We start from the raw sequence: 57,671 nt of genomic DNA, 5'->3' as shown, positions 1-57,671 counted from the left end.
TTAGGTGAGACAGGAGTAGGAAAGAGTCGATTGGTGCGTCATTTACATGAAGTGAGTAACCGGAAGAATGAAAGTTTCTATGAAATTAACTGTGCGGCATTGCCGACAAATTTAATTGAATCAGAGCTTTTTGGATACTCAGGCGGATCCTTTACAGGTGCGAATCGTGAAGGGAAAAAGGGACTACTAGAATCAGCGCATAAAGGAACGCTATTCTTAGATGAAATTGGCGAAATGCCGCTTGAAACTCAAGCAAAGCTTTTGCAAGTGTTGCAAGAAAAAACGTTTCGCCCTATAGGCGGAAGAGAATTAAAAAAGGTGGACGTTAGAATTGTAGCGGCAACAAATAGAGATTTAAGTATGATGGTGAAACAAGGAACATTTCGGAAAGATTTATATTATCGTCTGAATGTCATTCCCATTGTAATCCCGCCACTACGGGAAAGAACAGAAGACATTTTGCCACTTATTTATCATTATTTACAACACTTTAACGAGAAATATGGAAGGAATGTAAAATTAGCGCCTAGTACATTGCAAATGTTTGTTGGTTACCCGTGGGAAGGAAATAATAGAGAAATTGAAAATGTGATTGAGCGAATTGTTATAACTGCTGATGATATCGTTACGATAGAAGATTTACCAATAGCGATGCAAGAATCAACGGTTGAACAATCGGGCCAAAGTCTCTATAAAATGTTAGAAGAAGTAGAACGGAATATTATTTTGAAAGCATATAAAACATATGGATCGAGTTATAAAGTAGCGGAGTTTTTAAAAATAAGTCAATCTGCTGCCACGAGAAAAATAAAGAAACTTATAGAGGAGGAAGAGAATATTGGATAAAAAAGCGACGTTTGTAAATGTAGAGAAAAAGGCGATGTATATAAATGGTGAGTGGATTACATTGCAAGAACAAATCGAAGTAAATAATCCAGCAACGAAGGAAATATTTGCGACTGTACCAAAGGGCGGGGTAACAGAGGCAAAGCAAGCTGTTGATGCTGCGCATGAAGCTTTTAAATTATGGTCTAAGTTAACAGCGGCAGATCGTGCAGCGAAATTAAAAAAATGGTTCACACTTATTGAGGAAAATAAAGAAGAGCTTGCAGCGATCATGACGAAAGAACAAGGAAAGCCCTTTGCAGAAGCGCTTGGTGAAGTGAATTATGCAAATAGTTTTGTTGAATGGTATGCAGAAGAAGGAAAACGCGTATATGGTGAAATGATTCCTGCTTCTCATCCAAATAAGCGCATTTTAGTCATGAAGCAACCAGTTGGCGTTATGGCAGCTATTACACCGTGGAACTTCCCGGCTGCTATGATTACGAGAAAGGTAGCCCCAGCGCTTGCAGCAGGATGTACAGCGGTTGTAAAACCTGCAAGTCAAACGCCGTTAACTGCGTTAAAATTAGCTGAATTAGCTCATGAAGCAGACATTCCAAAAGGCGTAATAAATATTGTAACAGGTAGTGCGAAAGCAATTGCTGATACATGGATGGAAGATGGACGCGTTCGAAAAGTTTCCTTTACAGGATCAACGGAAATTGGGAAAGAGTTAATGGCTAGTGCGGCACAAACGATGAAAAAGGTTTCACTTGAGTTAGGCGGTCACGCACCGTTTATTGTTATGAATGATGCAGACTTAGATAAAGCAGTAGGGGCAGTAATCGGTTCGAAATTCCGTAACGCAGGACAAACGTGTATATGTACAAACCGAGTATTTGTTCAGGAAGAAGTTTACGAAGTATTCGCAGAGAAGTTTCAAAAGGCAGTAGGGAAGTTGAAAGTAGGAGATGGTTTCGGTGACGGAACGACTGTCGGGCCACTTATTGATGAGAATGCAGTTTCAAAAGTACAAGAACATATTGAAGATGCTATTCAAAAAGGTGGAACAGTTTTATATGGTGGCCAAAAGGTTACAGAGCTAGATGGACACTTTATTCAACCAACTGTAATTGGATTAGCGAATGATACGATGCTTTGTATGAATGAAGAAACATTTGGACCAGTTGCACCTGTTGCGAAATTTAAAACGATTGAAGAAGTAATTGAACGTGCGAACAATACGCCATACGGTTTAGCAGCGTACATTTTCACGAAAGACATTAGCCAAGCATTCCAAATTAGTGAAGCACTAGAGTATGGTATTATCGGTTTAAATGATGGCCTCCCATCAGTTGCACAAGCACCGTTCGGTGGCTTTAAAGAGAGTGGCATTGGTCGTGAAGGAGGTCATTTCGGTATCGAGGAATATTTAGAAATTAAATATATTTCATTAGGACTATAAGTAGTATACTAGAATCTCTATAAGGTAACAGAGAAGGAGATTCTAGTATGGTATATTGGCTATTATTACTTGTAACAATTATTTTTGAAGTAGCTGGAACAATTGCGATGAAATTATCAAACGGTTTAACAAAGCTCATTCCAAGTGTACTTATTTTTGTATTTTACGGAATTTGTTTCAGCGTGTTTGCCATCGTTGTAAAAAAGATTCATTTAAGTATTGCTTATGCAATTTGGTCTGGTGTTGGGACGTTACTTATTACGATTATTAGTGTGTACTTTTTTAAAGAGCACATTAGCCTATTCCAAGCATTTTGTATTCTTTTCATCGTGTTAGGAGTAATTGGGCTTAAGGTTTCATCTGCATCATAAAAGGCTATCTTCCGCTGCGGGAGATAGCCTTTTGCTTTTATTAAAACGCCCAATTACCTTTACGGAAGATTGGTTCATGTCTGCCATCAGCTGTAATGCCGTCGATATCAAGCTCAGCTGATCCAATCATGAAATCTTCGTGTGTAATACTAGCGTTTGCGCCATTTTCAGCAAGTTCTTCTTTAGACATCGTTTTTCCGCCAACTAAGTTAAATGCATAAGCATTTCCGATTGCAAGGTGGCAAGATGCATTTTCATCAAATAGCGTGTTGTAGAATAAAATATTTGTGTTTGAAATTGGTGAATCATGAGGTACTAAAGCTACTTCGCCTAAGAAGTGAGAACCTTCATCTGTTTCTACTAAATGTTTTAAAGCTTCTTCTCCAACTTCAGCTTTATAATCTACGATACGTCCGTTTTCAAATGTTAACGTGAAGTTATCGATAATGTTACCTGCAAATGCTAACGGTTTTGTACTAGATACTTGGCCATTTACACCTGTTTTAAGTGGCATTGTAAACACTTCTTCAGTTGGAATGTTCGCCATAAATGGTACGTTCTTTTCATTTAAGCTACCAGCACCAGCCCATACATGTTTTTCTGGAAGTTCGATCGTTAAATCTGTTCCAGGACCAGTATAGTGAAGAGCTTTATAATGCTTTTCGTTTAAGTAATCAACTTTTGTATGTAATGTTTTATCGTGTTCTTTCCATGCTTCCACAGGATTTTCTAAATCAGCACGAGTAGCTTTGAAAATAGCATCCCATAGTTTTGCTTCTTGTTCTTCTGGTGCAACGTCAGGGAATACTTTCGCAGCCCATTCTTTCGTAGGAACAGAAATGACACACCAGCTTACTTTATCAGCTTGTACGTAATCACGGTATACTTTCATTGCTTCACCAGCTACTTTATGAGCTGTTGCGATACGCGTTGGTTCTACACCTTTTAATAGATCAGGGTTTTCTGCATAAATAGACATAAATGCAGCGCCTTCTTTTGCTAATTCTTCACGAGCGTGTGCTTTCCAAGATGGGAACTCAGCGAATGCTTCTTCAGGAGCTAGATCGAACTTTAAGCGTGTTAACGTCTCATCATTCCAATCCACATATACGTGTTTTGCACCAGATTTATATGCTTTTTCTGTAACGAGGCGTACAAATTGTACAGCTTCAAGAGGTGCGCTAATTGATAATGTTTGTCCTGGTTGAATATTAACACCAACATTGACTGCAAGGGCAGCATATTTCTCTAACGTTTGTTCAAATGACATATGTATAATCTCCTTTAATTTGAAAGATTTCTTACTATATATAATACAAGAAAATTCAAAAAATATATATAAATATAGCGTAAAAAGAGAGCTCAAAATATATTGAGCCCTCATCGTTATTTAATCGAAGAAGCAAACTGTTCTACGGTCGTCGTATGGTGTATGCGAACACGCTTCATTTTTAACAATTCATCGGGGTCACCTTTTGTAATGAATTTTCCGGGTTTTGTTGTCGTCGCAAATTGATAATACTTCTTCGTTTCTGCAACAACCTTATCATCTACATGACCGAATGGATAAGCAATCGCGATAACAGGCTTACCTGTTATTTTTTCTAGCTTTTCTTTTGAACCTTTTAACTCTTCCTCATAGTTTGTAATTTTCGGTAAGTCTGCATGTGTTGCAGTATGAGATTGCACCGAGAAAATGCCGGAACCAACCATTTCTTTTATTTCAGAAGTAGACAATGCTCCTTCTACATCAACGTTATCAACAATCATATATTCTGTTGCCGCCGGTTTAAACGTATCGTCTTTTAGCTTTTGTAAAACATGAAATGCATTCATATTATTTTTCATACCATCATCAAATGTAACAAAGATAGGTTTATTTACTTTATTTATATCGCCCCAGCGTTCAAACGTTAACAGTGTATAACCATTGTCCTTTAAATATTTCATTTGGGCTTCAAAGTTAGCAGGTGATACGAATAAGTCTTTAATACCTTGACCGTGATAATCATCGATTGCATGGTACATAAGAACGGGAACCTTTTGCTCGAAAGTAATAGCAGATTTTGTGAGTGGAATGGTTTTCCCATCTTCTTTTATGCCTATTGCTTCAATTTGAAACTCACCACGTTTTCCTTCAAATTCTTTTATATCAAAAGGAAGTGTAAACTGTTTCTCCTTTTCTTTAGAAGAAAAAGATTTAGTGTGTTCCTTTCCATCAGCAGTACGCCAAATTTTATATTGTACTTCAGTTAAAGCATCTTTTATATCTGTCATATGAATGGTAGTATTTGTAGCTTCGTGTGTAATGGACTGATAAGAAATTTTACCTTGTTCTTGCACAGTAGCTGCTTGTTTCTTAGTTTCTTGAACCTTTTTCTCTTTTTTAGGTTCCTGGTTTACATTGCTAGTATTACAACCTGCTAGAATGGCAGATGTGCATAAAGCGATTGCAACATATTTTCTCATAAAATCACCTTCTATTGTGTATTATGTTACATATTTATATTTAAAATCCCCACCACTGTAAGAGAGGTGGGGACATACCCTTGTTCATCATAGCATTTGAAGAATATGTATGGAATGAGAAAAGTAACAATAGATAAAAAAAACACCTTACTTCAACGAGTAAGGTGATTTTTTATTAAATAAACAATCCAGCGATTGTCGCAGATAAAATAGAAGCAAGTGTTGATGCAAATAGCATTTTCCAACCAAATTTAGAAACAACGCTTCCTTGTTTTTCAGAAAGAGCACGAATTGTACCAACGATCGCGCCAATTTGGCTAATACTTGCGAAGCTAATTAAGAATACTGTAACGATTCCAACTGTACGTGGAGATAATGTTGCTGCAACACCTTTTAAATCAAGGATTGCTACAAACTCGTTTAATACAATCTTCGTACCCATAATTCCGCCAGCTGGGATAATATCTTGAGCTGGAATCCCCATTAAGAATGCGAATGGAGCAAGTACGTAACCAAAGATTTGTTGTAACGTAACGGCATGTCCCATTGCACCTGAAGCTGCGCTAATTACGTAGTTTACAACTTCCATCACACCGATGAAAGCGATCATTAATGCGGCAACGATACCTGCTACTTTTAAACCGTCAAGCGCACCGTTAATCATTGCACCGATAAAGCTATCCCCGAATACAGTTCGGTCAAATTTCTGAACTACTTCGTCTTCTTTTTTCGTATCAACAGGTGTTAATAACGAACAAACGATTAAGCTTGAGAATAAGTTTAATGGAAGAGCTGCTAATACATATTTTGCATCTAACATCATTACGTATGATGCTGTAACAGAAGCAGAAACTGAGCTCATTGCAGAACAACAAATGATAAACATACGGTTTTTGTTAAAATGCTGTAAATCATTTTTAATAACGATTAAAGCTTCACTTGAACCGAAGAATACAGAGTTTACTGCGTGGAATGATTCAACGCGTGGTAAACCAGTAACTTTTGAAATAGCACCGCCGACAACGCGAACGATGAATGGTAAAACACCTAAATAACTAAAGATAGAAAGTAGTGCTGAGAAAAATACGATAATTAATAATACGTTTAAGAAAAAGACAAAATCTCTTTGAATTCCATTAAAGAGAAAATCGACGCCTGTCGTACCAAGTTTAATTAGTTTGTTGAAAACTTTACTAATGAAGATGATAATTTGTTGACCAATTTTTGTGCCAAACATAAACCAACCGATTAAAATTTGGAAACCAATCATAATTGCAATTGCACGGAAGTTGATTTTACTTTTGTTGTTTGACAAAGCAAAACATAAACCTAAAACGACAAGAATACCGATAATACTCATTACATATTGCATGTAGTTGCCCCTTTCAGAAGTTCGTATAAAGTTTGTACATAAAACGCTCGTTATATTACTAAAAATAAGACAAAGAGGTTTTATGTCATACGTAAGATGTCTGACCTTTTAGAAAAATAAAAATAAAAAAGACCCATATGGATTCACTTTCATCTATGAGAGAAAGCTAATCAATATGAGTCCTTTTTGCACATAGGCTAATATTCATTAGTTTTCCCCATAGTCCAGCAATTTAAGGTTGCCGGGTAGAAACTCTCGATCCATATTATCGAGTATATATGAGGTAACATCGTCCGTATTAAATTAGTAGTAGCGTAACATTAACAGAGAACTATCGTCAATAGCTTTTTTTCTTCCAATAGAAATAGACCATATAAGTATGATAAAATGTAACGCAGTGTTATGAAAAAGAGAGGTCGGAAAATGAGTACAAAAATGACGCCACCAGTTGAAAAAAACGAGTTTATAGATGTAGTATTTGAAGATTTAACACATGATGGTGCCGGTGTTGCGAAAGTAAAAGGCTATCCTATTTTCGTTAAAAACGGATTACCAGGTGAAGAAGCGCAAATTAAAATTATTAAAGTGAAGAAAAACTTCGCATTCGGTCGTTTAATGAAGCTTCATACAGAGAGCCCATATCGTAAAGATGCCGAATGCCCAGTGTACAATCAGTGCGGCGGTTGTCAGCTTCAGCATTTAACATATGAAGGACAATTACAAGCGAAAGAAAAACAAGTACGTGACGTTATGCAGCGCATTGGAGGACTAAGCGATGTTCCTGTTCATCCTGTACTTGGCATGAAGAATCCGTGGGTATACCGTAATAAAGCACAAGTACCAATTGGAGAACGTGAAGGCGGACTTGTAGCTGGTTTCTATCGTCAAGGAACGCATGACATTATTAATATGGAATCATGTTTAATTCAAGCAGAAGAAAACGATACATTGATTCAAGAAGTAAAACGAATTTGTGAAAAACACGGTATTTCGGCGTACAACGAAGAGCGTAACAAAGGAACACTTCGTCACGTAATGGCTCGTTACGGACAAGTAACAGGGGAGATTATGCTTGTCTTCATTACTCGTACAGCAGAACTGCCAAACAAAAAAGCAATCATTGAAGAAATTGCTACGAAATTCCCAGAAGTAAAATCAATTGTTCAAAACGTAAACCCGAAACGTACAAATGTAATCTTCGGAGACAAAACGACAGTACTGTACGGATCAGAATATATTTATGACTTTATCGGCGATATTAAATTTGCGATTTCAGCACGTTCATTCTATCAAGTAAACCCAGAACAAACGAAAGTGTTATACGATAAAACGTTAGAATACGCAAAATTAGATGGCAATGAAACAGTAATTGATGCCTATTGTGGAATTGGATCAATCTCCTTATTCCTAGCACAAAAAGCGAAAAAAGTGTACGGCGTTGAAATCGTCCCAGAAGCGATCGAAGACGCAAAGCGTAACGCAGCACTAAACAACATGATAAACGCTGAATTTGGTGTAGGAGAAGCAGAAGTAGTTATTCCAAAATGGTATAAAGAAGGCGTAATCGCTGACACAATGGTCGTAGATCCACCGCGTAAAGGTTGTGATGAGGCACTACTTAACACAATCATCGACATGAAACCAAAACGCGTCGTATACGTATCATGTAACCCAGCAACATTAGCACGTGATTTAAAAGTACTAGAAGAAGGCGGATATAAAACACAGGAAGTACAACCTGTTGATATGTTCCCACATACGACTCACGTAGAGTGTGTGGCTTGGCTTAAGTTGGTATAATAGAAAAGCAGTTGATATAGGAAAATCTATACCATCTGCTTTTTGGTTTATTGAGAGTTTGAAATTGTATTCATAGTGAGAGGATTTGAATTTGAAATGATAGATAATTTTTGGCGTGATTTACCACGGCCGTTTTTCGTACTTGCACCAATGGAAGATGTGACAGACGTTGTTTTCCGTCACGTAGTAAGTGAAGCTGGTCGCCCAGATGTATTCTTCACAGAGTTCACAAATTCGGATAGCTATTGTCACCCAGAAGGTATGAAAAGCGTACGTGGCCGTTTAATTTTTACAGAAGACGAACAGCCAATGGTGGCACATATTTGGGGAGATAATCCTGAATATTTCCGTCAAATGAGTATTGGTATGGCAGAACTAGGATTTAAAGGCATCGATATTAACATGGGTTGTCCTGTACCGAACGTAGCATCAAGAGGAAAAGGTAGTGGCCTTATCTTGCGTCCAGATGTTGCGGCAGAACTTATTCAAGCTGCAAAAGCAGGCGGACTACCTGTCAGCGTAAAAACAAGACTTGGCTTTAAAGAATTAAGTGAGTGGGAAGATTGGTTAACGCATATTTTCAAACAAGATATTGCAAACCTTTCTATTCATTTACGTACAAGAGAAGAGATGAGCCAAGTAGATGCGCACTGGGAGCTAATTCCGGAAATTAAAAAATTACGTGATCGTATTGCACCAAATACGCTCCTAACGATAAACGGAGACATTCCTGACCGTAAAACTGGGCTGGAACTTGCTGAAAAATACGGTATTGATGGTGTTATGATCGGACGAGGCATCTTTAAAAATCCATTTGCCTTTGAAAAAGAGCCAAGAGAGCATAGCAGTAAAGAACATCTAGATCTTTTAAGGCTACAGCTTGATCTTCAAGATCAATATGCAGAAGTATTACCACGCTCTATCACAGGGCTACATCGCTTCTTCAAAATTTATGTAAAAGGCTTCCCTGGAGCTGCTGAACTACGAAATCAATTGATGAGTACGAAGTCGACGGATGAAGTACGTGCATTGCTTGATAAGTTTGAGGAGAGTGTTAGTGAGACACAGGGTAGTGAAACGGTGTAACTTTTGAAAGTTAGAGGGATGGAGTGTAGTAATTTTATTAGTGTAAGGTGAACCGTATCAGAAGTAAGTGAGGTATTCTATATAAAACAAGGGTAAGAAAAGAATACAGGAGAAAATGGTAGGTTGATCTTGATTTTCACTGATATTAGCATGTTTATTTTATCCCGCTATTTGCGGGCAGTAAAACTCCCACCTCAAAATTCTGCTAGTGCAAAGAGGTTAGGTTGGATTCAGGCTGATAATAAGTGGGGGATGAATCACCCCTCACTTATTAAAGTTGCACTTTATTACGCCTATAATTGGAGGCTATGCAAATGTTAAGTGATCAAACGAGATATTCTAGGCTCGCGAATATAACCAAAATAATAAATACAAAATTAGAACTACGTGAAGTATTGCAGCGTGTAACCATGGCGATATCAGAGGAGATTGTTAGGTGTGACGCTGTTGGAATTTATTTACCTGAAGAAGATGGAACATTTAGAGGGTTTGCAGGAAAACCAGAGACCATAAATGGCGTAACGCTCGATACTCAAGTAATTGACCCTGAAGTAGACTTACTGGCAAAAGAAGTTATTGAAACTAAAAAAACCATCTATATTCCTGATACCTCAAAGGATCATCGACCGGATCCGAGACCGGTCGGTGCGTTCAAAATTAAGTCTTTATTAGCTCTGCCTATCTCATTTGGACAAGAGTTATTTGGTCTTGTTTTTTTATTTGATTATGGAGTTCCAATGAACTTAACAGATTCAGAAATTCAAAGTGTTGAAGCTTATGTAAACATGGCGGCGGTCGCCATTCAAAACGCAAAAAATTTAACCCAAAAAGAAAATCTTATTGCCGAGAAGCAGCTGTTACTAAATGTTACCCGTGATTTATCAATGTGTTCCTCAATACAGGAGAGTTTTGATAAATGCTTTTTTTACTTAGGACAGATTTTAGAGAGTAAAAACATGGCTGCCCACCTTTTAGATCCGCTAGACAAAACAACGATTAAGACAACGAAGTTAAGCTCGGGCTGTGATTGGATAGAAGCAGATTGGATGGAGAAAAGCTATGAAGCCAAGATTCAAGAGATTATTCGAACAAAACATATAGATAGTAAGGGTTTACTGATGATGCCATTGGTTTCAATGGGAGAAGTATTAGGGGTAATCGTCGTTGGCAAAGAGGAAAAAACTCATAATTACGATGATTCCCGAATTCAACTGGCAAAATCTATCGTCGATGCCACAGCTCCTACGTTTTCAAACTTGTTATATATGGATCAACTTGAAAGCATGGTGGAAGAACGAACGAGAGAACTGGCTGCTGCTAATGAAAAAGTCACAAGTGTGATTGAAAGTATTACGGATGGATTCTTGACTTTGAATAATAAATGGGAATTTACTTATGTAAATAAACATCAACATTTCCCACAAAGAAAAACAGCAAAAGACGTATTAGGTAAGAATATATGGGAGGTCTTCCCAAGTAGCGTAGATACAGTTATATATAAGGAGCTTCATCGTGTAATGTCAGAGCGAACTACAGTTCATTTTGAATTTTTTTCTACCTCTGATGAATATTGGCATGAAGTTATTGCATATCCGTATGATGATGGTATTTGTTGTATTTGTAAAAACATAACAGAAAAAAAGCAATATGAGCAGGAATTGAAAAGGTTATCCAACATAGAGTTAATAGGGCAAATGGCAGCAGGTATCAGCCACGAGATTAGAAATCCAATGACAACAATACGAGGATTTTTGCAGTTATTAAAAGAAGAGAATAACTATGAGAAACATAATAACTACTTTAATTTAATGGTTGAAGAACTTGACCGTGCCAATTCTATTATTACTGAATTTCTCTCAATAGGTAATACAAAGAAATCAGATTTGCAGATGTTAGATTTAAACTCAATTATCCACGATATTATTCCTTTAATAAAGATAGATACGCATAATCAAAATAAATATATTCAAGTCGATACAAATGACGTTCCAGCATTACTTTTAAATCGTAATGAGATACGGCAATTATTAATGAACCTATACCGTAATGGCTTAGAAGCGATGAGTACAGGGAAAACTCTAACCATTAGCACCTATAAGGAAGGGCAAAATTGTGTGGTGCTTGCAGTGCGGGATGAAGGGAAAGGTATCAGCCCTGAAGTATTAGAGAAACTGGGGACTCCATTTTACACAACCAAAGATAATGGAACTGGATTGGGATTAGGCGTATGTTATGCCATTGCTACCCGTCATAATGCAAAAATAGAAATTCAAACAGGATCGGAAGGCACTACCTTTTTTGTTAAATTTAATTATGAAAATAATAAAAAATAATCTTATTTAGATTAGTTACGGTAAACTGTATTACAAATAAAAAGTTAAAAATAATCAACATTTCAGGAGGAAACCCAATGGCAATGAGCAACAACGATATATTAAAAAGAGTAAGATATGCTTTAGATATAAAAGATATAGATATGGTAGAAATTTTTAAACTTGGCGGAATGGAAGTAACGAAAGAAGACGTAGTTGATATGCTTACAAAAATAAAGAGAGCGCCTCAGCACGAACCTGAAAACCCTGATGTGGAAGAAGATGAGTACGTAAAAACATGCGATATGATGATGTTAGAGGCATTTTTAAATGGATTTATTACTTTAAAAAGAGGGAAGCAAGATCCGAAACCAGGGCAACCGGCACCTGTACAAAGCAAAGAAAGTGCGAATAACCTTCTTCTAAAGAAAATGAAAATAGCACTATCTTTAACAAGTGAGGATGTACTTGATATATTAGATAGCGTAGGCGTTACGGTGACTAAGGGAGAACTAGGCGCTCTATTAAGAAAAAAAGGCCATAAAAATTACAAAGAGTGCGGCGATAGATACGCAAGGAATTTCATTAAGGGATTAGCTGTAAAGTATAGAGGATAATGATTCCGTTAAAGCGGTAAATGATATAATAGGTAGAGTAGGGTGTTCGTATCCTACTCTTTTTCATTTGTAAAATAATACGTTAGGTGATGAAATGGTACATACTTATTTAGGTGAGACAATTAATTTTCATATAACTTATAAAAAGAAAAAATCGGTGCGTCTTTTTGTGGATTCTTACGGAAATGTGGAAGTACAGGCGCCGAAAGGGACACCTGTTGAATACTTAATCCAGTTGTTAGAAGAGAAGTGGGATTGGATTCAGACAACACGTAAGGAAATGGCGGAGCGAGCGCGTGGACCACAGGAAAAGGATTATGGTCAAGGAGAAGGCTTTTTGTATTTAGGAAGTACGTATCCGATACAAATTTCTCAAGATACAAATATTACGCAAGATAATGCAGTGTTTGAAGGAGATAAGCTACATATTTATGTGAAAGATCTTAAAGATGAGAAAATACAGCAAGCTTTAAAACGATTTTACTATAAGCAGTGTAAGTCATTAGTAGAGAAGAGTATTAAAGCGCATCAAAGTAACTTTAAAACAAAACCACGTTCTATTCGTATTACAGATAGTAGTCGCACGTGGGGTACTTGTGATTCGAATTTACAACTAACCTTCAATTGGAAGCTAGCGATGGCACCACAGCAAGTAATTGATTATGTAGTTGTTCATGAAATGTGTCATATGGTTCATTTAAATCATGATCGCTCTTTTTGGCGTCTTGTCGGGAAGATAATGCCCGATTATAAGGAAATGGAGAATTGGTTAGCGTTATCTAGTTGGAAGATGACGGTTTAGTGATGCAATTATTGTCAATCTTTGTCGGTAAGTCGATATATTTCAAAAATCGCTGATATATTTGGAAAACCGCTGATATATTTGGGGTTGCGGTCGATATGTTCAAGGAAGAGAAAGCAAAAGGAGATGTTACAGCAGACATCTCCTTTTTTTCTGGCGTAGCAATTATCGTCCAAACTTCACAATAAAATCTCCATCTACCTTCTCCATCTCAAACCCACGATACCCTTCCGAAAGCAACGCCTGTTGTCCACCAGCATTGTTCATTGGAACGCTTTTAATATCCGTCCAATCCCTTTCATTGTCCTCACGCAATTCCTTCACAAAAACATACCGCAGACTACCACCATACTTCTCCTTCAGTGCAGCAATTTCCATCCCTTGTGCGAACTTATCTTTTAAACTCGGAATGTTAAAAGGTGCAACGGTGCAGCAAACGTAGTCGTATTTGCTATCTTCTTTTTGTAATTCATCCATGATGACTGTCGCTAATATTTTTTGCATACCATTGCCTCGGCAGTTCGGATGAACATTTGAGATTTCTTGATAGATGACGCGGTGCAGTTCACTTTCTGGTAAGCCAATATCAAGTCCTAAATGTTCATTGTCGATAGGAGGGACGAGTAGGGCACGAAATGCGATGAGTTCGTTTTCGATAAAAGCACCGATCATCATGCCGTTTCCTTCTAGAATGTATTGAAATTCTTCTTGGGAGAGTGGTTGTAGACGACTTTTATCTTCTAGTGCTTCAACTACAACGTTTTGTAATAATAAAATTTGTTCGATGTGCTCTAGTGATAGTAATGTAACGTGAAATAGCTCGTTATTTTGTTTTAATCTGCCCTCGTATAGAACTGTCATGCGTTAGCCCTCCTTTAGCGTACACTGTCTTGAAAGACGGTGAGTTCTTGCAGGATATCCTCATTTATTTCAATGCCGAGTCCTGGCTTTTCGTTTAAGCGAATAAATGGTACGTCGTAATGTAAGTTTCCGATGTCTTTCGTGAACTTTAATGGACCTGTTAGCTCGACGCTCGTAATGATTTTTTTCGAGAAAGCGACATGGAATCCTGCGGAAGAGGCAACGGATGATTCGACCATGGATCCAACTTGGCATTCGATGCCGGCCATTTCTGCTTGGTGAGCGAGTTTTACAGCGGGATATATGCCACCGCATTTCATTAGTTTTATATTTACTTTATCAGCCGCGTCTAATTTAATAATTTGGCGCATTTCACGAGAACCTTTTAATCCTTCATCAATCATAAGCGGAAGGTCTGTTTTCGAACGAATGTGAGCCATTGCGTCAATATCGTCTGCGATAACAGGCTGTTCAATCCAGTCGATGTTTAAATGACCTAATGAACGAAGTGCTGTTAATGTGTTGGCGCTATTTTTCCAACCTTGGTTTACATCAACACGAATCGCAATATCATTTCCTACACGTTCACGTACCGCTTCAATTCTTTTTACATCTTCTTTTACATTTGTACCGACTTTCATTTTGAAAGATTGGTAACCTTTTTGAATCATGGAAGCAGCTTCTTCGGCCATTTCTTCTGGATCTGCGATACTTAATACGTGAGTGATAGGAAATTCTTCATGGTATCGTCCACCAATTAATTGATATACAGGTTGATTTAATTTTTTACCCATTATATCAAAACAAGCAATATCAATAGCAGCCTTCGCTGTTGGAACACCGTAAATTGTATTGTCCATCATATCGTGTATTTTTTCTATATTCATTGGATTTTGCCCGATAAGAGCAGGAGCTAGTGTATGCTTTAAAGTATGGAAAGTACTTTCCCACGATTCGCCTGTAACGTGATCATCAGCGACGCCTTCACCATAACCGATAATGCCTTCGTCTGTTTCCATTTTGACGATAATAGAAGGCATATCAGAATAAGAACCATAACTAATAACAAATGGATCGCGAAGCGGTAAACGAATTGCATAAAGATGAATAGCTTTAATTTTCATTAGGTAGAAACCCCTTCCTGTTTACAATAGTTTTGTACATTTGATATAGTTGACGTTAAATAGTCGTTAATTAATGATAAGGAGTTAGAGAAATGATGATAAAAATTGCAGTTGTCGGTTCAAAAGAGTTTATGGAGACACTTTTACCTATTGCTCATAAACTAGAAGAAATAGAAATTGATCCATATGTTTACCTTCATCCGGCAGAATCTTCGGAACTATTAAAGCGTTTAAAGCCTTGTGATTTCATCTTTTTCTCAGGTGCTTTACCTTATTATATGGCAAAAGAAGTAAGAGAACAATTACGAATTCCAAGTACGTACTTACAGCAAGACGAGACGACTGTCGCATCTTCCATTCTTTCTGTCATGTATCACCAAGGGGTTCAACCACATAAAATTTCAATTGATTTAGTAGACCGTTCATTCATTATAAATGTGTTCCATGATATTGGCATAAAAGAAAGTCCACAAGTGTTTGATTATGAAAATATGCTGTGGAGTAAAGATGAAATAAATAGAGTTATTGATTTTCATGTAGCTAAATATCAATCTGGAGAAGCTCATTTAGCTTTAACTAGTATTCACGCTGTCTATGATGAACTTCAAAAAATAGGTATTTCTTCAGAACGTATGATAGATCCGAAGCAATCCATTATACAAGGGTTAAAAGATGCAAAAATAAAAGCTGAGTTAGCAAGAAGCCATTCAGCTACTGTTGGTGCTTGTATTATTTCTTCTTTAGAATTACGAACGAATTTGCTTGAAAAACTAGATGTCATTTCAAAAGAACTACGTGGTTCATTTAAACAAGTGGATGAAATGACATGCATTTTGTATACAACTCGTGGTGATATCGAATCGATTATTAAAACAAATGCGATAGATAACTTGTTTGCGAGCGTAGAAGGAACGATAGCTATTGGATTTGGTTACGGAAAAACTGTGAAAGAAGCGGAGCAAAATGCTAAAATCGCCCAAGGTTTCGCGAAGAATAATCCAATAGACCACTGTTTTTATATACTAACAAGTGATAAAGAACTATTTGGTCCGTTCCCGAAAGAACAGAGAGTACAAAGTTTGAAGAATGACAATCCGGAACTAATGAAAATAGCGAAGGAAACGAAACTTAGCCCAGCAAATTTATCAAAAATTATTCAATTTAGTCAATCACATCCGTCATTAAAGTTTACAGCAGCAGATCTTTCTGAATACTTACAAGTGACTCGGCGATCAACAGAAAGGTTATTAAAGAAACTAGTTGATTATGGGTATGTTCATATTTGCGGCGAGGAAATGCCTTATCAACAAGGGCGTCCTCGCGCAATATATGAACTGAATTTACCGTTATCTTTAAGCTTCTAATTGAGTGTTTTGTTTTTTTAGTAGTTCCGCTTTTTCAATGTCAGATAGTTTTGTAATTGTGAGACCAGTTATACCGTAAATAATCGAGATAATAGGTACGATGAAATTCAATATAGCATAAGGAGCATATTCGAAAGCACCTACGCCGAGTGTTGCGAGTATAAATACACCGCATGTATTCCAAGGTACAAAAACAGAAGTTAATGTTCCTCCATCTTCTAATGCTCTGGATAAATTTTTAGAATGTAGTCCTTTTTCTGTGTATGCATTCGCGTACATTCTTGAAGGAACAACAATCGAAATATATTGTTCAGAGCAAGTAAGATTTGTTGCAAAGCAAGATGCGATAGTTGAAGCGATAAGACCTTTTGCTGATGTCGCTAATTTTAAAATTTGATTTACAATGGAGCGAAGAATACCTGTATGTTCTAATACTCCTCCGAAAGTCATAGCGACAATTGTCATAGAGACGGTATTCATCATAGAGCTTAAACCACCACGATTAAATAGCTCGTCTACTAGCTTGTTGCCAGTGTCTATGACAAATCCACTTTGGAGTGCAGCGACAGCTGATGAGACAGAACCACCTTGAATAAAGACTTGTGATAAAAATCCTAAAATAATACCTACGAGAATAGCTGGTATAGCAGGAACTTTTTTAGCGACCAATACCATAACGACTACAGGTATGATTAATAGGAAAGGTGAGATAACAAAGTTTTGTTGCAATACTTGTAATGTTTGCTCGATGCTTTTTGCATCGATATTGTTAGCGCCGAAGCTTCTTCCTAAGAAGGCGTAAACGATAAGAGTAATAATTAAACCTGGAATTGTAGTAAATAACATATGACGAATATGTGTGAATAAATCTGTATTTGTTAATCCTGCGGCTAAGTTTGTTGTGTCTGAAAGCGGTGACATTTTATCGCCGAAATAAGAACCGGAAATGATAGCACCGGCAACCATTGGAGCTGGGATTCCCATACTTAGGCCAATACCCATTCCTGCAACACCAATTGTTCCCATTGTAGACCAAGAGCTACCAATAGCTAATGCAACAATAGAACAAATAATTGTAATTGAAACTAAAAATAGTGATGGTGTTAATAGATTTAAACCGTAATAAATCATTGTTGCGACGATTCCACCACCAATCCAGGCACCAATCGTTAAACCTACTAGAATAATGATAACGATAGCGGGTAATGCGAGGCGAATTCCTTTATACATCGCTTCTTCAATGTCGTTCCATTTGTAACCGTAACGCCAAGCGACGATGGAAGCAACGGTTGTACCGATAATAAGTGGGACGTGAGGGCTTTGTTTTAATACAACAATTGTAACCATCATAACTGCAACTGTAATGATAATAGGGATCATGGCTACACCAAAAGGTATTTCTTTTTTCATAAATGTCCTCCTTGTTATGTATGTTTGTTTGTATTTTTAGAATTGTCGTAAAATAGACGTTTATTAGGTTATGATAACTAAAAATATATGTAAGCGTCAACAAAAAAGACAGAAAATAAGTAATATTCTAGTTGTTTGTTTAGTTTGTAATATAGATGTAGAGTAAGCTTTTTTAGTGTTTAAAAATAAATAATTGACTTTTTTCTTAAAATTCAATATGTTCATAAAAACATCTGTTTTTCATAAGTATAATTAACCTGAATGGTTTGGAATTTGGGAAGGAGAATGTAGCTTTGAAAACATTAGAACTACAAGAGCGTTTAACTGAAATTTTTCAGCATTTACATGAAAACCCTGAAGTGAGTTGGAAAGAGTATGAAACGACAGCGTATATTACTAACTTTTTAAAAGAAGAAGGAATTTCATATAAAATATTTGATGATTGCCCAGGGGTGATTGCTGAAATTGGAAGCGGAAATCCTGTTATTGCGATTCGCGCTGATATGGATGCACTTTGGCAAGAAGTGAATGGAGAATTTAAAGCGAATCATTCGTGTGGTCACGATGCTCATATGACGATTGTAATGGGACTTATTTTACAATTAAAGAATATGAGATGGAAAAGTGGTACAGTTAGATTTATTTTTCAGCCAGCAGAAGAGAAAGGGAATGGCGCTTTAAAAATGGTAGAGAAAGGTGCTGTGGATGATGCGGATTTCCTATTCGGTGTTCATTTGCGCCCGATTGAAGAACTATCTTTGAAACAGGCTGCCCCATCAATTCGTCACGGAGCAGCAGGATTTTTAGAGGGTATGATTCACGGAGAAGATGCACATGGAGCACGCCCACATCAAGGGATAAATGCGATTGATGTTATTTCCATGATTAATATCGGTTTGAAAAACATATGGCTACCACCGCAAAGTTCCTATTCAGTAAAGATGACGAGGTGCCAAGCTGGTGGTGATAATTTAAATATTATTCCGGGTAACGGGCATTTTAGCTTAGATGTCAGAGCGGAGAGTAATACATTATTAGAAGAATTGAAGAAAAAAATAGAGCATGTCATAGAATCAGCTGCATCGATGGGATCGAAAACTTCATATGAGTGGATTGATCTCGCGCCAGGAGCTGAAGTTTCAGAAGAAGCTGAGCGGTTTATGCGTAAAGGCATTCTTGAAGTGTATGGGGAAGATAAATGTACGGGACCACTTTATACGACAGGAAGCGATGATTTCCATTACTACACAGTGAAGAGACCACATTTAAAAGCTGTCATGCTTGGATTAGGAGCAGACCTACAACCTGGATTACACCATCCGTATATGAAGTTCGATCATAGTTGTATTATGGATGGGGTAGAAATATTAAAACAAACTGTATTGAAAGTGTTAGAAGACAGGGGCTAGGGAGCTCCTGTTTTTTTTTGTAGAAATTTGTCGTTAAGTCGATATCCTTTGTCGAAACGTCGATATATTGAAAAAATCGTTGATATATTTGAAATTACGATAGATATATTGAGAAAATCGTCGATATAATTTCACGTACCTATTAATTTGATGAAAAATGAGCATCCAGTACATGGTGTATAATAATAAGTACCATTTCTTAATAGGAGAAAACGAATGAATGAACAATATTACGATGCAGTTTTACATATAAAAACAGTCGGTGAGCAAAAAGGATTTAACAAGTCTATGCATTATCATCGCTATGAACCGACGCCGTATAGCGGGTTAGATGAGTTATTGAATCAATATGAAATACGAAGTAGCGACCGAATTGTAGACTTTGGATGCGGAAAAGGGCGATTAAACTTTTATATGCATCATAAATGTGGTGCTTCAGCGGTTGGAATTGAAATGAATGAAGAGTTTTATAAAGAAGCGATTGATAATCGAAATCGTTATGAACGAAAGGCACGAAACAGTAAGGGGAAAATTCAATTCCAATGTTGTTTAGCGCAGGAATATGAGATTGATCCACGCGATAACCGTTTTTATTTCTTTAATCCATTTTCTGTACAAGTGTTTATGAAAGTAGTCAATAACATTTTGCTTTCGGTAGAGGAAATAGAGAGAGAAGTGGATATTATTTTGTATTATCCTTCTGAGGACTATATTTTCTTCTTAGAAAATCAGACTGCGTTTGAGCTGAAGAAAGAAGTTAGATTGCCAGGTGCTTATGAGAAGAATGGAAATGAGAGGTTTTTAATTTATACATTAAGATTATAAAAAAGCAGGTGCCAAGGCACCCGCTTTTTTTACTCACGTCTATATAATTAGTTACGGATTAAGTAATCAAATGCACCTAAAGCTGCGTTTGCACCTGAACCCATAGAGATGATGATTTGTTTGTACGGATTATTTGTACAGTCACCTGCAGCAAACACTCCTGGTACGTTTGTAGCGCCGTGCTTGTCTGTTACGATTTCACCGCGAACGCGTTCAACTGTTTCGCCTAACCAGTCTGTGTTTGGCACAAGACCGATTTGTACGAATACACCTTGTAATTCAACGTGATGAACTTCTTCAGTTTCACGATCGATGTAAGAAATACCGTTTACTTTATCAGTACCAGTAATTTCTTTCGTTTGAACGTTTTTCAGAACAGTTACGTTTGGTAAGCTGTTAAGACGTTCTTGTAATACAGCATCAGCTTTTAATTCTGGCATGAATTCAAGAACAGTTACGTGCTTAACAATACCTGCTAAGTCGATAGCTGCTTCAATACCAGAGTTACCTCCACCGATAACTGCTACGTCTTTTCCAGTGAATAATGGACCGTCACAGTGTGGGCAGTATGCTACACCTTTATTTTTGAACTCAGCTTCACCTGGTACGCCAACATTACGCCAGCGAGCACCTGTTGAAACGATTACGCTTTTACTTTTCAGAATAGCGCCGTTTTCAAGTTCCACTTCAATAAGTTCTTTTTTCTCTAAACGTTTCGCACGTTGTAGATTCATTACATCGATGTCGTATTCTTTAACGTGCTCTTCAAGGCTTGCCACTAGCTTAGGACCTTCAGTGCGTTTTACACTGATGAAGTTCTCAATGCCCATAGTATCCATTACTTGACCACCGAAGCGCTCAGCAACGATACCAGTGCGGATTCCTTTACGTGCTGCATAAATTGCTGCACTTGCACCAGCAGGGCCGCCACCAACAACAAGAACATCGTATGGATCTTTATCAGAAAGCTCTGATGCATCTGGACCGTTACCCATTTTAGCTAAAATTTCTTCAAGTGTCATACGACCGCTGCCGAAAGATTCGCCGTTTAGGAAAACTGTTGGTACTGCCATGATGTCTTTGCTTTCTACTTCCTCTTTGAATGCAGCGCCATCAATCATAGTATGTGTAATACCAGAGTTAAGAACGCTCATTACGTTAAGAGCTTGTACAACATCAGGACAGTTATGACAACTTAGGCTGATATAAGATTCAAAATGATATTCGCCTTGAATGTTTTTAATTTGATCGATTAATTTTTGTTCAACTTTTGGAGCGCGTCCACTTACTTGTAGTAAAGCTAACACTAATGAAGTAAATTCATGTCCTAATGGAATACCAGCGAATACGACACCAGTGTCTTCACCAGGGCGGTTTACGCTAAAGCTTGGTGTTCTCTCTAATTCAACTTTTTCTACTGTAATCTTAGATGACATAGTAGCTAATTCGTCTACTAGAGCTAACATATCTTTAGATACGTCATCGTCTCCTGCGCTTACTTTAAGTAAAATATCGTTCTCCATTAATTGAAGATATTGGGATAGTTGTGTTTTTATATCTGCATCTAGTATCATTTTGATCGAACTCCTTAGATTTTGCCTACAAGGTCAAGGCTTGGTTTAAGTGTAGCAGAACCCTCTTGCCATTTAGCTGGGCAAACTTCACCTGGGTTGTTACGTACGTATTGAGCTGCTTTAATTTTGTTAACAAGAATGCTTGCGTCACGGCCGATACCGTCAGCATTGATTTCCATAGATTGGATAACGCCGTCTGGATCGATGATGAATGTACCGCGAGCAGCAAGACCTTCTTCTTCCATTAAAACGTTGAAGTTTGTAGTGATTGTGCGAGTTGGGTCACCAATCATGATGTACTCGATTTTACCGATAGTTTCTGAGCTATCATGCCATGCTTTGTGAGTGAAGTGAGTGTCTGTAGATACAGAGTATACTTCAACGCCTAACTCTTTAAGAGTTGCATATTGGTTTTGTAAGTCTTCAAGTTCAGTTGGGCAAACGAATGTGAAGTCAGCTGGGTAGAAACAAACTACACTCCATTTTCCTTTTAAACTTTCGTCAGTAACTTGGATAAATTCTCCATTATGGTAAGCATTAGCTTTAAACGGTTTTACTTCTGTGCCGATTAATAACATATTAAAATTCCTCCTAAATGTTGGTTTTGAGCATCAAAAAATAGTGTGCTCATAAAATATATTTTTTAATTAACTATAATAATTCTAATTCGATATTAATTATCATATAGAAGTGGTTATTTTGTCAAGCGAATAAACGAACTTTATATCAATTTAATTAATATTTATTCTCAATTAAGGATAACAGGGAATGGAAAGGTAATTTTAAGTTTATAAATTTTCAATGAGTGCTTGAAAGAGTAGTGTGTATGTTAGAGATATGATGTAAGTATAAATTCTTAGGAAGGAAATATTTCTTAGAAGTTGTCTTTTTGAAAAGGAACTGCGTATTTCTATTTTACAAAGAATTGTGTGATAAATAAAATAAAATGAACTAGAATCTTTTTGAACAATTTTTGTCCTCTCAAATATATAATTAGGAAGCATATTGCAATGATATAGAAACATTGACTCAAGATATTAACAAGATATAATAAAACCTAGATATACATTTCAAAAAGAAGAACATATATTATAGGATGAAAGATTTAATCCTATTATTTTTTATAGCTTTTAGAAAACGCTTACAATTAGTGTGGAGGGGAAACCATGTCTAAGTTCACGAAGTATTTTTTAATGGAAGCTAGCGATGTGATTGTATATGTGAAAGAGAAATTATGTAAGTTTGAACATGCAAAGGGGTTACAGTGTAAAGAAATAGGCGATGGTAATTTAAATTATGTATTCCGCGTTTGGGATGAACAGAAGAACATTTCTGTCATTGTAAAGCAAGCTGGGGATACAGCACGTATTTCAGATGAGTTTAAGTTGTCGACGAATCGTATTCGTATAGAATCAGATGTTTTGCAGTTAGAGGAAGAGTTAGCCCCTGGACTTGTTCCGAAGGTGTATTTGTTTGATAGTGTGATGAATTGTTGCGTAATGGAGGACTTATCGGATCACACAATATTACGTACAGCACTTATAAATCATGAAATATTTCCGAGGCTTGCGGATGATTTAACTACCTTTATGGTAAATACACTCTTATTAACATCGGATGTTGTAATGAATCATAAAGAGAAGAAGGAACTTGTGAAGAATTATATAAATCCTGAGTTATGTGAGATTACAGAAGACCTCGTATACGCTGAGCCATTTACAAATCATAATAAGCGTAATGAGTTATTTCTGTTAAATGAAGGGTGGATTAGAGAACATATTTATAGTGATAAAGAGCTTCGTATAGAAGTAGCTAAACTTAAGTTTTCTTTTATGACGAATGCACAGGCGCTTATTCACGGTGATTTGCATACTGGTTCTGTTTTTGTAAAAAATGATTCCACAAAGGTAATTGATCCTGAGTTTGCTTTTTATGGACCAATGGGCTATGACATTGGGAATGTAATGGCGAATTTAATGTTTGCTTGGGTGAATGCAGATGCGACAATGTCAACTGGAGCCGAGAAAGATACGTATATGGATTGGTTACAATCGACAATAATACAGGTAATTGATTTATTTAAGAAGAAGTTTTTAGACGCTTGGGATATTCATGTGACAGAGATTATGGCGAAGGAAGAAGGCTTTAACGAAATCTATTTACAATCTGTATTAGAGGATACGGCTGCGGTGACGGGACTGGAGTTAATTCGTCGTATTGTTGGGCTAGCGAAAGTAAAAGATATTACTTGCATTGAGAATGAGGAAGCACGTGCTAGAGCGGAACGTATTTGTCTTCAAGTAGCGAAGAAATTTATTTTACGAGCGAATCAATATAAAACAGGTACAAGCTTTGTAGAAACGTTAAAAGAACAGTCAACGCACTACGCGAAGTAAGGGGAGAAGATGATGGAAGAGCAATTAATACCAATCCAGTGGAAAGATGATGCTTTAGTTTTATTAGATCAAACATTATTACCGAATGAGGTTGTCTATGAATCTTTCAAGACAGCTGAAGGTGTGTGGGATGCCATTCAAGTAATGAAAGTAAGAGGTGCGCCAGCGATTGGTGTTTCAGCAGCTTACGGTGTGTATTTAGGGATAAAGGAATTTGTTGAAAGTACGGAAGCTGAATTTATTGATGAAGTAAAAAGGGTATGTGCATATTTGGCCACATCAAGACCGACAGCAGTAAACTTATTTTGGGCACTTGAAAGAATGGAAAGTGTAGCGACAGATCATACTCATCTATCAATCACACAGTTGAAAGATAGATTACTAGAAGAGGCAAAAGAGATTCATAGAGAAGATGAAGAGATTAACCGTCAAATTGGAGAACATGCATTAACGTTATTCCATGATGGAATGGGAGTATTAACACATTGTAATGCGGGTGCGTTAGCGACGACTAAGTATGGTACTGCAACAGCTCCGATGTACTTAGCGAAAGAAAAAGGATGGGACTTAAAAATCTATTCAGATGAGACACGTCCTAGATTACAAGGTTCAACGTTAACAGCATTAGAACTACAGCGAGCAGGAATTGACGTCACTGTCATTACGGATAATATGGCAGCTATGGTTATGTCACAAGGGAAGATTGATGCGGTAATCGTTGGATGCGACCGTGTGGCAGCAAATGGTGATATAGCAAATAAAATTGGAACATTAGGCGTATCTATTTTAGCGAAATACTATAACATTCCGTTTTATGTAGCGGCACCAACGCCGACAATCGACTTAAAAACACCGACAGGAAAAGAAATTCCAATCGAGGAAAGAGATGCTTCTGAAGTAATTAATCGCTTCGGACAATATTCTGCTCCGAAAGAAAGTAAAGTATATAATCCAGCATTTGATGTCACGCCACATGAAAATGTAACAGCGATTATTACGGAAAAAGGCATTGTAAAAGCACCGTTTACGGAAAACTTAAAAAAGCTATTTCAATAAGTGGATAGATCTCAAAAGTCAGTCATCATAAGCTTCATACTTAGGGGGATGTATATGTTATTACAAAAAGAGAGAGAAGAAATTGTAGCGTATGGAAAGAAAATGATTTCTAGCGGTTTAACAAAGGGGACAGGCGGTAATATTAGTATTTTCAATCGGGAGCAAGGTCTTGTTGCCATTAGCCCAAGTGGTTTAGATTATTATGAAACGAAGCCTGAAGATGTAGTTATATTAAACTTAGATGGCGATGTAGTAGAGGGAGAGAGAAAACCATCAAGCGAACTCGATATGCACCTTATTTATTATAGAAAGCGTGAAGATATAAATGCGCTTGTGCATACACATTCTCCTTATGCGAAGACGATTGCATCATTAGGATGGGAACTGCCCGCAGTATCGTATTTAATTGCTTTCGCAGGTCCTAATGTTCGCTGTGCACCGTATGAAACATTTGGTACGAAGCAATTAGCAGAGGCGGCTTTCGAAGGGATGATTGATCGTCGTGCTGTTTTACTTGCGAACCACGGTTTAATTGCAGGTGCAAACCATATAAAAATGGCATTTACCGTTGCAGAAGAAATTGAGTTTTGTGCACAAATTTACTATCAAACGAAAAGCATTGGGGAACCGAAGCTATTGCCAGAAGACGAGATGGAGAATTTGGCGAAGAAGTTTGAAGGATATGGGCAGCAGTAGTTAGCAATGGAGTGTTTTGTCTATTGCGATAGATTCGGAAAAGGATCTATTGCAGTAGATTTTTTTATAAATATTAAATCCTTTTAAGGGAATAATTTAATTTAATGATATAATGAGGTAAATATTGTAACTTTTATTAAGGATAGAGAAGCATAAAATATAAGTAGTTTAGAAAAGTATATACATATTTTGGGGAGAATAACTGATAAAGTGAAGAGAATGAAGGGATGGATAAGGTTTGGGGAATAGTGAAATGTTAATGAATCAATTATTTCAGGGAATACAGTCTACTAATGATAGTTTGGAAGAAAAGATTATTTTACCGAATTTGACTGGCGGATATGATTTGAAAAGCAGAAGCGGAGAAGTGGTCGCGGAGTATCAGCCGTCTCCTGTTGAAGGTGGTGGCGTTATAATGGATGGTCATGGAGAAACAATTGCTCGTGTTCAAGAGAATTCGTATGATGGAACGACCTTTGATTTTGGAGGTGGACATACCGTTTCTTCTAGCCAAAATATGTATGGTGGGGAAACTTTTCATGATAATGTTGAAGGGATAATAGGGTACTCACAGCCTAATAGTTCAGGTGGCTTAACAATGAATACAGCTACGGGAGAAAAATTATATGATATGAACTCGAATCCACTAGGGGAAGGGATGACAATTGATACAAGTCCAGAATTCATATCCCCGAATATAGATATAGATGTGATTGATACTACTCATTTGGACGCTTTAGATGTAGTGAATAGTGTTGTGGATATAACGGATGCGGGTTCTATTTTGTCTACGTCTGTAGATGGATTAGATATTTTAGATTTGTTGGGGAATCTGTTTTGAGTTATATAAAAGAAAAAGAGCAAGCTGATAATCCAGTAGAGCTGTATTTAGAAACCAAAAAACAATTATATGAGCAACTTACTCATAATGTAGCAGAAGAAATTGAATCTTTTGTCGAGAGAGTAGGAGAGGCACTTTTCCAAAAAATTCATGAAAGTATTGAAAAACGGAATAAAATGCTAGAAGAAGAAGTCTTTAAGCCCTTACAAAATCCAGATAATAAAGAAATGTATTCACAATATATTACCCGTTTTTTTCAATTAACTCAGGTGGGCGAAATTAGAGATGAGCTGAAGGGGATACTAAGTTTTCCATATTTAGGGAAAGTGTATTATGAATTTCTTGAAGAAATATCAAAAAATCAACATGGACATTTATTTAAAAAATTATATTTTACAGGTAATGTTTTTGAGGGGTTAAAGAAAAGAATGAACCTTTCAATGGATACCACGATTAAAAACTTTCAAAATTACTATGAGGCATATGGTCAATATACAGAATTATTAAGAGATATACAAAGTAGGCTTCCAGGGAAAAAATTTGTGCAGCTTGTATCACAAATAATGGCATCGTTAATTATGGGGTTTGGAGGCTCCTTCTTAGTTAAAGGACTTGCAAAATTATTAGACCCAGATGCTTTAAAAATAGTAAACGCGCAAGAGAATGTACGACAAATGTGGGATAAATATAATGAACAGTTGAAGGTGGATCTGGAACAATTAAAAACCCATTATAAGTATGTTCAATTGAGTTTATATGGAGGCGCATTTGTAACTGTTAATAAGCAGCTGAAAAAGAGTGGCATAGAATTTCAAAAGTTATATTTGCAAGATAACGTTTATAAATTGCAATTAATTAAAGGTGAGCAAGGACAGGTAGTAACATGGGCAATAGAAACGATTTCTCATATACAATCTTTATTACAGAAAAAAGAAATTGACAAAGCAGTCCAAGTATCTAACCAGTTTTATCAACACGTTAGCAAGTATCCAATTATGGAACGAACAATTATAAAGAATGGGAAAAGTATTAAATATTATGCGAACTTATTAAAATTTGCAGCGCTTATGTGCAAATCGTTAGAACTATACGAAAAAGAAAAGAATACTTTTATCACCTTTACTGCAGAGTTATTTAAACAATTACCGATGGTAGTTCATGATCATGATCTTAGGAATTTAGGTTTGATGACAAAGACTGAGTTTACAATGAAATTTTTGCATCATGGTTTGAAAGAGAATCAAAAATTAAATCTGATTTTGGACTATGAAATGCGTATGGTTAAACGAAAAGATGAGCATGATTTATATCCTGGTGAAGAATTAAAAGAGTTTAGCTCTTCTCAATACCTTGCTATTTTACTTGCTCGATTTATGAAATCGAAGCGTCAGAAAGTAAATTCTTTTTACCGAATATCACAAAATGAAGAGGTACCATTCGCTGTTATGATTAGTTTGAAAAGATTGTATAAAAAGACACAGGGATGGGATTCTTTCTATAAATATTTACTCGCTTGTACAACTAATGAAAGACTTTCAAAGACCTTCAATAAGGTGAAAGGTGTACTACAGGTTATAAAAAAAGATAAAAGAATCTATATTCCACTTGGCATGGTTATATTGATGCTATTTGGTATAAGTGGAATGTACTTGATGAAAGAGGACAATAACAGTGCTTGGCATGGAGAGAAAATAGTATGGCGTAGTAATGGAGAGAAGAGTTCTTCTCAAGAAAATACTACTCTTGCAAAAGAATCGGATGCAGATAAGTCAATTCCATCAATATCGGTGAATGATAGCGCTGGTTCTTCTTATAATTTTAAAGTTAAAACAAAGCAAGAACTAAAACAGGTTCTAGAAACAGCTTTAATTGACGGGAATTTAGGACCATTTGGATTGAATGTGATTGGACAAGAACAATCTGCAGTGAAACAAGAATTTGGTACACCTGATGCTTTACAGGAAGCAAAGTGTACAGCTTGTGATGCAGCTAATACTGTTACTTATGGTGATTATAACCTGGATATGTTTCCTTCAAAAGTTAAAAAAATTTGGTTACATATGAATATTCCTGTAAATGAGTTAAAGAGTTGGTTAGGTGAGCCGTATGGAATAGAAGAAGGGATAGATAGTGATGCCCTTGTATACCGCAAGGAGGGCTACGCTATCTATTTCAGTGTCGCTGATGGTTTTGTAAAACGCGTTGATATGTATAAAAGTGAATAAAATGCTGGAGATAAAAATACCCTCAAGATTTCATTCTTGAGGGTATTTTTTACGCCTTCTTAAGCAACAAATACATAAAGTAAGGAGCACCAATTAAAGCGACAACAATACCTGCTGGGATACCGTTAGGTTCAACGATATTTCGTCCGATTGTGTCTGCTAGTAGCAATAGCCATCCACCGATTAAAAGGGCGATAGGCATGAAGATTTGATGCCTTGGACCTACTAAAGATTTCGCGATATGAGGAGCCATCAGTCCGATAAAGCTAATTCCTCCTGTTACAGAAACAGCGGCAGCAGCAAGTGCAACGGCTGCAACTAATAAATATCTACGCTCTTTTTCAATTTCAATTCCAACGCCAATTGCGACCGGTTCGTTTAATGCTAAAATGTTTAATCGGTTTGCTTTATAGAAAACGAACGGAATGAATACGATTAACCATGGAAGCATTGCTAAAACGAAGATCCAGTCATCTCCCCAAATGTTTCCTGCAATCCATTTGGCGATAAAGTCCACTTTCATACGATCTGCGGATGAAATAAGGACAATCATCGTTCCAGATAGTGCAAATGCAAAACCGATACCAGTTAATGTTAATCGTACCGGCTGAAGTCCACTTGATTTACTATATGAAAATACGTAAATTAGAACAGCTGTTAGAAATGCTCCGATAAATCCAACGACAGGTAGCAAGTAAAGAAATGAACCTACATCTATTGGAAAGTATAAAAAGAAAATAGCAACAGCAACACCGGCCCCAGAGTTGATACCGAGAATACCAGGTTCAGCTAAATCATTTCGGGTAATTCCTTGCAGAATAGCTCCTGATAAAGCGAGAGCCATACCAGCTAATAATGTAATGATAATTCTAGGTAGTCTTAAAGAGTATAAAACAAACTCCTCTTTAAAAGTTCCTTGACCCATTAATGTTGGGAGCAGTCGATCATAAGATAAAGATGCTGAACCGAGCCCCATTCCAATTACAATGGTTGTAATGGTTAGTATAAGTAAAGCGAGTATGATAAGACGTTGTTTTTTGAGAATAGATGGTATCATGAGAACGTTTTTCCTCCTTTACGTACAATGAATAGGAAGAATGGTAACCCTACAATTGCGACAATAGCGGCAACTGGTGTTTCGTACGGAGCATTAATCGTACGTCCGATTGTATCTGCAAGTAGCATAAAGGAAGCACCAGCAATTGCTGACATCGGTATAACAAATCGGTAATCTGGCCCGACAATTGGGCGTACCATGTGAGGTACCATTAAACCGATAAATGCCATATTTCCGACAAGTGCTACAGACGCACCTGCAAGTAAGATAATAATGATAAATAGAATGGTTTTAATAACAATAATTTTTTGACCGAGTCCAATAGCTACTTCTTCACTGAAACTAAGAACTGTCAGTTTTTTTGCTAGTAAGATAGCGATAAAGATACTAATTGAAATGACTGGAATAATAACTTTCAATTGGCTCCAAGTAGTTCCAATTACGCCTCCAGCAGTCCAAAGTGATACATCTTGTGAAATTTTGAAGTAAATGCCGACCCCTTCTGAAATTGCGAGTAGAAATGCTGAAACGGCAGCACCAGCTAATACAATTCGAAGAGGGGAGAGACCGCCTTTTTTCACCATACCAATTCCAAATACCATAATTGCACCAACGGCAGCACCGATAAAACAAGCTAATGTTAAGTAAAGATAGCTTATGGAAGGGTTGAAAGCAAGTGTTAGTGCAAGCGCAGCATTTGCTCCACCAGATAGCCCGAGTAATCCAGGATCAGCAAGTGGATTTCGTGTTAATCCTTGCATAATTGCTCCAGAAACAGCAAGTCCAGCTCCTACAAAAATAGCAGCAACTTCACGTGGCAAACGTATTTCGCGAATAATAGATATTTTGTCCCCTTTAGCGGAGGAAGTGAGTGCTAACCATACGTCTTTTATTGAAGTATCTGCAGCACCTAATACCATTGCCACCATAAAAATAAGAAAGAATGCAATTATGCTTAAAATTAATTTGTATGTAAAAGCTATAGAACGCGTATTGTCATGTTCTTTTGTCATTCGTTTCACATCTTTTCTTTTCATAGAATAAAGGAAGAGGAATTCTTAAATTAAGAATTCCTCATGTTTGTATTATTTACCAAGAAAGCTCTTCTTGAAGAAGTCTAGTTGGAAATCTAATGTAAGTGGATCATTGAAATAGAATTCCATCATGTTTGCTTCGTATACGCGATTATTTTTTACTGCTGGGATGTTTTTATATGATTCTGTCTCTTGGAATGAGTTATCAGTATCTTTGTTTTTACTTACGATTAAGTAATCACCAGCAAACTCAGGTAATACCTCAGTAGATAATGCGTAGTAACCTTCTTTTAATGCTTTTTCTTTTACTTTTTCAGGCATTTTTAATTTCATTTCTTGGTACAGAATTTCTGTTCCGCGGCCCCAGTTCTCGCCGTATACATAAAGCTGTTTGTTGAAGTTTTCTACAACAGAAACTGTAGCATCTTCACCGATTTTTGCTTTAATTTCTTTACCAGCTTCTTGTGCACGTTTCTTGAAGTCATCAACCCAAGTTTTTGCTTCTTTTTCTTTGTTTAATAACTTACCAATTTCTAAATGCTGTGTTAAGTAATCAACTTTTCCGTAAGTGTATGTTACAGTAGGAGCGATTTTCTTTAACTTATCAACATTTTTAATATTTGATAAACCGATGATTAAATCTGGATTAAGTTCAGCGATTTTTTCAACATTTTCATCTGATACTTCAGCAACGTCTTTAAGTTTGCTATCAAAACGTGGGTTTTGTTTAGACCATGAATCTACCCCAACAAGGTTTACACCTAATGACATTACGTTACCAGCGAATGATGATAAAACAACAACGCGTTTTGGATTTGCAGGAACTTCTACTTTACCATTTTCAGATTGATATGTAATGGTTTCTGATTTACTACCTTTTGCATCATTCTTTTTGTCTGTAGAGCCATTGCTACAAGCGCTCATAACAAGGACGAAAAGAACTGTTAGTGAAATAAATAACTTTTTCATCGTCTGTCTCCTTTAAATAGATGATATGTGTATACGATAATTTGTTTAACTGCAATCTTTTTGAAAGAGTAGTGGTAATACAAAATGTTTATTAAAAATTTTGAATGTGAGATGTCACAATATAGTATTAACCATACTAATAAAAGAAGATGTAATCTCAAATTTTCTAATTATTAACAAATTGATAATGATTATCACTATTGATTCATTAAATAATATAATTTTATCTAGTTGTATTGTCAATAGTAATTTTAATTGTAAATTTTGCGGAAACAGGTTATATTTTATTGAGAATGATAATCAATGATTAGTAGCTGAGGAGTGAGCATGAATGAATCGAGAAGAATTGTTTGATGTAACTGTGATAGGCGGAGGACCTGCAGGGCTTTATTCAGCTTTTTATAGTGGACTCAGAGAAATGAAAACGAAAATAATAGAATTTCAACCACAGCTAGGTGGAAAAATACATGTTTATCCAGAGAAGATGATTTGGGATGTAGGTGGACTATTACCAGTTACAGGTGATAAATTAATTGAGCAACTTGTACAACAAGGGTTAACATTTCAGCCGGAAGTTGTATTAAATACAAAAGTAGAATCGATTATTCGTAATAAAGATGGCACTTTTACGTTAAAAGCAAACGATGGAAAAGAACACTTTTCAAAAACAGTTATTGTGGCAACTGGAAGTGGTATATTGAAACCACAAAAGTTATCAATTGAAGGTGCTGAGCGATTTGAAGTATCGAATTTAAATTATACAGTGAAGTCTTTAATGCGTTTCAAAGATAAAACGATCATTATTTCCGGCGGAGGAAATTCGGCCGTTGATTGGGCAAATGAATTAGAACCAATCGCGAAAAAAGTATATGTAACATATAGAAAAGAAGAATTATCTGGTCATGAAGCACAAGTGAAGCAACTGCTGAACAGCTCAGCTGAGTGTTTCTTTCATACATCGATTACAAAATTAATTGCTGGTGATAGTCATGAAGCGATTGAATATGTAGAATTAACGAATCATGAGACAGGTGAAGTTTCTCATTTACCTATTGATGAAGTTATTATTAATCATGGATATGAACGTGACATTACATTATTAGAAAATAGTGAGTTAGACGTTGCGATTATAGATAATTTTTATATTGCAGGGAATGCAAATAGTGAGTCTTCAGTAGACGGATTATATGCTGCTGGGGATATTTTAAAGCATGAAGGAAAATTACACTTAATTGCGGGAGCATTCCAAGATGCTGGAAATGCTGTGAATAAAGCGAAACAATTTATTCAGCCAGATGCAAGTGAGTATGGAATGGTTTCTTCGCATAATGAGGTATTTAAGAAGAGAAATCGAGAATTGATTAAGCAGATGATGAAATAGTAAAGGAACAAGTATACCCCCATTTACTTCTCTATTCGAATGACGAGAGAGGTAAATGGGGGTTTTCCTGTTTACTATATTTTCAATCATTATAATGACACCGGTTTCATCAGTTCATGTGACATGAACATTTTATTTGTGAATCTTCCTAGAAAATAATGAATCTATGTTTTGCTGACGCAGAACTGTATTACATTATGCTGTTCCTTTAGCTCGTTCGTTAGGAAATGGCATGTTTAATATAGAAGCAATGTACTGTTTTCCATGCATTCGAGCTAATGATTCTAATATTTGGCGAACACGTTTTGTAAGATGACCTTGTTTTTTTATTTCCTCACAATATGCGTCATAGAAAACGTATTTAGCCCAAAGGAAATCATCTTGTTGGAATAAGAAATGATTTTTGTACCATTCTCCAATTGTATGGTAACAATTGTTTTCCTGTATTGCTACGCTTTGAGAAAGAATACGATCAGATAAAGATGCAGTTAAATGAGAAATTGTGTTTTCTGTTTCAATTTGTAATGTTTTTTCTAACATTGTAATGATGTGACGAGTAGCCATATGTTAACTCTCCTTTGTGTAAATGGGTAATACCATTCTATATTTAAAAAATTCTTACTATATACTATTATACAATATATGGAATGCATCTACCTGCTTTTTAGGTTGCATTTACAAAATCTTTTTTATTTGTTTACAAAAATAAAGTAAGATACAGTATATAGGAAAAAATAATAAAGGAATGAACGAGTTGTATATAACAGTAGAAGAAGCTGCGGAGTATTTGAATTTACCAAAGTCGTATATTGAAGAGTTAATTCAGCAAAAGAAAATTCGTGCACTATTTGATGGAGAGCAATATTTATTAAATAAAGAACAATTCAATACACATTTAGAACAAATGGAGAAATATAAGCAATTAGTGGAAGAAATATTGAACGAACCAATTCCAGAAGATATGGATGTTAAAGACGAAGATTAAACTATGGGAAATCCCTTATGAAGATATGCAGAAATGTATCTTCATAAGGGATTTTTTGTTTAAAGATATTAAAAGCATAAGGAGTTCTTAGCCTTTCCTCAAATTTTGATAGGTAGTAGTCTACCATGTTAAAAGCATATTTTTTTCTAGCTAGGACAAACATAGAGAACGTAACCTGTACAGATACATATACTATCAGTGCAAAAGCTTATAAATTAATGGAAGGGGTTTTCTCGTGAGTTTATTTCATTGTGATTTTTTGAAAGACTTAATTGGATCTTTTGTGAGAGTAAACAGGGGTGGTCCAGAATCTCAAAAAGGAACAATAATATCAGTATGTCCGGACTACTTCGTATTGCAGAATGAAAAAGGTGAGCTTTATTACTATCAACTTAAACATCTAAAGAGTATCACAAAAAATGCGAAAGAATGTGGATCAAGTGATTGCGAGTGGGAAGATTGCGCCTGTGCAGAAGACTTTGAAGCACTGCTTGAAAGTTTCAAATATTGCTGGGTGAAAATTAATCGCGGTGGTCCAGAGAAAGTGGAAGGCATTTTACAAGATGTTTCTTGTGACTTCGTAACATTAATCGTAAAAGAAGAAATTATATTAATTGCCATAAAGCATATTAAAAGTGTTAACTATAATGCTTTAGCTTGTGGAGAGAGCGATGAGAGCGACGATAGTAAGGAAAGTAGCAATAATTCAGGTCGTGCTCGTGCACAAAGACAATCAAGTAGAGGAAGATAATAAGAAAGGGGGATACGAAATTGGAGAATGTATTATGTTGTGACCAAATTAAATGTTTAGTTGGTGAGACTGTCAAAGTAAACCTTCGCGGACCAGAAAGTCGAGTTGGTGAGCTTGTATCGTTAGGCAAAGATTATTTAACGTTACAATTACCACATGGTGAATTAGTATATTATCACTTGAAGCATGTGAAGAGTCTAGTTAAGAAAGTAAAAGAAAGTAAATGTGGCGATTGCTATAGTTCATGTTTCTGCTCTGATGAGGATACTTTTCTAGATATATTAAAAGACTTGAAGTATAAGTGGGTAAAAATTAATCGTGGTGGTCCAGAATGTGTGGAAGGTTTGTTAAGTGAGGTACACCATGGCTGCATTACACTAGTAAACTGCGATGAAGTGATTTATGTAGTTAAGTCTCATATTAAGAGTGTGAGTCAAGTAGTTAAATGTAAAAAGAATGAAGATGAATAATGTTTAATAAATAAGAGGGGCATTATGAGGGAAAGAGAAGAACAATTTCTTATTTCAATAGTATGAAAAGGAATTACTTACTATTAAAACAGAACTTTGCCCTGATTATTTTTTTAGAAATGAAAGACAGGAAAGAAGAAATTCATAGGAAGGAGGATATAGATGAATGAGTTAAACAAAAGTATTGGAGAAAATATATATGTTAAATTAATTGGTGAAAAAAGGTTTAAAGGTGTATTAATAGACGTAGGAAATGATATCGTTGTTCTTTACAATGGACAAGACTACGTATATATATCTTTATACCATGTACAATATTATAAATTTTTACGACCACATGATGAAGAAATCTCAAAACCAGATGTGGATTCTGTAATTAAGAGAGAGTCACCTTCAATTTCTTTGAGGAAAGTATTAAGTACTTCCAAAGGGATTTTTACGGAAATTTATGTAGCAGGAAATGCTCCAATACATGGGTATGTTACAAGTGTAATGAACGATTATATTGTTTTTTATAGTCCAGTTTATAAAACTGTATATATATCTTTAAAACACTTGAAATGGTTAATTCCGTATAAAGAAAATCAAGTGCCTTACGCCCTCAATAAAAATGAACTCCCCGTGAATCCCTTAAATATTACGTTAGCTCGAACGTTTGAAGAACAACTTATTAAAATGTCTGGAAAAATTATGGTGTTCGATTTAGGTGAGGAATATAATAAAATCGGAAAGATGGCGAAGATTGATGAAGGGCATATTGAAATATTAAAAGCGCGTGATGCGAAAATGTATGTAAATATTCAACATGTAAAATCTGTCCATTGTCCGTAAGTTAATTGAAAGGGCTGGCTTTTTCTTTTATATGCAGAAGAAAAGGTCGAGCCTATTTGTTTAGCTTGATCTGAATATGAGGGGGAAAATGAATTGAATATAAATATGTTAGTATGGCTGTTGAAGAGGAAATTTTGTACTAAATTATAAAAAATATGTACGAGCTATCTTTTGATGTATTCAATTTATTTTTTTGAGGGAGAACTGCTTAACTAATATATTAAAGGGGTTTTGTTGGTGGAGCAGTTTCTAAATTCGTTATCGATTACATTACTTGGTAGTGCTGGTGGAGCAGCAAAAGCAGTTTTAGCGATTTTAAATCAAGCGATAGTAAATGAAAAAGACCCGATTTATGAAGTGATAAAGAATGTTACATTTTATTTGGTTGATATAAAACAAAAAGATAGGACGTATTATGACGAGTTGTTTCCAAATTTGGAAGATCAATTGTTTTTATCCGAAATAGATCTCCAAGATGTAGTGACATTTAAAAAACATTTAAAAGAAAGTAGTACGAGCGTTGTGATTGATGTTTCAGGGGCAGATACGATCAGAGTATTAAGCTGTTGTAATGAACTTGGAATTTGTTATATTAATTCAGCTTTGGAAAACGAGGCAGTAGATCAGGACGATAGTTTAATCGGCTTTCAGCTTACGGAAAGATATACGAGATTTGAGAAGGAAAAAGATAAATTTACAAATACAAAAGCAATTATAGGCTCAGGTATGAATCCAGGTGTCGTTCAATGGATGGTTGTTGAACTTATGAAGGAACGCCCGAATGAAAAGCCAAGAGCATGCTATATAGTAGAACATGATACGTCATTTTTGAATGATACAGCACTTATAAAGCCTCATACACTGTATGCTTCATGGGCAGTAGAGCGATTTCTAGATGAAGCGATATGGAGTTATCCGATGTATATGAGTCATCATCGTCCTCTTTACTTTTATGAAGATGTATATGCTTCAGAGTATAAAGTAAAGTTGGGAGAGAAAGAATTTTATGGTTGTTTGATGCCGCATGAGGAAGTTTTAATTTTAGGGAAAAACTTTAACATGGAAGTAGGGTTTCTTTACCGAATTAACGAGTATACAACAAATATAATTAGACAGAATTTAGATAAGGTAGAAGATCTATGGAATTGGAATCGTAAAGTATTTAACCCAGCCGAAGAAGAGATTGCGGGCGAGGATCTAGTCGGTGTATTACTCGTTTATGAAAATAGCGAGACCTATATGTATAACGTGATGAATAGCAGTCAAGTTTTTCATAAATATAAAACGAATGCGACATACTTCCAAGTAGGATGTGGCATTTATGCTGGCTTGTGTAGTTTACTGTTCGATAACTTTAAACAAGGTGCCTATTATGTAGAGGAATTATTATTAAATACAGAAAGTAAGTACGGAGAATATTTGAATTTATATATGAAGAATTTTGTAGTGGGGGAAAATGATTTTACGGATGGCTTGCTACATGATCGGGTAAGATGGATATAAGTTGTGACGAAAAGGAAGGGGAAATCCCCTTCTTTTTCGCGTTATAAGGTTACATATTGCTACGAAAGTAATTTTATCCTTATAACTTAATGAGATAATATGTAGAGTTTTTGTATTGATCATGAGGAGTATTTTATATGAAAAAATTTAAAAGCTTAATTTATGGGGAAAGAGAAGCTTTAAAAGTATTAAAAAAATTAACGGATTTGTTAGGGGAACCAAAGCCAACAAATTATGAATGATGTAAAATAGGAGAAATCCTTTTATATGTTGTGCAGTTAATGGAAAGTTATGCAGCGCAATATAGAGTGAAGTTTCACTGGAAAATAGATGAGAATGTATCACCTATAAACGGTGATGATAAACAATTAAAACAAGTGTTATTAAAAATGGGATAGAATCGATGCGAGAAGGGGGAGACATTCATATCCGTGTATACGGAAAAACGGAAGGATATTTATGTATTTCCATTTTGGGATGGAGAACGAGAAGTTAGACAAAATCGGTAAAGTTTTTTACACAACAAAGCAGAATGGTACGGGACTTAGATTAGTGATTACATATAAAGTTATTGAGGAGTATCAAGGAAGTGTTGTGATTCAAAGTAGCGTGGAAATAGGAACGAAAGTGGGAATTTTTTTAATGATAGTATAATGTGCTATAAGAAAATATTTTTCAGAAAAGTGTTCTTGTTGCGTAAATATAAACATTTTATAAAATGTTTCAAGAAGGGTTTTTTTTATAAAATACTTCGTTTATAATGGAGGAAAATATCGACATGAGATTTGTTATTCATGTAACGGTTCGGTAGTGTTAGAAAAAGAAGGGGTGCACGCGCATCCTTTTTTCTATGCAGATATTATGAAAGAGGTGGTATGATGGAATTAACATTAAATTCGACTGTATGCTTACACGCGATTCAATTTCGAAAAGAGCAAAAGAATTATATTGTAAAAGATACAATTACAGGAGAAAAATATGAAATGCCGCCACTTTGGATTGATGCATTGGCAATGATGCGTGACGGTTTTTTATTAGGGGAAATTGAGGAGAAATTAAAAGAAGAGTATCCGGAAGAAGAAATAAATATGTTAGCATTTACGAGGCAACTGTTAGAGCTAGAGCTTGTCGGAATGGTCGATGGGGAAGAAATAGCTTGTACAAAGAAGAAAGAGAAAGATTATTTAGCTTGGTTACGTCCTCGCGTTGAGCAATTCTTTCTTAGTTTAAATAAAAGAAATAGAAGCAAAGGTCAATGATGATCTTTGCTTTTTTGTATAGTTTGTTTAAAAAATTACAGCGAATGCTCTTGCGAAAGCACCGTCGCTATTTTTAATTTTTAAAGGTGCCGCTGAGAAAAAGAAACGTTTCGCATTAATGGCATCTAAGTTTGTTAAGTTTTCGATTAAATAAATATTATTCCCAAGTAGTATGTGATGAATTGGCGATGTTTCTGTCGTTACCTCGTCAGGAGAAATGAAATCTAAACCGACAGATTTTACTTTTAATTGAACTAATTCTTCAGCTAATTCTTCGGAAAGATAAAAGGCTTCTTGTTCATACGCTTCTGTATTCCATTTATTAGATAGGTTGGAATGGAAAATGACAATATCACCTTCTTTTATGTCAGCATTGTGTAATACTTCTTTAGGTAGTTTTCGTTCTTGTACATGAGTTACGTCGATAAGAACAGCTTCACCTACAAATTGGTCTAGGGGCAATTGATCAATAGTCGTTGCGCCTGAAATGAAATGAGCAGGAGCATCACAATGTGTACCAACATGAACGACAGAATGAAAATCTGTAACTTGATAACCTGTTTCTTCAACGCTTGTAATGGCTTCTAAATTGATTTTTGGTGTTCCAGGAAATTGAGACATATTTTTTTCAAATGTTTGGGATAGGTCAATTACTTTCACTTTAAATACCTCCAAGTATATATTTTGAAATATAAAAAACTCACCTTTCATAATCAAGAAAGATGAGTTTTGCACACAATAGTTACGTTTTATCTTTCAAAATGCAATGCATTTTGCAGGAATTAGCACCTATTCAGTTTGTATAAACTGAGGTTGCTGGGCTTCAAAGGGCCGGTCCCTCTGCCTCTCTTGATAAAGGTATATTCAATTTAAAGTTCGGAATTTTCGTGATAATAAAATTGTAATTCATTTCCTTTTTCTGTGCAACACAAAATAGGTATTCACCCAAATAAAGTTGCTCGCATATTGTAGCTTATGTAAATAGAATGCTGCGAAGGAGTGAGTGCAGTGACAGGGAATGTATTGAATTATTATGCTGGTGGAAATACAGCTAGAGGATTTCATAATTTATATGAAGAGAATTTAAAAGGACTAAACAGATTATTTATTTTAAAGGGTGGACCTGGAACGGGAAAATCTTCTTTAATTAAGGTAATAGGTCGTGAATGGGTTGAAAAGGGATATGATATTGAATTTTTACACTGTTCTTCTGATAATAAATCGGTTGATGGTGTCATTATCCCGAAGTTAAAAGTAGGAATTGTTGATGGAACATCACCGCATGTTATTGAGCCAAAAATGCCAGGAGTTGTCGAGGAGTATATTAATTTAGGAATTGCTTGGGATTCAGATAAGTTAAGAAAGCAGAAAGTGGAAATTGAACGATTTGTTTCAGAAGCAAGCAAAGCTTTTCAAGCTGCTTACGCTCGTTTTAACGAGGCATTAGTTATACATGATGAGTGGGAGAAAATATATATTAGTAATATTGATTTTAATAAAGCGAACGAACTAACCGAGCAGCTTATTCAGAAATTATTTACAGATAAAGTTGGGAAACAATCGCTTGTGAAACATCGGTTTTTAGGAGCAGCTACACCGAAAGGAGCAGTTGATTTTGTTCCTAATTTAACAGAAGGATTACCACATCGTTATTTTATAAAAGGACGCCCAGGTTCTGGGAAATCAACAATGCTCAAAAAATTAGCTAAGGCAGCAGAAGAAAAAGGATTTGAAGTTGAAGTATATCATTGTGGGTTTGATCCAAATAGTCTTGATATGGTGATCGTAAGAGAATTAGGGTTTGCGATTTTCGATAGCACCGCACCACATGAATATTTTCCGAGCCGCGAAGGTGATGAAATTATAGATATGTATGCCCTTATTGTAACACCAGGGACGGATGAGAAGTATGCGGAGGAAATTCGTGACGTCTCTATTCAATATAAAGCAAAAATGAATGAGGCGATGTCTTTTTTAGCGAAAGCGAAATCAGTTCGTGATAAATTAGAACGAATTTATATTGCTGCTATGGACTTTTCAAAAGTAGATGCATACAAAGAGGAGATTCAAAAAGAGTTTGAACGAATTGCGGTTAGTGTAACTGAAAAGAACAAGTAAAAAATAACGAATTTTGACAGGCTGTCGGAAATTTTCTGACAGCTATTTTAGTATGTAGTAAACTTAGTAATATATTTGTCGAATTTCCAAGGAAATAATCAAAAAATGGAGAGGGTATGAAATGAGAGAGAAAATTAAGTTGGAGTTAGAACGAATTGAGAAAGAAAATGATGTGAAAATTTTATTTGCTGTGGAGTCAGGGAGTCGTGCATGGGGATTTCCATCAAAAGATAGTGATTATGATGTTAGATTCGTTTATATGCACCCGGTAGAATGGTATTTATCCATTCATGATAAACGAGATGTAATTGAGTATCCGATTAGTGATGATTTAGATATAAGCGGATGGGATATTAAAAAAGCGTTACAACTATTTGCAAAGTCAAACCCAGCTTTACTTGAATGGATTCGATCACCGATTTTTTATTCGAAAAACTCTAATTTTCCAGAACAGCTTCAGCAAATGAGTGAAAAGAACTTCGATCCGAAAGCAACGATATATCATTATTTACATATGGCTTCAAAAAATTATCGTGAATTTTTGCAAGGTGAGAATGTAAAATTAAAAAAGTACTTTTATGTATTGCGTCCTATTTTGGCTTGTAAGTGGCTAGAGGAGAAAACAACTTTGCCTCCTGTAGAATTCGATCGATTAATTACAGAATTATCATTGGAGCGTAGCGTATTAGATGAAATTGAACAGTTGTTAATAAAGAAAAAGGCAGGTACTGAATTAGATGTTGGATTAAAAATTGATGTGTTGAATCAATTTTTAGAAGAACAAATTCATTACTATCAGCAATATGTAAAAGGAATCGAAAAGGGATCAGGGATAGATATTGAGAGTTTAAATACATTGTTTCGAGATATGTTATTCGAAGTATACAAAAAAGAGCACGAATAAATTTGTGCCCTTTTTTACTTTGCAGGAATAAGGAAAACTGATATAGCCGCGAGAAGACCTGCGAATGAGAATAAATAGAAATTCCATGCTAAGTCATATTGCATTGTCATAATAATACCGACAAGAATAGGACCAGCAATCGCACCAACTCGTCCAAGTCCAAGTCCCCAGCCTAAGGAAGTAGCTCGGATATGTGATGGGAAGTATTGTGTTACATATGCATTTAATATTTGAGTAATACCGACTGATCCAATTCCAGCAAGACCAATTAAAAGATAAATGATTGTAACAGATGGTTTAATTGTTAATAGTCCAATACATACAGCTGCCATAAGATAGGAAATGCTAATAATAATTTTGGCTCCTATACGATCTGCGATTGCTCCAGCAAATAATGCACCGATAGCGGCGGTAATATTTAGCATAAGTAGAAATGATAAACTAGATCCAAGAGGATATCCTGCCTGTCGCATCATCTGAGGTAACCAAGTATTTAAACCGTATATTAAAAACATCCCCATTATATAAGTGATCCAAAAAAGCAGCGTTGCTTTTATGTATTCTTTTGAGAATAAAGTAAGAAATCCATTTTTCTTTCGTATATTAGATGGGGGTTGATGAGTTTTCTCTTTTGCATGGAATTCAATTTGAAAACGATTAAGAATTTTATCCACTTCTTCTTGGCGGTTACGTGATAACAAAAATTGAATGGATTCAGGTAAATAACGAATAATGAAAGGAATGAGGAGTAGTGGAATCATTCCGATACCAAACATAGTTCTCCATCCGAAGTCTTCTAACATAAACATGGACAAAATAGCGCCTAACACGATACCTAAAGGATAGCCAGTAAACATAAGAGCATAAATAAAAGATTGTCGCTTTTTTGGTGAATATTCAACAGTAAGTGTGGAAGCTGTTGGAATGACACCGCCTAGTCCAATTCCTCCGATAAATCGCCATAGTCCAAATAATTCAGGAGAAGGAGCAAGTGCAGCTAGGCCCATTGTAATAGAAAAAAGTGTTAAACAGCATATAAGTGTCCATTTTCGTCCAATTAGATCTGTAATAGTTCCAACTAGAATAGCGCCAATAAACATTCCAAACAAAGCATAGCTTGCAATTGTACCAGCATGAGTTGGTGATAGTGCCCAGCTGTTGTCTTCCAGTAGCTTAGGCAGAACGGCCCCGTAAATACCTAAATCATAGCCGTCAGCTAGAATGGCTAGCCAACAAATAAAAACAACAAGCCTTGTAATAGAGTTCGAAAAAATAGTTTTTGTAGATTCTGGATGAGGTGGAGCTGAAGGTTGCATAATGTTCACCCCTTTTGATTTGTAGATGAATATATTATTTCATTTGATGTTAATATTTCCCTTCTTGTGTCGGAATTTATATGAAAAAGTTTTATTTATTTACTCATTATCAACTCGTTTTAACGGTTGATCTGCCGGACCTTCAATAACATCTCCTTCAATTGAAAAACGGGAACCGTGGCAAGGGCAGTCCCAAGTACAATCACCATTATTCCATTCAACTTCGCAGCCGAGATGTGTACAAGTTGTATCGACAATATGTAATTTTCCATCTTTGTCCTTATAAGCACCTGCTCGTTTCCCGTTAACATGTACGACAGATCCTTCACCAACTTCGAGATCTTCTGGCTTACGTAATGCAGTTTCAATCTTTCCCTCAATTAAATGTTTCGCAACATCAATGTTTTGGGAGAAGAATGTTTTTATATCTGGATTTGCATGAAAGCGTGAAGGTGCATATAGTTCTTTATATGGACTGTCTATTTTTAGAATGGAATCCTTCAGTAAATGAGCGGCAGCAGTTCCAGTTGTCATCCCCCATTTACGATATCCAGTTGCAACAAATATATTTGGATTGCTCTCGTTAATATGTCCGATATAAGGGACCTTATCTAGCGTGATTAAATCTTGTGCTGACCATCTATAAGGAACCTCATCTACCCCAAACGTTGCTTCTGCAAAAGAATACAGTGCTTCATAATGAAGCATCGTGTTTATTCCTTGGCCTGTTTTATGACTTTCTCCGCCAATTAAAATTAATTTTTCCCCATTGCTTGTTGTGTAGCGTAAGGAGCGTTTTGGGTCATCAATACTTAAATACATGCCACCTGGATAATCTGTTTTTGTTTTAATAGCAAGAGCATAAGAGCGTTCTGCGTACATTCGCGTAAAGAAAAAGCTATTCGCATCATAAAAAGGAAAGTGTGAACAAGAGACAACATATTCACAAGTAATGCGATGTCCGCCCTTTGTAATGACTTGTGGAGAATCTCCTTTTTCTACATCCATAGCAGTCGTTTGTTCATAAACTTTTCCACCCATCTCCACAAATTTTTCTAAAAGCGTTTTCAAATAAAGAAGGGGATGAAACTGGGCTTGATTTTTCATGACAAGTGCAGATTGTACTGGAATTGGAATCGATAGAGATTGAACATAGTCACAAGGTATATTTAATTTTTGATAAGCTTCATATTCTTTCGATAAATTTCTTAATCCCTTATCAGTGGTTGTATATAAATATGAATCTTCATTTGAGAAATTACAGTCGATTTTATATGTTTGCACAGTTTCATTAATAAATTGTAGAGCATGATTATTTGATTCATAGTAAAGCCCGGCCTTTTCCATACCGAAATGGTTTATTAATTCATCATAAATAAGATCATGTTGCGCTGTTATCTTCGCTGTTGTATGTCCAGTCGTCCCGTTTAAAATAAGACCAGAATCAATTAATACAACATCGATGCCTTCTTTTGCAAGTAAATAGGCAGTAGTAATACCTGTAATACCAGCACCTATAATAGCGACTTTTGTCTTTATATTTTCAGATAAAGGGGGAAAAGCAGGGAGTTGAGTAGATTCAATCCAATAAGATGATGGGAATTGTGGAAATGTATCGCTTGTCATTAAGGAAACCTCCTGATTTAGAACAATTTTCCTTTTAATATTTCCATATGAGATGAAATTCATGTGTGCTGTTTTAGAGGAAGGCTATTTTTATTTAAAAGAAAGATAAAATTATTTCAATATAATTATTAGGTTTTGTTGGTATGAAGAGGTAGGAGTTGTGTAAAGCTTAAATTTAAGTGAGTGTATTTGTTGTTTACACCGATAGTTCTTGAATAAGATAGAGTCTATAGCATGTCAAGGTACGTATATGTATAATGGATGAAACCTTATAAGATATGTGTTTTTTCTTTATTGAAATAAAGTATAATTATAAAAATATAACCAACTTTTATTACTAGGTCATAAAAGTTATTGACAATGTAGAAATTCTATTGATATGATTCATCATGTGGAAAGGTTGATAGAGAGTAAAAAGAGAAATGTTTTTCATTGATAATAAAAGCGAAAAATAAGTGACGATAGAGTGAGTATATTTTCCTTATACTAGATGCTTTTTTAATCACCTAGTAAAATCAATCTGGAAGCAAGAATTGATATATGTAAGTTGCGCAAGGCGCGGCATAAGAAAGGGGCAAAAGGATGAAGGAGCTTCATACGTTTGGGTGGTATGCAGCACGTGTATCACCACATTTGCCGAAAAAAGCATTTAAACCAGTTCCTACTCGTTTATTTGGCGGACTGGCTTATTTGCTTGTGGCATTGGCGGGATTAATATCGATTGGTGTATTTGAATTGAATGTGTGGGCGAATCTAGGAATTGCGATTGTTCTTGGATTATGTTTTGCTTCACTTGGGTTTTTAGGGCATGAAATTCTACATGGAACTGTTGTAAGAAAGGCATGGCTTCGTGATTTCTTAGGCGCGATTGCATTTATGCCGCTATCAACAGGTCCTAAACTTTGGAGAAAGTGGCATAATGCAACGCATCACGTTCATACACAACATGAAGAGAATGATCCAGATGCATGGCCGACACTTGAGAAGCTTAAAAAGAGTAAATTTTTGAGTTGGGTATATCGCATGCCTCTTCATGTACGTTCATTCTTTAGTTTTCTGTCATTAACAATTCAATTTACATTGCATTCGACTCGAATGTTCTTTCATTTTATAAAAGAGTTTAAGTCATCCAATCAAAAGTCTGTATGGCTTCAACTTCTTTTGCCTTGGACTGTTTGGATTAGTTTATTGTTTATTATGGGACCTGGGAAATGGTTATTTGCATATGTGATTCCATTGTTAATTGCTAACTTTATTGTAATGGCATATATCGCAACAAATCACCGCTTAAATCCAATTGTTCCAGTAAATGATCCGTTAGCAAACTGTTTATCAGTAACAGTGCCGCGTTGGGTAGACGTTTTACATTTCAATTTCTCATATCATACAGAACATCATTTGTTCCCTGCTATGAGCTCTAAATACTACCCGTTAGTAAAAGAGAAAATTAAAGAAATGTGGCCGGAACGCTATCATGAGATGCCGATGACAAAAGCTTTGGCAGCGCTATGGAATACACCACGTGTGTATTATCAAGGAAGTGAATTAGTGGATCCGCATAGAGAGCATTTCTATGGTTCTTTAGGAAATGGGCTAGATCCTCATAATATTTCATATCGTGAGGAACATATAGAGGAAGAAGAGAGTATTAAAAAAGTAAATCAGTAAAAATTGATATATGTTGCAGTGAAAAAGCAAGCCATCTCTGGCTTGCTTTTTCTTATAAAGAGACTTCTTTTTTCTTCTTTGCACTAACTTGAACTGAGTTTGTTTCTTTTCGTTGTAGTCGTTTTTCTAAAAGGTTAACAAGGTAAGTGAATAGGAGAACAAGCACGAGATAATATAAACCAACGATTATATATGTATCTAATTGTTGGAAGTTCCCTGCAGCGATTGATAAACCTGACCCCCATAATTCGGACAATCCTACGTAAGCAACAAGTGAAGAATCTTTTAATCCAATAATAAATTGATTTCCTAAAGGAGGAATAGATTGACGAAATGCTTGTGGTAATACAATACGGCGCATTGCTAAAGAATACGGCATACCTAGAGAGCGAGCAGCTTCCATTTGCCCACGATCGACAGATTGGATAGAGCCTCGGAAAATTTCAGTAATATATGCACCGTTATGAATTGCTAAAGCAATGGCTCCTGCCCAAAAAGGAGTAAAAACAACAACAGATGTAATCCCAAAATAGAGAATGGCGATTTGAACAATTAAAGGTGTACCACGAATAATGGCGATGTATACGTGAGCGATACTATTTAAAACTTTATTGTTAGAGATTCGAAAGAAAGCGAATAGTAATCCAATTAGTGAACCGAGTAATAGGGATGTTAGTGTTAATTGTAATGTGACAATAGTAGCTTTTAAGAGTGTGGGATAGGTAGAGATAAAAATTTCAAACATGCGTTTCACCTCATATTGTATAGATTTTAGTAGAGAATGAAATGCCCCACACAAAGTGGGGCATGATTTATGGAAACTTTGAAGGGCTAAATTACTTCGTTTTTTCCTCTTCACCAAGAATATTACGCCCAAACCATTTTTTACTGATTTTTTCATACGTACCATCTTTAATAATTTCATCTAAAGCTTTATTTACTTTCTCGACCATTTCTTTATCATCTTTACGAATAGCAATTCCCATTTCATCAAGGTTTAGTGGTTTTCCAGCTTCTTTTATATTTGATTTACCTTCTTTAATCATGCGTAAACCAACCATTTGATCTGTAATTACTGCGTCGATACGTCCAGGCTCTAAGTCCATAAGTGCAGTAATATCGCTATCGTATTCTGTAATTTGATCTGTATATTTTGCAACGAGGTCTTTAAAGGTACTAGCTTTTACAACACCAATTTTCTTACCCTTTAAATCTTCTGGAGAAGAGATAGATGTATTCTTTTTAGCTACAAAAATTTGGGCACCAGAACGATAATAAGGATTTGAGAAATTAACAGCTTTTAAGCGTTCTTCTGTAATTGCCATACTGCCCAGTATTACATCATACTTTTTCGCTTTGAGACCTTGGATTAGCGTTTCCCATGGATTTGTAATAGGGGTTGGTTTCATATTCATTTTTTTCGCAAGTGCTTCACCTAGTTCTACATCAAAACCGACAAGTTTTCCGTCATTTTCTTTATAGTTAAAAGGTTTATATAAGCCACTCATCGCATAACGAAATTCTTTTTCACCATTTGAAGAAGTAGTAGCACTTTCCTTACTACAGGCTCCTAGTATAAAGGATGTGCATAATGTAATACTCGCAACAATGGTTAATAGTTTTCTTTTCATAAAACCCCTCCTATATATTGATCATACGGATGGTTTTAAGTATGTTATTGAAATATTTTATTTAGATGATTAGTTGTGCACCGTATGAATGTATTTCTTTTCGTTTGAAACAGAAGTTATATTATAAAACGTTACGTAAAAATTGTTTCGCTCGTTCATGTGATGGAGCTGAAAAGAATTGTGCTGGCGGAGCATCTTCTACAATTTTTCCATCATCCATAAAAATGACGCGATCAGCTACATCTCTTGCGAAATTCATTTCATGAGTAACAATAACCATGGTCATTCCTTCTTCAGCAAGTTCTTTCATAACTTGCAATACTTCTCCAACAAGTTCAGGGTCTAAAGCTGAGGTAGGTTCATCAAATAGCATAATTTTAGGATTCATAGCAAGAGCTCGTGCAATAGCAATACGCTGTTTTTGACCACCTGATAGAAGATGGGGCGTTACATCTGCTTTATCTTGTAGGCCGACTTTTTGCAGAAGCTGATTTCCGATTTCTTTTGCATTTGCTGCTTCTAATTTTTTTACATGAATAGGTGCTTCTATGATGTTTTCTAGTGAGGTCATATGAGGAAAGAGGTTAAAGTGCTGAAAAACCATACCGACATTTTCGCGGACTTTGTTTAAATTTGAATGCTTTGGATCAATTCGTTCACCTTGTAAGTGAATTTCACCTTCATCGTACATTTCTAAAAAGTTAAGACAGCGAAGTAATGTACTTTTACCGGAACCACTGGCACCAATTAAAACGACAACTTCTTTTTCTTGTACTTCTAAATCAATTCCTTTTAAAACGTCAAGTGAGCCAAATGATTTTACTAGATTTCGAACCTGAATCATACAAAACCCCCAGTCAAAAATATATTTTACAAATGTTGCCCCTTATTTCTGTTATTAGTCACAAATTGTCAGAATCCTTTATTTTTTTTGGAGGACAGCTATTATATAAGTAAATCTGAATGTGTAATTAAAATAGAAAGACCAACTAAATTAGGTGGTCTTTCATATACTTACAAGTTTTTAATTTTAAATTGAGTTGCAGACTTTTCTAATTCGTCAACAAGTTTTTGCATTTGAAGAGACATATGTGTAATGTCCTGTATTGATACTGACTGAGCTTGTGAAGATTGGGATGTATGATTAGTCTCCGAAACTATATTTTGTGAAATTGAAGAGATATTAATAAGGGCACTATTTATTTCTTCTGAGCTTGCTGACATTTCTTCTGCACTTGCTGTTATATCTTGTATTTGATTTGTAACTTCATTAATATGATTTACAATATTATGGAATGCTAATTTTGCATTTTGAACAGCATGAATGCCTTCTTGAATTTCTTGTTGTCCTTTCCCCATAACGTTGACTACATCTTTTGTATCATTTTGTACAAGTAAATTAAGTTTTGTAATATCTGTAGCTGCTTGTTTTGATTGTTCAGCAAGTTTACGCACCTCTTCAGATACAACAGCAAATCCCTTTCCATGTTCACCGGCGCGAGCAGATTCAATTGCAGCGTTTAAAGATAATAGATTTGTTTGTTCAGAAATGTAGGTAATAGTTTGTAATGCTTTATCGATATCTTGCGTACGAATAACTAATTGATCTACCACTTTATATATTTCATCCATGACAGTATGAATAGTTGTCATTTGAGAAATGGAATTTTCAATGATTTCTGTTCCTACATTTGCCTTATCAGAAGTAGAAATAGCTAAGTTTGAAATCGTTGTAGAAGATTCGGCTATGCTTTGTACGCCATTTGCTATTTCATTCATTGCTGTAGAACTATCTTTAATATTTGCAGACTGATCATTAATATGGTGAGACAACTGTTTCATTGTATTTGTGATGTTATCCATAGTGGAAGAGGAAACGGTTGCTGTTTCAACAATATGATTTGTAGAGCTTTTCACTTTTACACTTGTTTGAATCACATTGTTAATAATTTGTCGTAAGTTTGATATCATTTGATCAAAACTATTAAACATATGACCAAATTCATGATGATATTGTTTTGGTACGGCAATGGTTAAATCCCCTTTTCCAGCTGTATTCATTATGCTCCGTAATGAATTGATTGGATTGATAATTGATTTAGCAGTAAATAAGGAGATAAGAATGCAAAGAACTAAACATGCAATGAATAAAATAATGGTTATGCTTATCACTTGTTTATAAGAGTGTTCGCTGTCGTTATACAGACCTTCAGCTAACTTTTCGTTATAATCACTAAGATTTTTTAAAGCGCCTACTGTAGCTGATAAATTAGGTTCAACTGTAGTTAGGTAGAATGAATATGCTTGATTCAGCTTATTCTCTTTAATGAAATCTAGCATTTGAGCACGATGTTTTTTATAGTTTTCTAGTTTTTCTTTATATTGGCTAAGGAGTTTTTTTTCTTCGCCTGTTATATATGTATTTTCGTATTGAGCCTGTAATTTTTCGGTTTCTTTATTTGTATCATTTAATTTATTTAAAATTGTAGTACGTCGATTCTCGTCTTCCGTAATAATGAGTTCCTTTACATAACTAAATTCTTGGTACAGGCTGCTCTCAATAGATCCAAGCCATTTAATAGGTTGTAGCCGATCGACATATACTGTTTGAAGTTGTTTGTGCATTTGTTGTAAATTCATATAATTTACAACGCTAATAATTAATATGGAAATAATGGGTACTGCTACTAACAATATTAATCTGTTTATAACGTTTAACCGATATAGAATTTTTAACATAGAATCACCTAACCTTAAATTATTTAGTTGAATATATAATGGGCATCCAAATAAAATTATACATTATTTACATATTATATACAGAAAAAGTAATGTAATTAATATGTAAATAAAAAATAAAAATCTGTATATCTTTCTATAAAGAAAATATGGATAATAATATATAGGTGGTACTTATATTACTTATAAAAAGGGGGAAAGAAGAGATGGAAAAAGAAAGGAAGGCATTTTCCTTTGGCTTACGTACACAACTTATGCTATTCACTACAGTTTTAGCTTTAATTACATATTCAACAAGTATATTTTTTATTTATGTGATATATGATTATTTTCAAAGTTATGTAAGTCAAACTGCATATAATATTATCGTTATGCTATTAGGAGTAGTATGGTCTGGAATTTTAGCATATGGAGCAGCCGTATTTTTAATTAAACCGCTTCGAAAGTTAGAGGAGGCGGCGAGAAAAGCGGCTGAAGGAGACATTCGTGAAGATGTTCCGTTACCGAAGACTGATGATGAAATTAAATCTTTAAGTGTTGCATTTAATATGATGCTTGGGAACTTAAGGGGCATGGTAAAAAATATTGATACAACATTTTCGTATACAAACAATCAAGTACAGCAAATTAGAAAACAAACAGGCGAAGCAACGAAACAAGCACAAGGTGTTTCTGAAACTCTTGCAGAGATTTCTTCTGGCGCTGAGCAATCAGCGGCATCAATTCAAGCGATTGTTTCCGCTGTTGATACAACAACTTCTATTGCAAGTGAAGTAGAAGAGAAAGCGAAACAGTCTGATGAGTTGTCTTCAGAAATGGTTCAAGCTTTAGGGCATAGTACTCGTGTCTTTACGTCTTTAATTCAAGGTATTCAAACATTGGCGAAAGAAAATGAAGATTCAATGCAAAATGTACAGAAGTTAGAGGAAAGAATGAAACAAGTAGAACACATTGTATCTGTAGTGAGTGAGATTGCTAGCCAAACGAATTTATTAGCACTAAATGCTTCTATTGAGGCTGCTCGTGCAGGAGAGCATGGAAGAGGCTTTGCGGTTGTTGCGGAAGAAGTACGGAAACTTGCTGATGAAAGTGATCATTCTGCAAGAAATATATCGCAGTTATTACGGAATATGCAAGAGGAAGTGCAACAAGTTGCAATGAAAATGATAGAACAAGTGAAAATAGCTAAAGAAGAGGCGAAACGTGGGGAAGCTACGGAATTAATTTTAAAAGAAATGTCATCAAGTGTCATGGAAGTAGCCGATGCAACGAAGCAAATTAGTAGCTATATGAATGAACAAGTGAGTCACATTCATCAAACAGGAGCACAGACGAAGGCTGTAGCAGCAATTGCTGAGGAAACATCAGCAGGTTCGCAAGAAGTAGCACATGTGACGTTGCAACAGTCTAAAAATATGGTAGTAATCGATCAATTGTTAAAGGATTTAGAGAAGCAAGCAGCAGACTTGAAACAAACAATTGAACGATTTTCAATGTAAAAAGGAAGAACAGTATTTTGTTCTTCCTTTTTTACGTATGAAATGGTGGAATACTTTGTTGGAAATGAAAAACATTGCATGGATCATAATCTGTTTTCACCTTACGTAGCCTAGGGAAGTTAGAACCATAATAACTTGTTTGCCAATTTTTTATGTCGATATCGGGCCAGTTTACATAGTCACCTAGTGTATAAGGATCTAAGCTTTCTCGTAAATCCTTAACCCAGCGTATATTTTTATTTTCTTCATCGTCATGTTTCCAAGAAGTGATATATTCTTGTGCAATAATTGCTTTACGATGAAAATAAGCTGTTTCATTCGGTGAAATATTTTCAACAGCACCTACGAGTGATTGATGCCAAATACTCGCATCTTTATTTGGTGCATGAGAAAGAAAATATTGCATAATTTGAATTCCTTTAAGGGGTATAGGTTTATATACATAGGAACCAGAGCGCTTGAAATTTTCAGGGATATTGCCGCTATTAAAAAATTCAACAGCTTTTATATAAGGAACTTCTTCTATAAAGAGAGAGGGGCTACCAGTTTCAAGAAGGGGGATAATAAAGAGTGGAGTTCAGAGGAAGAACAAACAAACTCTCCTTGTGCTTCAATTTTGTTTCATTGTATGGCTCCTTTTTTATATAAGATTGTTTGTACTATAATATATATATATGGAAAAAATATTTAAGGGTGTTTGAATTAATGTAAAAGAGATAGAGTAATAATGTACATGTAGCATAACTTTAGACTACGAATGAACATTGTCATTTTAAAGTTTAGAAGTAAGAATATGGTGGCTTATTAAAAGTTTTTTGAGAATTATTATGTAAAATAAAAAAATATAGTAGATAAATTTTCATTTTTTTTATAGAATAGTAACATTGGAATATCTTGGCACACTATTTGAAAGAATAGGCCGCAAAGCTTTGAGTCTAAGGTAATGAATTTTATTACTAGGATTGTCGAGTTGCAAACTGTATTTGCAACTCGACAATCCTTTTTTATTTGCCCAATTATCAGATAATAAGATGTTTGATTTAAGATGGCCCATTTTATTGTTCTTAGGCTGAAGGCGGCTGGTATTCGAAGAAATAGCCAATCTCTTTGGTGTTAAGGAGATTAATAGAGAGGTGTGAGTATGAAGAGTAAACAGATTAGTATATTTGTCATTTGTTTAATGGTAATGCAAATTATTGTACAGCCATTTATACATATTGTGGCAGCAGAAACATATGACAAAGAAGCAAATGTCAGCGTAAAGCTTTCGGTTGAGGGCGGAGATGGTTCGCAAAAAAATGTAGATAAAGATTTTGTATATCAACTTGATTTAAGTACATTTGGATTAGAAGGTGGGCATAAAGATGCAAAAATTATTGTTAAACTACCACCTGAAGTCGAGTATGTAAGACATGGGAAAATTAGTGGTACGGATGCAGTATACGATAAAGAAACGCATTCGGTTATTTATACCTTTAAAGAGCCCCTTCCCAATGGAGATTCTAAAGCAGTTCCTATTACAGTGAAGTTTCCTAAAGGAACAAAAAATGGAACGAAAGCTACAGCTGTAGCGGATTTTGTATCTGATCAAGGAGGCAAAACTTCCAATGAAGTAACGGTTGTAGCATATGAAAAAGAAGTACCACCAGAACCACCTAAAAAACCAGAGTGGGAAATGCGTAAAACTCCTAATAAGTGGACGATTAAGCCAGGAGAAGAAGTCGAGTACACGATTCGTGCTCAACACGTTAGGGGACCCACTACACTTGATTCGCTTTCAATAAAAGATCTACTACCGAAAGAAGCACAGTTTATATCAGCTAGTGATAACGGGAAATATGATGCGAATTCACATACAGTCGTATGGGATTTGAAAAATGTAGAAGGCGAGAAAGTTGTTAAAGTTAAGGTTAAGTTCCCTGAGGAAAATTTTGGTGAAGATCAAAATCAACAAGTTCTAAATAGAGTTGAGGCAAAACTAAAGCCAAAAGGGGAAGAGGAATTAACAAAACAAACACATGCGTATGTTGAAGTAACAAATAAAAAACCTCCTGTTATTCCTCCAGAGCAAGCTTTTTCAGAGCTGAGAAAGACTGCCCAAAAATCTGAGTACAGTAAAGAAGAAGAAATTGCTTTTACATTATCTAACATTCAAAATCAATATTCTAAGGAAATTGATAATTTTGTGCTCCAAGATGACCGTTTTGATGAACAACTTCATTTTACGAGAATGCATACAGGTGCATTTTCAGGTGTAAGTGAATATAAGGTTTTATACAAAACGAAGGATAACCAGGAGTGGAAAGAGTGGAAAGTGATTCGTGGTAATACGAACGGAGAATGGTTAGATGTTTCTTCTTTATCATTAGTTGAAGGTGACAAAGTAACCGGAATCCGATATGAGTTTGGTAAAGTGCCTGCAGATTTTAAAATGAGTTATGGGGCATGGTTAATGTTTAAAGTGGATGATCCGAACTTTAAAGAAGGTATTTTGAAAAATACCGCACATATTTCATATGATATTGACGGGAAAAACTATATAAAAGAAGCGACAGCGCAAGTAAAAGTAAAAGAAAATCCCGAATCAAAGGTTACTTTTAAGAAAAAGGCGTTAACGAAGCCTGGAGAAAAGTATATCAAGGGAGAAGAAGTGGAATTTGAACTAACTGGTAAAGTTGATTGGAGCTCTACACCTTTAAAACAACCAATAATTGTAGATTGGTTACCAAAGGGATTAGAATATGTTCCGGGTTCGGAGAAGTTTACTACTGTTAAAGATGAATGGGATAGAAAACCTTATGATGCAAAAAAAGTAAAGGTGGAATCGATTCCTAATTATAAAGAAAAAGGAAGAACGCTTTTACGATGGACTTTCTCAGAATTAGACATTTCAGCGGGAAGCGCTGTGACTGTTAAGTTTAAAGTAAGGGTTAACAACTTTGCGATGGCAGGAAAGTACTATAATAAGGCGGGCTTAATGTCTAATGCCTCGACAATTATATCTGCAGATAAATGGGGACAGCCAACAGGAAAAGATGAAAATGATCTTGATGGTGATGGCGACATAAGTGACCCAATTATTGAAAGTCAAGATGCTGTTGAGATTGAAGAAGAACAATCTTTAAAATCAATTAAATATGTAAAAGGTGAACTAGATGATAGCTGGAAAGGTTCACCAGAAGTAGCGACGACAGTACCAGGTGGAGAAGTGAAATATCGTTTGAAAATTGAAAATGGTGGAACCGTAGCGGTTAGGAATGGTGTCTTAATTGATATATTCCCTGCGGAGGGTGACCAGTCAGTTTTACAAACGAAGAATCATTCACAAGAGCGTGGTAGCAAATGGACCCCATACCTAACATCACCAATCCAGCTTACTGACGGTGACTTCATTAAGATTTATTATACGACTGTTTCAAAGCCTAAGCGTGATGATTTAATTCAAGGAAATGATGCTTTTGTGAATCCAGATGGTGCAAATGATCCGAATTGGTCTTTAGAGCCACCGGCGGATTTAACAAAAGTAACGGCAGTTAAATTTGAATTTGATAAGAATAAGCTTGTATATCCAGGCGAAGCAGCGACACTAGAATGGTCAATGCGTGCACCTGTTGATATGGATGCTTCGGCGGGAATTGCATGGAATTCATTTGGATACAGTGCGATAAATGATGTAACAGGAAATTGGATTCAACCAGCAGAGCCAAACCGAGTGGGTGTACAATTACAAGCTTCGAAAAAGAGCTCATTAGGAGATTACGTCTGGCTAGATAAAAATAAAGATGGTATTCAAAACGATGGAAACACTGGTGTGAATGGTGTAGTCGTAGAGCTATTAGATAAAGATGGAAAAGTTATTAGTATGACGAGAACTGGTAATGACAAAAAAGGAAATCCTGGTTATTACAAGTTTGTAAATTTAGATCCGGGTGAATACCAAGTGAGATTTAAGTTACCAGATGGTTACAAATGGACAAACAAAAACGTTGGTAATGATGCAAGAATTGATTCGAATGCTGATAAAGATGGCTATTCAGAAATGATCAAACTTGGTGAAGATGAACATAATATGACAATCGATGCTGGACTAGTTGAAGATATAGTTGGTGCTGGAGAGTTACAAGTTACGAAAGTAGAAAAAGGCAGCAACATTCCATTAAAAGGTGCTGTTTTCGAAGTCCGAGATAAAGATAATCATGTCATTCAAACAATTACATCAGGTGAAGATGGAAAAGCTAAGGCAATAGATTTACCAATTGGTGAATATAAGCTAGTTGAAGTCGAAGCTCCAGAAGGTTATAAACTAGATAATAAGTCATACGACTTTGAAATAACGAAAGACACAAAAACACCAATAGAGAAGACCGTTGAAAATGAATTGCTAGAAAAAGGTGTAATTGAAATTACGAAGGTCGATGCTACAGATGTCAATCTGAAATTAAAAAATGCTGTGTTTCAGATTTTAGACAAAGATGGTAAAGAGATTGGGAAATTAACAACAGATGAAAATGGTAACGCAGTTTCCAATCCATTACTGTTCGGAAAATATACAATTAAAGAAGTAAAAGCCCCAGATGGATATATGCTTTTGAAAGAGCCAATTACAGTAGAAGTCGGGTCATCAGTACACAAAATAACGATAGAAAATCAAAAGAGTCAGTGGGAAATCCCAAAAACCGGAGGGATAGGTACAGGCATTTTCTATTCTATCGGTGGGATTTTAATGTTACTAGTTGTGTTCTTATATGTTCGAAATAAAAGGAATAAGTAATAGAGTTTTAAATTGAAAAATTTATAGAGATAGTGAGGAAAAATAATATGAAAAAGATTTTCAGTATGCTTTTAATTTTGGCATTAACGTTTTCTATGTTGCCTAGTATGTTTGTGAGTGCAGCATCAAAAAATACAGGTTCTTTAACCATTCATAAGTACGCACAAGAAAAAAATGGAGATCCAGGTGTAGAGGGTGATGGTTCTGCGAATCAAACTTTACCTGAAGATGTTAATCCATTAAAAGGTGTAACATTTGA

Annotated in this window: 48 protein-coding genes, 3 pseudogenes and 3 riboswitches (2 of these 54 running past the window's edge); of the genes and pseudogenes, 31 read left to right on the top strand and 20 right to left on the bottom strand. The window is 35.6% G+C overall.

The window, feature by feature from the left end; translation table 11 throughout:
* The 3 genes in view from MR147_RS19515 to MR147_RS19505 are tightly spaced (at most 47 nt apart) and all read left to right on the top strand, a layout consistent with a single transcriptional unit that may run on beyond the window.
* A protein-coding gene (locus MR147_RS19515) for a sigma-54 interaction domain-containing protein (RefSeq protein ID WP_000225164.1) crosses the window boundary here: on the top strand, positions 1-846 show its 3' portion. Its footprint begins 522 nt before the window's first position; the window shows 846 of its 1,368 coding nt (coding positions 523-1,368); its start codon lies beyond the left edge, outside the window; its stop codon occupies positions 844-846.
* Entirely contained in the window at positions 839-2,290 is a 1,452-nt protein-coding gene (gene gabD / locus MR147_RS19510) for an NADP-dependent succinate-semialdehyde dehydrogenase (protein WP_074606165.1), read from the top strand. The genes MR147_RS19515 and gabD overlap by 8 nt, the downstream gene beginning before the upstream one ends.
* A 47-nt stretch (positions 2,291-2,337) precedes the next feature.
* Entirely contained in the window at positions 2,338-2,661 is a 324-nt protein-coding gene (locus MR147_RS19505; protein WP_000263254.1) for a DMT family transporter, read from the top strand.
* 40 nt (positions 2,662-2,701) lie between these two features.
* Here the strand turns inward: MR147_RS19505 and MR147_RS19500 are convergent, their stop codons facing one another.
* From MR147_RS19500 to MR147_RS19490, 3 genes are all read right to left on the bottom strand, one after another.
* Complete coding sequence (locus MR147_RS19500) at positions 2,702-3,931, bottom strand: aminopeptidase (RefSeq protein ID WP_000007360.1); 1,230 nt, start codon at positions 3,929-3,931, stop codon at positions 2,702-2,704.
* A gap of 116 nt (positions 3,932-4,047) precedes the next feature.
* Positions 4,048-5,130 carry a polysaccharide deacetylase family protein gene (locus tag MR147_RS19495; RefSeq protein WP_074606167.1) on the bottom strand — a complete coding sequence of 361 codons (1,083 nt, stop codon included), beginning with the start codon at positions 5,128-5,130 and terminating at the stop codon, positions 4,048-4,050.
* Positions 5,131-5,305: 175 nt separating this feature from the next.
* Complete coding sequence (locus MR147_RS19490) at positions 5,306-6,502, bottom strand: NupC/NupG family nucleoside CNT transporter (RefSeq protein ID WP_074606169.1); 1,197 nt, start codon at positions 6,500-6,502, stop codon at positions 5,306-5,308.
* Positions 6,503-6,702: 200 nt separating this feature from the next.
* Positions 6,703-6,804: riboswitch (purine riboswitch) on the bottom strand.
* Positions 6,805-6,925: 121 nt separating this feature from the next.
* Between MR147_RS19490 and rlmD the strand changes: the two genes are divergently transcribed.
* The 5 genes from rlmD to MR147_RS19465 all read left to right on the top strand — a co-directional run bounded on the left by rlmD (position 6,926) and on the right by MR147_RS19465 (position 13,119).
* Complete coding sequence (rlmD, locus tag MR147_RS19485) at positions 6,926-8,302, top strand: 23S rRNA (uracil(1939)-C(5))-methyltransferase RlmD (RefSeq protein WP_074606171.1); 1,377 nt, start codon at positions 6,926-6,928, stop codon at positions 8,300-8,302.
* Positions 8,303-8,398: 96 nt separating this feature from the next.
* A complete protein-coding gene (locus MR147_RS19480) occupies positions 8,399-9,388 on the top strand; it encodes a tRNA dihydrouridine synthase (RefSeq protein ID WP_000566687.1) in 990 nt (329 codons plus the stop codon).
* A 314-nt stretch (positions 9,389-9,702) separates the two neighbouring features.
* Entirely contained in the window at positions 9,703-11,721 is a 2,019-nt protein-coding gene (locus MR147_RS19475; RefSeq protein WP_074541518.1) for a GAF domain-containing sensor histidine kinase, read from the top strand.
* A gap of 77 nt (positions 11,722-11,798) precedes the next feature.
* Entirely contained in the window at positions 11,799-12,317 is a 519-nt protein-coding gene (locus MR147_RS19470) for a YehS family protein (protein WP_001251709.1), read from the top strand.
* Between the two features lie 94 nt (positions 12,318-12,411).
* The gene (locus tag MR147_RS19465; protein ID WP_074606173.1) at positions 12,412-13,119 is read left to right on the top strand and encodes a M48 family metallopeptidase; all 708 of its coding nucleotides are present in this window, start codon (positions 12,412-12,414) and stop codon (positions 13,117-13,119) included.
* Between the two features lie 165 nt (positions 13,120-13,284).
* Here MR147_RS19465 and MR147_RS19460 read toward each other — a convergent pair whose 3' ends face one another.
* Positions 13,285-13,980 carry a GNAT family N-acetyltransferase gene (locus MR147_RS19460; protein WP_242304649.1) on the bottom strand — a complete coding sequence of 232 codons (696 nt, stop codon included), beginning with the start codon at positions 13,978-13,980 and terminating at the stop codon, positions 13,285-13,287.
* Positions 13,981-13,994: 14 nt separating this feature from the next.
* On the bottom strand, positions 13,995-15,104 hold the full coding sequence (locus tag MR147_RS19455) for a mandelate racemase/muconate lactonizing enzyme family protein (protein ID WP_074606177.1): 1,110 nt from the start codon (positions 15,102-15,104) through the stop codon (positions 13,995-13,997).
* A gap of 92 nt (positions 15,105-15,196) precedes the next feature.
* Between MR147_RS19455 and MR147_RS19450 the strand changes: the two genes are divergently transcribed.
* Positions 15,197-16,468, top strand: a complete 1,272-nt coding sequence (locus MR147_RS19450; protein ID WP_074606179.1) for a transcriptional regulator — start codon at positions 15,197-15,199, stop codon at positions 16,466-16,468.
* On the opposite strand, the gene nhaC is transcribed toward MR147_RS19450, so the two are convergent.
* Positions 16,457-17,878, bottom strand: coding sequence for a Na+/H+ antiporter NhaC (gene nhaC / locus MR147_RS19445; RefSeq protein ID WP_000711545.1), 1,422 nt, complete (start codon positions 17,876-17,878; stop codon positions 16,457-16,459). The two genes, MR147_RS19450 and nhaC, sit on opposite strands and share 12 nt — an antisense overlap.
* A gap of 293 nt (positions 17,879-18,171) precedes the next feature.
* On the opposite strand from nhaC, the gene MR147_RS19440 reads away from it, so the two are divergent.
* Both MR147_RS19440 and MR147_RS19435 read left to right on the top strand, forming a co-directional pair.
* Positions 18,172-19,287: a M20 peptidase aminoacylase family protein gene (locus MR147_RS19440; protein WP_048557692.1), complete on the top strand. Its 1,116-nt coding sequence runs from the start codon at positions 18,172-18,174 to the stop codon at positions 19,285-19,287.
* A gap of 216 nt (positions 19,288-19,503) precedes the next feature.
* Positions 19,504-20,112, top strand: a complete 609-nt coding sequence (locus MR147_RS19435; RefSeq protein ID WP_242304648.1) for an SAM-dependent methyltransferase — start codon at positions 19,504-19,506, stop codon at positions 20,110-20,112.
* 47 nt (positions 20,113-20,159) lie between these two features.
* Here MR147_RS19435 and ahpF read toward each other — a convergent pair whose 3' ends face one another.
* The gene (ahpF, locus tag MR147_RS19430; RefSeq protein ID WP_000599492.1) at positions 20,160-21,686 is read right to left on the bottom strand and encodes an alkyl hydroperoxide reductase subunit F; all 1,527 of its coding nucleotides are present in this window, start codon (positions 21,684-21,686) and stop codon (positions 20,160-20,162) included.
* A gap of 14 nt (positions 21,687-21,700) precedes the next feature.
* Entirely contained in the window at positions 21,701-22,264 is a 564-nt protein-coding gene (gene ahpC / locus MR147_RS19425; RefSeq protein WP_000924422.1) for an alkyl hydroperoxide reductase subunit C, read from the bottom strand.
* 588 nt (positions 22,265-22,852) lie between these two features.
* On the opposite strand from ahpC, the gene mtnK reads away from it, so the two are divergent.
* The 5 genes from mtnK (at position 22,853) to MR147_RS19400 (ending at position 28,900) form a co-directional block, all read left to right on the top strand.
* On the top strand, positions 22,853-24,082 hold the full coding sequence (gene mtnK / locus MR147_RS19420) for an S-methyl-5-thioribose kinase (protein WP_074606182.1): 1,230 nt from the start codon (positions 22,853-22,855) through the stop codon (positions 24,080-24,082).
* A gap of 9 nt (positions 24,083-24,091) precedes the next feature.
* Positions 24,092-25,138 carry an S-methyl-5-thioribose-1-phosphate isomerase gene (mtnA, locus tag MR147_RS19415; protein ID WP_074606184.1) on the top strand — a complete coding sequence of 349 codons (1,047 nt, stop codon included), beginning with the start codon at positions 24,092-24,094 and terminating at the stop codon, positions 25,136-25,138.
* A 54-nt stretch (positions 25,139-25,192) separates the two neighbouring features.
* Positions 25,193-25,834 (top strand): L-fuculose-phosphate aldolase, encoded by a 642-nt coding sequence (locus tag MR147_RS19410; RefSeq protein WP_000926545.1) that lies wholly within the window; start codon positions 25,193-25,195, stop codon positions 25,832-25,834.
* A gap of 253 nt (positions 25,835-26,087) precedes the next feature.
* A complete protein-coding gene (locus MR147_RS19405; RefSeq protein WP_074606186.1) occupies positions 26,088-26,675 on the top strand; it encodes a hypothetical protein in 588 nt (195 codons plus the stop codon).
* Complete coding sequence (locus tag MR147_RS19400) at positions 26,672-28,900, top strand: S-layer protein (RefSeq protein ID WP_074606188.1); 2,229 nt, start codon at positions 26,672-26,674, stop codon at positions 28,898-28,900. The genes MR147_RS19405 and MR147_RS19400 overlap by 4 nt, the downstream gene beginning before the upstream one ends.
* Positions 28,901-28,949: 49 nt before the next feature.
* On the opposite strand, the gene MR147_RS19395 is transcribed toward MR147_RS19400, so the two are convergent.
* The 3 genes from MR147_RS19395 to MR147_RS19385 are packed head-to-tail and all read right to left on the bottom strand — an operon-like array spanning position 28,950 to position 31,960.
* Entirely contained in the window at positions 28,950-29,957 is a 1,008-nt protein-coding gene (locus tag MR147_RS19395; protein ID WP_074606190.1) for a FecCD family ABC transporter permease, read from the bottom strand.
* Complete coding sequence (locus MR147_RS19390) at positions 29,954-30,994, bottom strand: FecCD family ABC transporter permease (RefSeq protein ID WP_000823046.1); 1,041 nt, start codon at positions 30,992-30,994, stop codon at positions 29,954-29,956. Before MR147_RS19390 ends, MR147_RS19395 begins: the two co-directional genes overlap by 4 nt.
* Positions 30,995-31,042: 48 nt before the next feature.
* Positions 31,043-31,960, bottom strand: a complete 918-nt coding sequence (locus MR147_RS19385; RefSeq protein WP_000732578.1) for an iron-hydroxamate ABC transporter substrate-binding protein — start codon at positions 31,958-31,960, stop codon at positions 31,043-31,045.
* 331 nt (positions 31,961-32,291) lie between these two features.
* On the opposite strand from MR147_RS19385, the gene MR147_RS19380 reads away from it, so the two are divergent.
* Positions 32,292-33,341, top strand: a complete 1,050-nt coding sequence (locus MR147_RS19380) for an NAD(P)/FAD-dependent oxidoreductase (RefSeq protein WP_074606191.1) — start codon at positions 32,292-32,294, stop codon at positions 33,339-33,341.
* A gap of 195 nt (positions 33,342-33,536) precedes the next feature.
* Here MR147_RS19380 and MR147_RS19375 read toward each other — a convergent pair whose 3' ends face one another.
* Positions 33,537-33,905 carry a hypothetical protein gene (locus tag MR147_RS19375; RefSeq protein WP_000235473.1) on the bottom strand — a complete coding sequence of 123 codons (369 nt, stop codon included), beginning with the start codon at positions 33,903-33,905 and terminating at the stop codon, positions 33,537-33,539.
* A 181-nt stretch (positions 33,906-34,086) separates the two neighbouring features.
* Here MR147_RS19375 and MR147_RS19370 point away from each other — a divergent pair, with 181 nt between their 5' ends.
* From MR147_RS19370 to MR147_RS19330, 7 genes and pseudogenes are all read left to right on the top strand, one after another.
* On the top strand, positions 34,087-34,326 hold the full coding sequence (locus MR147_RS19370; RefSeq protein WP_001004507.1) for a helix-turn-helix domain-containing protein: 240 nt from the start codon (positions 34,087-34,089) through the stop codon (positions 34,324-34,326).
* A 235-nt stretch (positions 34,327-34,561) separates the two neighbouring features.
* Positions 34,562-35,077, top strand: a complete 516-nt coding sequence (locus MR147_RS19365; protein WP_074606192.1) for a spore coat protein — start codon at positions 34,562-34,564, stop codon at positions 35,075-35,077.
* Positions 35,078-35,097: 20 nt separating this feature from the next.
* Entirely contained in the window at positions 35,098-35,547 is a 450-nt protein-coding gene (locus MR147_RS19360; RefSeq protein ID WP_000432501.1) for a spore coat protein, read from the top strand.
* 162 nt (positions 35,548-35,709) lie between these two features.
* The gene (locus tag MR147_RS19355; protein ID WP_001004273.1) at positions 35,710-36,378 is read left to right on the top strand and encodes an LSm family protein; all 669 of its coding nucleotides are present in this window, start codon (positions 35,710-35,712) and stop codon (positions 36,376-36,378) included.
* 237 nt (positions 36,379-36,615) lie between these two features.
* Positions 36,616-37,881: an S-adenosylmethionine decarboxylase related protein gene (locus MR147_RS19350; RefSeq protein ID WP_074606193.1), complete on the top strand. Its 1,266-nt coding sequence runs from the start codon at positions 36,616-36,618 to the stop codon at positions 37,879-37,881.
* 206 nt (positions 37,882-38,087) lie between these two features.
* Positions 38,088-38,535, top strand: a pseudogene (locus MR147_RS27180) (ATP-binding protein); the annotation flags it as partial.
* Positions 38,536-38,759: 224 nt separating this feature from the next.
* On the top strand, positions 38,760-39,140 hold the full coding sequence (locus MR147_RS19330; RefSeq protein ID WP_000424100.1) for a hypothetical protein: 381 nt from the start codon (positions 38,760-38,762) through the stop codon (positions 39,138-39,140).
* A 27-nt stretch (positions 39,141-39,167) separates the two neighbouring features.
* Here the strand turns inward: MR147_RS19330 and MR147_RS19325 are convergent, their stop codons facing one another.
* Complete coding sequence (locus tag MR147_RS19325) at positions 39,168-39,800, bottom strand: cyclase family protein (protein ID WP_000862957.1); 633 nt, start codon at positions 39,798-39,800, stop codon at positions 39,168-39,170.
* 86 nt (positions 39,801-39,886) lie between these two features.
* A riboswitch (SAM riboswitch) is annotated at positions 39,887-39,999 on the bottom strand.
* A gap of 149 nt (positions 40,000-40,148) precedes the next feature.
* Between MR147_RS19325 and MR147_RS19320 the strand changes: the two genes are divergently transcribed.
* Positions 40,149-41,258 (top strand): PRK06851 family protein, encoded by a 1,110-nt coding sequence (locus MR147_RS19320; protein WP_000147495.1) that lies wholly within the window; start codon positions 40,149-40,151, stop codon positions 41,256-41,258.
* A gap of 121 nt (positions 41,259-41,379) precedes the next feature.
* Positions 41,380-42,162, top strand: coding sequence for a nucleotidyltransferase domain-containing protein (locus MR147_RS19315; RefSeq protein WP_074606197.1), 783 nt, complete (start codon positions 41,380-41,382; stop codon positions 42,160-42,162).
* Between the two features lie 14 nt (positions 42,163-42,176).
* Here the strand turns inward: MR147_RS19315 and MR147_RS19310 are convergent, their stop codons facing one another.
* Complete coding sequence (locus tag MR147_RS19310; RefSeq protein WP_074606198.1) at positions 42,177-43,478, bottom strand: MFS transporter; 1,302 nt, start codon at positions 43,476-43,478, stop codon at positions 42,177-42,179.
* 99 nt (positions 43,479-43,577) lie between these two features.
* Entirely contained in the window at positions 43,578-45,104 is a 1,527-nt protein-coding gene (locus MR147_RS19305; protein WP_074606199.1) for an FAD-dependent oxidoreductase, read from the bottom strand.
* Positions 45,105-45,686: 582 nt separating this feature from the next.
* On the opposite strand from MR147_RS19305, the gene desB reads away from it, so the two are divergent.
* Entirely contained in the window at positions 45,687-46,772 is a 1,086-nt protein-coding gene (desB, locus tag MR147_RS19300) for a Delta(10) desaturase DesB (protein ID WP_000661225.1), read from the top strand.
* A gap of 52 nt (positions 46,773-46,824) precedes the next feature.
* On the opposite strand, the gene MR147_RS19295 is transcribed toward desB, so the two are convergent.
* The 4 genes from MR147_RS19295 to MR147_RS19280 all read right to left on the bottom strand — a co-directional run bounded on the left by MR147_RS19295 (position 46,825) and on the right by MR147_RS19280 (position 51,142).
* Positions 46,825-47,517: an amino acid ABC transporter permease gene (locus MR147_RS19295; protein ID WP_074606201.1), complete on the bottom strand. Its 693-nt coding sequence runs from the start codon at positions 47,515-47,517 to the stop codon at positions 46,825-46,827.
* A gap of 91 nt (positions 47,518-47,608) precedes the next feature.
* Positions 47,609-48,403, bottom strand: a complete 795-nt coding sequence (locus tag MR147_RS19290; protein ID WP_000823738.1) for an ABC transporter substrate-binding protein — start codon at positions 48,401-48,403, stop codon at positions 47,609-47,611.
* A 121-nt stretch (positions 48,404-48,524) separates the two neighbouring features.
* A complete protein-coding gene (locus MR147_RS19285) occupies positions 48,525-49,247 on the bottom strand; it encodes an amino acid ABC transporter ATP-binding protein (RefSeq protein WP_000616944.1) in 723 nt (240 codons plus the stop codon).
* A 170-nt stretch (positions 49,248-49,417) separates the two neighbouring features.
* The gene (locus MR147_RS19280) at positions 49,418-51,142 is read right to left on the bottom strand and encodes a methyl-accepting chemotaxis protein (RefSeq protein ID WP_074606203.1); all 1,725 of its coding nucleotides are present in this window, start codon (positions 51,140-51,142) and stop codon (positions 49,418-49,420) included.
* 206 nt (positions 51,143-51,348) lie between these two features.
* Here MR147_RS19280 and MR147_RS27350 point away from each other — a divergent pair.
* Both MR147_RS27350 and MR147_RS19275 read left to right on the top strand, forming a co-directional pair.
* A pseudogene (locus MR147_RS27350) lies at positions 51,349-51,699 on the top strand (HAMP domain-containing protein); the annotation flags it as partial.
* Positions 51,691-52,641: a methyl-accepting chemotaxis protein gene (locus MR147_RS19275; RefSeq protein ID WP_472927055.1), complete on the top strand. Its 951-nt coding sequence runs from the start codon at positions 51,691-51,693 to the stop codon at positions 52,639-52,641. The pseudogene MR147_RS27350 and the gene MR147_RS19275, both read left to right, overlap by 9 nt.
* Positions 52,642-52,672: 31 nt before the next feature.
* Here the strand turns inward: MR147_RS19275 and MR147_RS19270 are convergent.
* A pseudogene (locus tag MR147_RS19270) lies at positions 52,673-53,262 on the bottom strand (BBE domain-containing protein); the annotation flags it as partial.
* A 265-nt stretch (positions 53,263-53,527) separates the two neighbouring features.
* Positions 53,528-53,619: riboswitch (cyclic di-GMP riboswitch) on the top strand.
* A gap of 163 nt (positions 53,620-53,782) precedes the next feature.
* On the opposite strand from MR147_RS19270, the gene MR147_RS19265 reads away from it, so the two are divergent.
* Together MR147_RS19265 and MR147_RS19260 are read left to right on the top strand one after the other, a co-directional pair.
* A complete protein-coding gene (locus tag MR147_RS19265) occupies positions 53,783-57,412 on the top strand; it encodes a SpaA isopeptide-forming pilin-related protein (protein WP_074608136.1) in 3,630 nt (1,209 codons plus the stop codon).
* A 47-nt stretch (positions 57,413-57,459) separates the two neighbouring features.
* On the top strand, positions 57,460-57,671 hold the start of the coding sequence (locus tag MR147_RS19260) for a SpaH/EbpB family LPXTG-anchored major pilin (RefSeq protein WP_074608138.1). It continues 1,450 nt past the right edge of the window; the window shows 212 of its 1,662 coding nt (coding positions 1-212); the start codon lies at positions 57,460-57,462; its stop codon lies beyond the right edge, outside the window.

Source organism: Bacillus cereus group sp. BfR-BA-01350 (assembly GCF_022663775.1).
Lineage (GTDB): Bacteria > Bacillota > Bacilli > Bacillales > Bacillaceae_G > Bacillus_A > Bacillus_A paranthracis.
The sequence above is the reverse complement of the archived record's forward strand: the minus strand, read 5'-3'. Positions and strand labels throughout refer to the sequence as shown.

What these genes read in the sequence shown, in the direction of transcription:
- MR147_RS19470 (WP_001251709.1), top strand. Translation starts at nt 11,799, where the DNA reads ATGGCAATGAGCAACAACGATATATTAAAAAGAGTAAGATATGCTTTA.
- desB (WP_000661225.1), top strand. Translation starts at nt 45,687, where the DNA reads ATGAAGGAGCTTCATACGTTTGGGTGGTATGCAGCACGTGTATCACCA.
- ahpC (WP_000924422.1), bottom strand. Translation starts at nt 22,264, where the DNA reads ATGTTATTAATCGGCACAGAAGTAAAACCGTTTAAAGCTAATGCTTAC.
- MR147_RS19495 (WP_074606167.1), bottom strand. Translation starts at nt 5,130, where the DNA reads ATGAGAAAATATGTTGCAATCGCTTTATGCACATCTGCCATTCTAGCA.
- MR147_RS19305 (WP_074606199.1), bottom strand. Translation starts at nt 45,104, where the DNA reads ATGACAAGCGATACATTTCCACAATTCCCATCATCTTATTGGATTGAA.
- mtnK (WP_074606182.1), top strand. Translation starts at nt 22,853, where the DNA reads ATGTCTAAGTTCACGAAGTATTTTTTAATGGAAGCTAGCGATGTGATT.
- nhaC (WP_000711545.1), bottom strand. Translation starts at nt 17,878, where the DNA reads ATGAAAAAAGAAATACCTTTTGGTGTAGCCATGATCCCTATTATCATT.
- MR147_RS19405 (WP_074606186.1), top strand. Translation starts at nt 26,088, where the DNA reads ATGTTAATGAATCAATTATTTCAGGGAATACAGTCTACTAATGATAGT.
- MR147_RS19390 (WP_000823046.1), bottom strand. Translation starts at nt 30,994, where the DNA reads ATGAAAAGAAAAGATGTGAAACGAATGACAAAAGAACATGACAATACG.
- MR147_RS19380 (WP_074606191.1), top strand. Translation starts at nt 32,292, where the DNA reads ATGAATCGAGAAGAATTGTTTGATGTAACTGTGATAGGCGGAGGACCT.
- MR147_RS19315 (WP_074606197.1), top strand. Translation starts at nt 41,380, where the DNA reads ATGAGAGAGAAAATTAAGTTGGAGTTAGAACGAATTGAGAAAGAAAAT.
- MR147_RS19480 (WP_000566687.1), top strand. Translation starts at nt 8,399, where the DNA reads ATGATAGATAATTTTTGGCGTGATTTACCACGGCCGTTTTTCGTACTT.
- MR147_RS19410 (WP_000926545.1), top strand. Translation starts at nt 25,193, where the DNA reads ATGTTATTACAAAAAGAGAGAGAAGAAATTGTAGCGTATGGAAAGAAA.
- MR147_RS19275 (WP_472927055.1), top strand. Translation starts at nt 51,691, where the DNA reads ATGATGCTTGGGAACTTAAGGGGCATGGTAAAAAATATTGATACAACA.
- MR147_RS19505 (WP_000263254.1), top strand. Translation starts at nt 2,338, where the DNA reads ATGGTATATTGGCTATTATTACTTGTAACAATTATTTTTGAAGTAGCT.
- MR147_RS19460 (WP_242304649.1), bottom strand. Translation starts at nt 13,980, where the DNA reads ATGACAGTTCTATACGAGGGCAGATTAAAACAAAATAACGAGCTATTT.
- MR147_RS19285 (WP_000616944.1), bottom strand. Translation starts at nt 49,247, where the DNA reads ATGATTCAGGTTCGAAATCTAGTAAAATCATTTGGCTCACTTGACGTT.
- MR147_RS19385 (WP_000732578.1), bottom strand. Translation starts at nt 31,960, where the DNA reads ATGAAAAAGTTATTTATTTCACTAACAGTTCTTTTCGTCCTTGTTATG.
- MR147_RS19435 (WP_242304648.1), top strand. Translation starts at nt 19,504, where the DNA reads ATGAATGAACAATATTACGATGCAGTTTTACATATAAAAACAGTCGGT.
- MR147_RS19280 (WP_074606203.1), bottom strand. Translation starts at nt 51,142, where the DNA reads ATGTTAAAAATTCTATATCGGTTAAACGTTATAAACAGATTAATATTG.
- MR147_RS19310 (WP_074606198.1), bottom strand. Translation starts at nt 43,478, where the DNA reads ATGCAACCTTCAGCTCCACCTCATCCAGAATCTACAAAAACTATTTTT.
- MR147_RS19375 (WP_000235473.1), bottom strand. Translation starts at nt 33,905, where the DNA reads ATGGCTACTCGTCACATCATTACAATGTTAGAAAAAACATTACAAATT.
- MR147_RS19465 (WP_074606173.1), top strand. Translation starts at nt 12,412, where the DNA reads ATGGTACATACTTATTTAGGTGAGACAATTAATTTTCATATAACTTAT.
- MR147_RS19355 (WP_001004273.1), top strand. Translation starts at nt 35,710, where the DNA reads ATGAATGAGTTAAACAAAAGTATTGGAGAAAATATATATGTTAAATTA.
- MR147_RS19330 (WP_000424100.1), top strand. Translation starts at nt 38,760, where the DNA reads ATGGAATTAACATTAAATTCGACTGTATGCTTACACGCGATTCAATTT.
- MR147_RS19490 (WP_074606169.1), bottom strand. Translation starts at nt 6,502, where the DNA reads ATGCAATATGTAATGAGTATTATCGGTATTCTTGTCGTTTTAGGTTTA.
- MR147_RS19500 (WP_000007360.1), bottom strand. Translation starts at nt 3,931, where the DNA reads ATGTCATTTGAACAAACGTTAGAGAAATATGCTGCCCTTGCAGTCAAT.
- rlmD (WP_074606171.1), top strand. Translation starts at nt 6,926, where the DNA reads ATGAGTACAAAAATGACGCCACCAGTTGAAAAAAACGAGTTTATAGAT.
- MR147_RS19395 (WP_074606190.1), bottom strand. Translation starts at nt 29,957, where the DNA reads ATGATACCATCTATTCTCAAAAAACAACGTCTTATCATACTCGCTTTA.
- MR147_RS19370 (WP_001004507.1), top strand. Translation starts at nt 34,087, where the DNA reads ATGAACGAGTTGTATATAACAGTAGAAGAAGCTGCGGAGTATTTGAAT.
- MR147_RS19290 (WP_000823738.1), bottom strand. Translation starts at nt 48,403, where the DNA reads ATGAAAAGAAAACTATTAACCATTGTTGCGAGTATTACATTATGCACA.
- ahpF (WP_000599492.1), bottom strand. Translation starts at nt 21,686, where the DNA reads ATGATACTAGATGCAGATATAAAAACACAACTATCCCAATATCTTCAA.
- MR147_RS19455 (WP_074606177.1), bottom strand. Translation starts at nt 15,104, where the DNA reads ATGAAAATTAAAGCTATTCATCTTTATGCAATTCGTTTACCGCTTCGC.
- MR147_RS19295 (WP_074606201.1), bottom strand. Translation starts at nt 47,517, where the DNA reads ATGTTTGAAATTTTTATCTCTACCTATCCCACACTCTTAAAAGCTACT.
- MR147_RS19475 (WP_074541518.1), top strand. Translation starts at nt 9,703, where the DNA reads ATGTTAAGTGATCAAACGAGATATTCTAGGCTCGCGAATATAACCAAA.
- MR147_RS19265 (WP_074608136.1), top strand. Translation starts at nt 53,783, where the DNA reads ATGAAGAGTAAACAGATTAGTATATTTGTCATTTGTTTAATGGTAATG.
- MR147_RS19450 (WP_074606179.1), top strand. Translation starts at nt 15,197, where the DNA reads ATGATGATAAAAATTGCAGTTGTCGGTTCAAAAGAGTTTATGGAGACA.
- mtnA (WP_074606184.1), top strand. Translation starts at nt 24,092, where the DNA reads ATGATGGAAGAGCAATTAATACCAATCCAGTGGAAAGATGATGCTTTA.